Source organism: Roseiconus lacunae (genome assembly GCF_008312935.1).
In the GTDB taxonomy this organism is placed as follows: Bacteria; Planctomycetota; Planctomycetia; order Pirellulales; family Pirellulaceae; genus Stieleria; species Stieleria lacunae.
In genome coordinates, this window is the sequence record NZ_VSZO01000014.1 from 115,344 (window position 1) to 173,014 (window position 57,671).

Genomic DNA, 57,671 nt, shown 5'->3' on the forward strand with positions numbered 1-57,671 from the left:
ACCGCCTTCAAGCGATTCGGTGTATTCGGTGCCGGGACGGACTTCGAGTTGGTAGTGGCCGGTCAAGCCGCCGGTCGCCGGAGTGAATTCGGCGACTGCGAATGACGCGCCGTTGACCAACTCACCACGTTCGGCGAATCCGACGATGAAGTTGTCGAGGTACAGACCTTCCGCGGAAGCGTTCATGTCGGTTTCATAGATGAACTCGATCACGATGTCCGTGTTACCGGCGAACTGATCCAAATCGATAATCGCTTGATTCCAAAGCCCGACGTATTCGAGGCTGTTCAAGTCAATGTCCAGTTCAACCGGTGTCGGTTGTTCGGCGCTGTGGGCCTGGACGGTGATCTGGTCGGTATTCGCCTTGTCGACAAAGAAGTCGAAGTAGAACCGTGGCATGTCTGCGGCGGAATAGCCGGTCAGATCAAACGGCGTCGCGCTAAGCACCCCGGTTTCTTCACTTCGGTCGAAGAAGTAAGACTCGTTACCGATCAAGCCGGAGGGCAGTGCGGCCAACGCACCGGCGGCGTTCAAACGAGCACCCGTGATCGATGATCCGAGCAAACCTGGAATCGAATCGGCGCCGATCATTAAGGCGTTCTTGAGATCGACGGTCGTCGCGGTCGGGCTGTAACCGGCCAGAAGTGCGGCGACACCGGCGACGTGCGGGCTGGCCATCGACGTCCCGCTGTTGTAGACGTAAGTGCCACCCAATCCGAGGCTTAGGATTTCGTCACCAGGGGCCGATAGGTCGACGTTGCCGGCACCGAAATTCGAGAAGTCTGCCAGGACGTCGTTGTCATCGGTCGCCGAAACCGAAACGATTCCGGGAACTGGATACGACGCCGGATAGGTCGGCAATTGGTCGATGTTTAGGCTGTCGTTGCCCGCCGAGGTGACGAACAAGATGCCTTCGTTGGTGTGGGCCTGGATCGCGGCTTGGGCCGCAAAGCTCGGGAAAAAACCGCCATAGCTGTTGTTACTGACCGCGACGTTGATTCCATGGTCGCGACGCATCATCGTCGCGTAATCAATCGCTTCGACGATACCGGCCGAGGAACACGTGATGTCGCAAACTCGTAGCGGCATCACTTTCGTGTTCCAGCTGACCCCGCTGACACCGATTCCGTTGTTGCCAGTCGCGGCAACGGTACCGGCAACGTGCGTGCCGTGTCCGTTGCTATCCGATGGATCGACGTCGCCATCGAGGGCGTCGATCCCGTTGACGTCATCGATGTAGCCATTGTTATCGTTGTCGATTCCGTCACCGGGGATTTCACCCGGGTTGGTCCAAAGGTTGTCAACGATGTCGGGGTGAGTCATCTCCAGGCCGGAGTCGATAACCGCGACGACGACTTGATCCGATCCGGTGAACGTATCCCAAGCCTCCGGTAGATCGATATCGGCATCCGGGGTTCCGAACGATTGCCCCGTGTTGTTGTAGTGCCACTGGCTACCGAACTGCGGGTCGTCAGGGATCGCGTCGAGTTCGACCAGGAAGTCCGGTTCCGCGTACAGGATGTTGTCTTCCTGGAACAGGTCCGCCACCATCGCGGGAATGTCCGCACCGGCAGGCGTGGATGCGACCATGCCGTTGAAGGTTTGGAATTCTTTTTGAACTTGCAATCCATAGCGAGACAGAATCGCATTCTTTGATTGTTGCGAGACACCGTCGTTGAACGCCAAGATCAGTTTGTCTGGCGTGTAGTCGGTGCCGGACTGCAGGTTGTGGTAGGGATCGCCGTTGTAGTTCCCTTCGCCGTTGTCTTCGAGTCCGGAAGTCAACGCGGCCTTCGTCATCGCGAGGCTGAGTTGGCTGTTGAACGTTGATACTTCAGCGGCCGGCACGACGACTTCGGAAGTCGAGAACGTTTCGATCGGCCGGTGTCCGATGTCAAGGTCACGATTGGTTGTGACCGACCAGCCGCCCGTCGCGGTGTCGACGAAGTCTTGATAGACGGGAGCTTCCGCGGTGCCGCCACCGCTGGTTTCGATGCGATCGTCAAAGATCCGTACGGTCGAATCAATCGGTGCACGGCGGACATAGTCGGAATCTAACTCGACGGGGGTTCGGCTGCTTTCGGTGATCGCGATGAAGTAACTTCCCGCGGGCAGCGAAACCGGACCGATCAACGGATCTTGGGTACTGATCGAACCTCGCTCGAGCAACTCACCGATCAGTTCGGTCGACAACGGACTCGATTGATCATCAAGGACGTTGCTGTTTTCACCGAACAGGACCAAGCGAGCTTGGTTCGGGTTGGCCGTCGGCGAGTAGAACACGCTGATGTTGGTGTCCGGTCGATCGAAGCCCGCCGCGAAGTCGATGTCGAAGACCGTCGATCGACGTGACGCACCCATCATGCCTTCGCGGTCGATGTCGATTTGATAGAAGTCAATATCGTCGATGCTTGACAACTGACCGCCGACGCTGATCGTACCGGTCTTGCTATCGATCAGGTCGCCCAGGTTCTGTGGCCGCGAATTGAGCACTTGAGGATCAAACGCGTCGAACCCGCCATAGAATCCACCGGTCAGTTCGCCGTTGTCGGCGTAAAGATCGGTTGGATAGTTCGGCTCGCCTTCGATACCCAGACCACCGGTCGGGAGGACAAATAGGTCTTCGATAAGCTCGTGCCCTTCTTCGCTGAGCATATCCGCAGATTCGTTTTCCTGCGCCTCACCGATCAGCGGCGAACTACCCGGCAACCCTTGGACGTGAACCCCGTGGTTGGCATAGCGAATGTCCGCGTAGCGAACGACGCTACCGGGGTATTCTTGAGCTTCTTGAAGTCGTAGCTGGAACGTGTAGGCACCGGTGGTCGAACCGCCGGCGATGTCGTCGGGGTCAACCGATGACGCACGAACCCGGATGAAGTAGTTGCTGCGAGTGCCTACGACACCCGGCAACGTGATTCGCATCCCGGCATCACGCAAGTTCGTTGATTCGACGTCATAGTATTCGCCGTTGACCCATCGCGCGGTCCGTGGGTCTTCGCCTTCACCGAGTGGGTCTACCAAGACGTCGTTTTCGAACACATCCAATTCGGATGGGTTGTCGATTTCGTTGAAGCTGTCGTCCGATCGAGCGATCACGTTTCCTGCATCGTCGATCACTTCCAGCACACTATCGAGTCCCAGCGACGTGCGATCAACGTCGATCCACACTTGCGTTCCTGCGGTCGCATTGAAGGTGTACGTGTCGATATCGCCTTCGGCACCGATGAAGCCTTGGACTTCGAAACCGAGACGCGCGACGTCGTCGCTGGCGGTCAAACGTTCGGCCAACTCGCCGAGGACCTGGGCGTTCTCGACCGAGGCGTTGCGTCCGGGAGGGGCAGCGGTAGACAGTTCTTGTTCGACGACAACCGCGGTGTTGCGATCATTACTTAGACCATCGAACAGCAAACTTCGCCAGTCATTACCGGCGGGGCGACTACCCGCACCGTCGCCGTTGGTATCTGTTTGCGCGGTCCCGTCGGGTTTGCGACCCGCACCGACCGAATCATCAAAGAGGCTGGTCAGGATCACCGGGGCGCCCGGCAGGCCGAGTACATGGACGGTTCCGCCAATACGATCGGCGACGTCACCGGTCGATCCGGTTGCCGTGATTCCGGTTCCGGCGGTATCGCTGTTGGGCGTGCCTTCACCGACAAACTTGACCACCAAGCTTTCGTCAGGACGGCTCTTCAGCGTCAGTCCGCTTCCGGAAATCGAATTGCCGACGATGACCGACGAGTACAGAACGTGGGTGATGTCGGTGTCGTCCCAAACACTCCCGCCGGCAAGTTCACCACCGCGGATTCGCAACCCATTCAACTGTCGGGTTCCGAACTCATCGCTGGCGACACTGTCGGTCGTATTACCGCGTACCAGCGGGCCGACGTTGTCGTCGTAGCCCACCAAACGATCGATCGCACCGGTTTGACGACCCGCATCAAGGTTCAGCTGATCGGTCATCGAGGCGAGGTCGATGTCGATGATCGAACCGTAGTTGTCGATGAACTGGTTGTCCGCAAGGACCGGTTCGGTGAACCGAGCGTAAATGGTCGACGGGGTGATCGCCAAGCGACCGTTCCGTCCGATCGGACCCGAGCCGTCTTGGCCGTGATCGTTGTATTCGAATCGCGAGTTCGTCACACGGGCATCGGCTTGCTGTAACTCCAACGCGGCGAAGCCACGGCTTTGGCCACCTTCGATCAAACTGACGCCACCGCCGTAGGCAACGATCGCATGATCCAAGCTGACGTTTGCCGTTGGGCTGGCATAGATTCCCGACCAGTCACCGCGGCTGGGATCCGTGCCACCGCCGGGGGTTCCCGAGTCATCGTTGGTGTCAAACGATCCGCCGGCACCAAAACGGTCGTCCAGCGAACTGGTGAAGACAACGTTCTGGCCCCGCACACCTTCGGCGATCAGGTTCGTGCCATGTCCCAGTTCGATACGAGCCCCGCGGAACTTGATCACCGTATTGGGGTCGATGACCAACGATCCGTTCAGCCGTCCGCGAACCCCTTCGCGATTGAGATCCAAAATGGCACCGCCGTCGACCGATCCGTTGTCAACGAACGTTGTTTGTGAACGATTCAGTTCCGCGATCAGGTGATACTCGCCCGTTCCCGGGTCGAGTCGATAGACACGTCGGCTGACGTAATCCGAATCGTCTTGAATCAGCGGTAAGTTCAAGAATTGAACCGTGCGAGCACCGGCGCCGATGTTGATCGATGCGGTCGGGTCGCTTGGCAAGGATTCAAATCCGGAACTATCGACAAAGGTCATGCGATAGTCATAGGTTCCGTCGGCAAGTGTTCCCCCGCCGACAGTGTTGAGCGTCGCCGAGGAGACGCTTGGTTTGAAGCCGTCCTGGATCGGTCCGCCGGGCTGACCGGCAATGATGATGTTTTCGGCGACGTAGTGAACCACATCGACATCATCGATGTGTGCCGAAACGGTCAGCGGCTGGGCCGCCTGGCCGAAGCCCGGCACGGTGCGAATGAACAGACCGTTGATACTGTTGTCGACGATCAGGTTTTGGCGAATGTCCGGACCGATGCGACTGTAATCGGCCGTGAATGCTCCGGCCTGTTGGAATCGTGGCGCTTGGAAACGGGTTTCCAAGAACGCGTCTGGCGACGCGCTCATCGCCGCACCGGCGTTGTTCGTAATTTCGTTGAACGTGATCGTCGGACGAAGGTCCACGATCTGGATCGGATTGACTGTTTGTTGGATCGAATTGATCAGGATGTTGCTGCCACCGCCGTAGCGGATGTCGGCGTGGTTGACGACTTGCAAAAAGATGCCTTCGTCTTCCAGGTTCGCTCGGCCTTCGCTGGCATCGAGGTCGTTGCGGAAGATCAAACCGCCCCAGTTGCCGTCGGCAGGCAAGGGACTGTTCCCCGACGCAGCCGAATCCACCGCGCGATCACGGGTGCTGGTGAAGACAACGTTACCGCTGACGTCCAGATCGACCAAGCCGCTATCACCGGACCCGGGAGCCCCGGGATCACCGACCTCCAACAAACGCGGCGTACCCAAAACTTGCAGTGCCCCGCCGCTGCGATCGGACAACAGGTTGTTGCTACCCACGCTGATCGTCGACGACCGCAGCTTAAACGCCGCCCCGGCATCGATCATCGTCGTCACGCCCTTGGGAACGTTCATGTGACGGCCGTCTTCAAGCGTCGCACCGCCGATTTCCGACAAACCGATTTTGTATGAGAAGTTGTCTGCGACCGTGCTGGGGTCATTGTCTTGACCTCCGTTGCCAACGATCCGCACGATGTCGCCTGGCAGTGCCGCATCAAACGCACCGGTCCCACCGACGCCCGAGATGTCACGGAACGGTTGGTCGGTGCTACCGTCAGAAACGACGCTCGCCACCTTGTCGACGAACAGGGTTCGTCCGAGTGCTTCGACGCCTTGGAAGACATTGCTAAATTTCAGCGATCGCTCGCCGGTCAACGTCACATGTGCCGGAGCCAGTGGGTCGGACGGATTGCTTTGAACCGTCGCGGTGACGTTCAGCACACCCAGGTTGGCGTTGATCGCCGAAGCCAAGCTTGACGCGAGGTTCGAAATACTGCTCAGCCCGCTATATCGGACCGCGACATTACCCGGTTGCGGGTTGCTTCCGATCGGAACGAATTCAAATTTGCGGCTCGCGCCGTTGGCACCGGTGACGGTCATCGTTTGACCGGCGACCACACCTGTTCCGTCCGAAACGACCTCTAGGATTCGATCAAGCGGGCGGGTTTGGAACCAGAAATTGTGGACCCCCGACGGCGTCCCATCCAAGTCGCCATCGATGGCGGTGCCGGGAACACCGACACGATCAGAATCACGGTCACGGATCACGTCGGTTTGACTGACCTGAGGTTCGAACTTGACCAACAGTTCGTAGTCGCCCTGGGTCGTTCCACCGTAACCGCTGCCCGAGAGTGCGGGATCGTAGCTGTCGTTACCACTGGCAGCGACGCCGATGTAGTAGACGCCGTTTTCCAGTTGTGCCGTCAGCAGCGAATCATTGCTAAAGTAATCATCGTTTCGAGTCAGCGCGACGGTCCCACCGTCGGACAATCGGATCGGCGAAAACGCACTCGCAGGAACATCGATAACTTGTGCGTTGAGTTCGCCTTCTACGATGGCGGCTTCAAACAACGAACTTGCAAAAGCGTCGTTATTGATCGCGTCGATAATCTGGCCCACGGTCAGCGACGAAACACTCGGCCCGCGACGCGGCAAGTCCACGCGTACCGCATTTTCTACCAACGTGCCGTTGGATGCGACGATGCGATCAACACGAATGTCGACGTCACCGATGACGCGATCGGTTTGAATGAATTCGATCCTGGACCGGTTGCCGAGTTCACCCGGCAGTTGCGAATCAAAACGCACCAACAAGTCCGAACCGAGACCGAAATCGGACGTGGCGGTCGCCGAAACGTCCTGGAACAAGGTCAACGAAGTATCTAGCAAGCTCGAATCGGGAAGCCGTTCGGCAAACGATTCGACGGTCAACGTACCAAATTCTCGGCCCGCATCGAGGGCGACCTCGAAACGATACAAATCGACGTCGATGCTGTCGGCGCGATGCAACAGTTCGCCGTGCATCACGTCCAAACGACCGGGGAAGACCGGCTCATCGCCTTCGAGCGAGTTCGGAAGCGGCTCGCCGATCGTCTGCGCGTCGATCTGCGAATTGATCTTCTGCTGGACCGCCGACTGACTTGGGATAAACGGATCGGTCGGCGCAACGAAGGTGCCGGGATTAATCGTCGCGTTCAAGAAATCGGGATCGAGCGCCATCAAGGTCTGCTCGGTCACGTCGGCTGATTCGTCGAGACCTAAGATCAACCCAATCGAGGCCATCGCTTTTCGGAAAAAGTCCTCGCCGTAATTCAAGTCAAACTGGACTTGGTTGCTGAAGACAATCGCCGGATTTTCAAAGGTCGGATCGACGCGAACGTCCGCATCCAAAACGGGAACGTTGCGGATCACACCTTCGTCGACCGCGTCGAGTTCACCTAACGAACCGAGCGCGATCGTCAAACCACTGTCCGCCGTTTCGCGGAATTGGACTCCGATGTAATTCGCCCACAATGACAATGCTTCGCGAACACGCGTCTTTTGAATCTCGGTGATGTTGTTCACCTGCGCCGGCAGACCGGTTCCGGTGCCGCCCGCGAAAACGCTTTGGAAGTTGTAGTTAATCTCCGTGACGCCATCGGTCACGTCCGGACCGAAACGTTCGTTGATCGCGCCCACGACGGCCGCGTCGGCGCGGCCCGGGTCGGTCAATGCGCCCGGCAACTGAACATTGTAAGGCTGCGGATCGATCGATTCGTTGATCGTGATGCTCGATAGCAACTGATTGCCGTCTTGCCCAAAAACACCGATGTCGAGTGCCGTCGTCAGCGTGTCGCCGGCGGCGGTCATATGCAAGAACGTTCCCGCGACCGTCGATGGCACTTGAAGCGCGCCGCCGCTGCCGGCGATCCCATCAAGCCCGAACGAAACCGACATGATAGCGTCGACTTCGGGAGTATTGCGTGCCGCGTCTCGAAGCTGCGAGACCGTGACTGCCGCACCACCCAGGTCATAGACAACCGCTCCGGTGTTGGCATCGAGTGCGACCGTCAACCCACCGCTACCAGAGTCGGTGAACTGGATCGCCCGACTACCGCCGGATTCGCCGAACACTTTCGACGCGAAGCTGATTTCTAAACCGGATGCGACACCCAGGTTACTACTGACGCGTGGGACGACGTTCAGTTCGGTCGGGGTAACGACGAGGTCTTCGACTTGGTCGACTGCCGTACCGACGCGCAGCCGGAACGTGCCGCCTTCGAGCGGGACGCCAGGCAAGGCGTTCAAGTCGTCGGCAAAGATCAATCGAGCGACGTTGGTTTCCGCGTCGTAGATCACGCGATCGGGTTGATAGAACACATCGTCCGTCGTGCGAACGGTTTCTTGCGTCAGCAACAATTGATAGAAACGAGGATTCTCTGCCGAGCGTTCGGTCGGCTGCCCCGTTGCCGGATCGTTTTCGACGAACAGTTCATCGTCGTTGAAGTAGACCAAGATTTCGTCACGACGTTGCTCCAACGATCGATCGCTCATCCGCACGACCGGTTGTGGCACGACCGCCTCGACACGCGCCCCCAGACGCAGTTCGAATTGGATGTGCTCGGAATTCCCAAGCCCGTCGCGGGACGTCAAAAACTCGCCTTGCAAGTTGCGCAGTCCAACGATCGGCCCTTCCGCTCGATTGGGTGCGTCATAACCGAAGACATCGATACGGTAACGATCGTCGGGAAGCGAATCGGCGAAACGAACCACCACTTCGTTGTCTGCCAATGCACCCAGTGAAACCGAACCCGGCTGAATCACGACGTCGTCCGCAGTATCAAACTGTTCGTCCGGGCCGGCGCGACGAATTTGGATCGCATCGAGCGTGTTCGGATCGATCTGTTGATTTTCGTCAAACCGGAATGTCAACGAACGTGGCGAGGTGTCGCGCACCGTTCCGTCAACGATCAGTTCACCCTCGTTGGGCTGGATCCCGATCAACTGCGGACCGGCAAGCAGTTGCCGTTGCTCGAGTGATTCCAGCAGATGCCGACGTCGCATATCGCGAGACTTCGACCCGCGACGGGAACGTGATTTTTCCGAACCGCGGCCGGAACTAGCTGGCAGACCGTGTTGAGACTCGGTGTTGTCCGCGGAAGGGCGATTGGACGGCGAGTTCTTTCGCTGACGCGAAGTCATAGAGCAGACCTTCATGGGGGCCCAACTGTCCTCTGGAAGTCAATTTCCGGCGACAGGTTGGCTGGTAGGGGTGGACAATCGTTTTGAACGTGACGGGTTCCGGTGAAGAATTCCGTCAGTAAATAAGGCAATTCTTGACAAGTCACCTCCCATTCCTGCGGTCAGGGCCGAGAGGCGAGTGCCGAGTATAGTTCGACCGAAATTACCCGCAAATTTTTGCGAGCGTTCCTAGCCGATCACCCGTCACGAGGGTTCCGGTCGTGAGGGCAACTTCGTCGAGCTGAACCGATGGATACTCTCCTGTGGGGTGTCTTCACACGGTTCCACAGGGCTGGTATTCAGCGGATGACGCGGTCATGGCGCGGCTTAACGTCGACTTTGGACGATCAATTGATTCCAAAGTTCCGCACATTCGCCCCTTCTAATCGCTTCAATCAAACCACACGGTCGCTCAAACCCGTTTTGCCGACCGCCAACCCTCGAACGACCGAGGGTCAACGCTCATTTGACAGCATGCACCACCCGCTGGCATTTGGATGCCCTGCTCTGTCGGTAAACCCTCAACTTTTACCGGAACGCTCGAAGGTCGATTCGGTTTCGAAAGGTGTCCCGGTTGTAGGTCGAGTCGCGTACAATGGTCCGAGTTTGACTAACCAAAACATTTGCAATTCCCCCGCAACCGGAGGGGAAAAGCTTGACCCCGTGGCGGACCACCCCTTAAATTAGACAATTAGTCTTGAATCAGCGGCGTTTGGCAAACGGGTCATACGCCTAGTCCGGCAAATCGGTCGCAATCTCACTTCGTCGGGACAGCGTGACTTTGCTATGGTCGCTCAAATCGCAGGGCGACTGAAAATGCGAGGTGACATTGTCGTGCGTGGTGGTATTGTCAGGACATTGTTTGTCAGGGCACTGTTTTTGTTTGGATCGGTACTTTCGCGTCACCTGCCAATCGCAGCGAGGCACTTATGAAAAGCGATGTTGAAAATGCTCAGTCACAGACTGTTTTTCGCCTCACCGGCCAGGTCCGTCGACGGCTTTGGGTCGCGTCGATGATCGAAGGCGGCTCGTTCGGACTACTCGGCGGATCAGCGCTCGCGTTGGTCGTTGCCTTGATTCAACCTTGGGTCTTAGAGCAAGCCTCGTGGCAAACCCCGCTATGGATCGTTGCCATCGGCGGCATTGTCGGTTTAGTCGTCGGGGCAATGCGCAGCCGTAGCGATACCGCTGCCGCACGGTTGATCGACGAACATTTTGGACTCAAAGACCGCTCGGTGACCAGTTTGGAATTCATTCGCTCGAAACAGCAGAATGATCCCGGCAAGCGATTACAACTCGAAGAAGCACACCGGCACCTCGAACAAGTTGACGCCAAGTCGTGTGTTGCGCTGCGACCTTGGAATCAATCGATGCGTTGGGCGACCGGCTTGGTCGCGGCGGCCTTGTGCATCGCGATCATTTCAAGTGGCAACGCTCCCGAAGCTGATGCAAAAAACGTGCTTCCGCTTGCGAGCGAACAGTCCACGGACCTACGGCAAACGATGCTGCCCGAGCTTGAAGAGCTCGCCAAGGAAACCGAAGACCCTGAAATCGAAAAGCTTCTCGAAGAACTCAAGGAGAAGGTCGATGAGATGGAAGAGGACGCGTTCGAAGAAAGCGACTTGATGGCGACGCTATCAGAGATGGAACAGGCGTTGGCCGAGGCGCGTGACGCACTGAAGATTGAGATGACCAGCGAAATGATGAATGCGTTGGCCGCAGCAATGAAGCCTTCAAGCGAAATGCAACAAGCCGCCAAGGCAATGGAGTCGGAAGATTACGAAAAAGCGAGCGAAGAGCTAAAAGCAATCGATCCGTCGAAGATCGGTGACAAGCAACGCCGCGCCGTGGCCGACAACTTGAAGAAGATGACCGCTAAGTTGAATCCCGGCCAAATTGGCGAGCTGAGCGACTCGATCAAAGAGCTCGCCGAAGGCCTCGATAGCAAGAACATGTCGGAGTGCAAAAAATGTCTCTCCAAACTGTCCAGCGAATGCAAGAAAGCAGGTCAGTGTAAAAAGATGGGGCAATGCATGGCTTGTCAGTTGAATCGGCTTTCCCAGTGCAAAGGCCAATGCCGTGGAAATTGCCAAAGCAACATCGCGAAGAAGTCTAATTCGCCGAGCCAGAAAGCAGGCCAGGCTTCGAGCGGACAACCGACCGGAGACAACGCGACGAACCTCGCTAGCAACCGCCGGGAAGAACAGCTCAAAGGCGTCCAGGGTGAAGGACCGAGCGAAACGGAAGTCATGCAAGCTCCCGAAGGCGAGCAAGCTGCCGCTCGAGCTTACAAAGGTAAGTACGACCAGTTTCGTCGCGAAGCCGAAGCGGTCCTCGATAACGAACCGCTCCCCATGGGTGTCCGCGAAACTGTTCGAACTTACTTCGAATCGATTCGCCCTAGCAGCGAAAGCGAGATGACCGACGCGGCTCTCTAAATCTCGAAGGGGGCTCCGTCTAGATCACAATCTGGGACAGGCTCACCAACCGACAGCGTTAGCCGCGGTTATCGCACCGAAACCGTGGCTAACGCCATGCGGCTAATCCTAATATCAGATGCTGACGAAGCACAAGTGAATAACGAACAGCGTGGTTGCGACGCGGTCACCACGCTCTGGCAAACGTGATCATCATTGCGACGCAACCATCGTTTCACTTGACCAAACCGATCAGGCGTCGGCTTTGACCGCTTGGCGAACCGTTCGTTGCTTCACCTCTTCGGTCAACCTCGCGATCGCTTCGGCGGTTGGCATCGATCCCAGGTCGCCGTCGATTCGGTCTCGCAGGGCGATCTGTCCCGTCTCCGCCTCCTTTGGACCGACAACGGCCATGTAGTTGACCAAGTCCAGTTGGGCATTACGGATCTTCGCTTGTACCTTTCCGCCGGTGGAATCGACGGTGACTTTGAGTCCTGCCTCGTCCAACTGTTTGGCCACCGCGACTGCATATTCGAGTGACTTGTCGCTTAGCGGCAGAACACGAACTTGTTCGGGCGAGAGCCACATGGGGAACGCGCCGGCGAAGTGCTCGATCAGCATTCCGGTGAATCGTTCCAGCGATCCGAATGGGGCGCGGTGAATCATCACCGGACGATGGGGTTGGTTGTCGGTTCCGTTATATTCCAACTTAAATCGTTCGGGCAGATTGTAATCTAGCTGCACCGTGCCGAGCTGCCAGGAACGACCGATACAGTCTCGCACCATGAAGTCTGCCTTCGGTCCGTAGAACGCAGCTTCGCCGGGTTCCTCGTTGAAATTCATGCCACTCTGTTCGAGCACACCACGCAGGGCTCCTTCGGCGGCATCCCATTGCTCTTCGCTACCAACGTACTTGCTGCTGTCGGGGTCACGCAGCGAAAGTTGGACACGATAGTCATCCAGGCCCACCGACTGAAGCACAAACTTGGTCAGCTCGATCGTCGCTCGAAATTCTTCCTCGACTTGATCGGACGTGCAGAAGATATGCGCGTCGTCTTGGGTTAAGCCACGAACACGGAGCATCCCGTTCAGTTCGCCGGTTTGTTCGTGCCGATAGACGGTTCCGAATTCGAACAATCGCAGCGGCAATTGGCGATACGACCGCGCTTGGGCTTTGAAGATGTGACAGTGATGGGGGCAATTCATCGGTTTGAGCAGGTAACGCTCGTTGGCGAGCTGCCAATCGTGAAGGACGCGGCGTTTATCATCGACCTTCATCGATAACTTGTATTCGGGAAGTTCAACGCCAAGTGCTTCGACGGCAGCCATCAATTTGTCTTCGCCGTCTTTGTCGAGCGAGCCGTCTTCGAGTCGGTTGCTCCATGCGTCCAGGAGTCCGCCAACTTCGGTGCCGAACAGTGGCGCGAATTGACTGTCCCGATAGTACGGGAAGTGTCCGCTGGTTTCGTAGAGCTCGACTCGGCCGATGTGCGGGCTGTAAACCGGATCGTAACCGCGCTGCAGCAGTTCCTTGCGGAGGAAGTCCTCTAGGGTAACGCGAACACGGGCACCCTTCGGAAGCCACAGACACAAGCCTTGGCCGACTTCGTCGGGGTTGATCGCGAATAGGCCGTGTTGCTTGCCCAGTACGCGGTGGTCACGGCGTTTGGCTTCTTCGAGTTGGTGGAGGTATTGCTTCAGTTCTTTTTTGTCAAAGAACGCGGTGCCATACAGTCGCTGCAATGGTCGATTCTTAACATCACCTTTCCAGTGCGAACCGGCGACGCTCATCAGCTTGATCGCTTTGATCTTGCCGGCATCGGGAATGTGGGGGCCGCGACACAGGTCGACGAACTCGCCCTGACGATAAAAGCTGACGGTGGAGTGTTCCGACAAGCCGGTGTCGATGTGTTCAACCTTGAGGTCCTGATCGAGATCATCGCACAGCTTGCGAGCTTCGTCGCGGTCGAGCACAAAGCGTTCGAAAGGCTCCTTCTCCTTGATGATCTTTTTCATTTCCGCTTCGATCTTCGGGAAGTCCTCTTCGCGGACCGGGACATCGAGATCGAAGTCGTAGTAGAAGCCGCCTTCGGTGGTTGGCCCGAACGCCAACGAAACGCCGTCGTAAAGCCGCATGACGGCGCGGGCCATCACGTGCGCGGCACTGTGCCGCAAAACATCGAGGGCTTCTTGGTCACGATTGGTCAGCAAACGCAGATCGAGTTCGCCGTCGGAAGGCTTGCCAGCGTCATTTCCGCCAGCGCCTAATTCGGCTGCGATTTCGCCCAGGGGCCGATCGGCATCGATCACTTTCCCGTTCACGTCCGCCGCGACAACCGCGCGCGCCAACCCTTCGCTGATTCCCGTCGCGATGTCCATCGAAGTGGTGTGACCGGGATGGGTTTGGGTCACGCCGTCGGGCAGCCGAACGGTGACCGATGGAAGGGGAGCGGCGTCGGAAGCGGCTGGGCCAGAACTCGATTGGCTCATGATCAGATCAAATCCTTATGTGGAATGGTTGACGGCCCCTCCAAACGAAAGAGGTCGGCCGGAAGCGAAAGAATGATGGCGAAACGGAGGGGGAGTCAATCCCTGTTGGCTCAGATTCCCCACCCCGGCTGAAACGGAAAAATTGTTCACCGAAAACCGGGTTTTCCTCGCTTTTTGTGTGCTGACGTTCCGTCAAGCAACAGTGGGCAGACCTGATATACTGCGTGTGGGTTCGGTGAAGACGCCGATCCGCCGCTTTTCATCTTTATTCAGGCCGCCCGGTTCGGGCATTTCATACGTCATGTCAGGCACCGCCACCCAGCACGATTTTCTGGATCCCCCCAAAGACGGCTCGGGCGATCTCGGAACACTCGCCCACTACCGGGTCATTCGTGAACTCGGAAAAGGTGGCATGGGATACGTGTTCCTCGCCGAAGACAACAAGTTGAAACGCCAGGTCGCACTGAAAGTCATGAACCAGAAGATTGCCGCCACGCCGGGCAGTCGCAAGCGGTTCATCAGCGAGGCGCGGACGATGGCGGCCGTCCATCACGATAATGTTGCGACCATTTTTGAAGTCGGTGAATACAAAGGCACGCCCTTCATGGCAATGGAATTGCTCGAAGGGTCGACGTTGGAAGATTACCGTGAAACGCATGGAGAACCAGACTTTCATCGCATCATCGACTTTGCACGCGACATGGCGCGCGGCCTAGCTGCCGCTCACCAGCGCGGCATTGTTCACCGTGACATCAAGCCCGCGAATATTTGGCTCGACACGAAAACGAATCGGATCAAGATTCTGGATTTCGGACTCGCGCTCGCTCAAACGCCGGTCGACCAACTTTCCGGTCGCGGGGCCGTCGTCGGGACCCCGGGGTATCTGTCTCCCGAACAGGCACGTAGCGAGCCGCTTGATGACCGTAGCGATTTGTACTCGACCGGCGTCGTGCTGTATGAACTTGCCACCGGAAAGTTGCCACTGAAGAGCAAGTCAGTTGCTGAGCAATTGATCGCGATCCTGGCGCATCATCCCGTACCGGTACGCGAACGAAATGACAAAATCCCACAGCCATTGGCGGAATTGATTGAAAAGCTGATGGCAAAGGAGCCGCGTGATCGTTACGACGATGCACGTCAATTGGAGGCGTCGTTGGACGATGTCGAAAAGGAATGCGAATCGAAGTCTGAGATGGCCCAGGCGATTAGCCAGTTGCAAGCGGGGCTTGAGCAAGCGGTCAGTAAAAAACAATCCGACGTGCCGGCGGCGAACGAGTCGACACCGAATCCATTCGAAGCATTGCCCGATTCGTTGCCGCCGGCTTCCATTGCCGCGGCTTCGCTACCGGTCGGGGCGTCCGCTTCCGGTACCGGTGCGAATCCAGTTTTCGCCGCTGCCACTCCGCCTGCCCCGAGTGCGGCTGTTGCTAGCGCCGCGTCTCAGGCATCCAAAGCCGGCCGGGCAAAATCAGGGGCTGGGTTATCGACGTCGCAGATCGTGATGATCGCCGTCGCTGCCGTGGCGGTGCTGCTGCTGATCACGATCCCCTTGGTCGTCTATTTCACTGCGTCAAGCGCCATCGCACGTCAGCAAGACGCGACTGTCGTAACCGAAACGGCGGACGGCAACGCGGCGGCAAACTCGCAACCACGCAGCACCAACGCATCTGCGAAACACAAAGCTGCACCCACGGAAAAACCGAAGGCCCAGAGCAAGGATCAACCGGGCAATCGCGCCGGATCGAAGGCCGGCAACGCCAAGCTAGGTGGTGGCCCATCGGCCGGCGCAAAACCTAAAACGAACGCCAAGACCTTTGCGTCAATCAGCGTCACCAAGGTGAGTCCCAGTGACGTGCAGAGTCTCGGTGGGAAAGGGGTTCGTTACTTGATCAACGACAATAATGGCAACGGTTCGTTCGAGCAGGGCAACGCATCCGCTGCGGGCGAAATCCCTGGCTGGAAGATCGAACGCATAGGCTCCTCGGGAGGTTGGCTCAAGAACGGGAAGGCCCGTGAAATTGACGGTAACGTTTACGCATTCGCCGGAAAACGCAGCGAAGTGATATTAACCAGCCAACCGGCCGACTATCGCGCCAACACAGGCGACCGATTTCGTGTGGGATTACACGTCGGCGGCGAAGGCAAAGGCGTATCGGACTTTCTCGTTGTATTGGGATTTGTCGACGACCAGGGCAAAGAGACTCACTTCGAACTCGATCGGCTCAGTTCCGGCAACGCCTGGTCGGCACCGCAACCCAAACGATTGCGTTACGAATACGAGATCGACAATTCGGTGGCAGGGCAACGGCCGTTCGTTCAAGTAGGGATTTCGAACTTGAATCGTGTTCGAGATCTAGGCGTCGCCGACCGTGTGATCCTGACCGTGCTTCCGGTGAGTAAACCAGCCGAACCGGCGAGGGCAAAGCCTTCGGCTGAACCGACAGCCAAACCAATGCAGACTCCCGAATCGAAGTCCGACACCGCTTCGGACGCCGACCTTCGGATCGTTACGATCACCACCAAAGACGAACTCGGTGCCGATACGACAGTTCGTCGTGGTGGAAGCGTGAATGATCCGCTGGGCGAGAAATTAAACCTTGTCATTCAAACGCGGAACGATCGGCAAATTCAACACATCTATCTACGGTTCCCATTGGCTTCGATCGGCGGCGGACAGGCCGGTCAACAACGTTCAGGCCGTCCGCGAAACCGGCAACAGGAAAACAATCGCTTGCCGGTGAAGAAGGCCGCCGTCCGACTGAGTCTGATCGAGCCGGTCGAGGATGAAGCGACGGTTCAGCTGTTCGGCTTGAATGACCCGGTCAGCGATATCTGGCCGGAGGGAAAAATTGTCTGGTCAAATTCGATTTCGGCCGCCGGGCTGGACGAACTGCCCAAACTCGGGTCGGCGACCGTGACTCCGGCGACCCGCGAGATTGTCATTTCCGATCCTGCGTTGGCGGAATTCCTTGCAGCCAACCAAAACAAAACGGCCACACTGATTCTCACCGGTAGCCGGGGGAATGAACAGGTCAGCCTCGCCTCTAAAGAGGACAGTTCCCGCGATCCACCGCGATTGGTGCTTGGGCTCGATCGGTAGAGCATTCTCGATTCTGCATCCCAAAAACTGGGAATTCGACTACATTGGTGATGTCGACGGGAACCAAGCGATAGGGGGATGACTCCAACCGTTTGGCCCAAAACTCGGCGAACGCATTCCCCGCTTTTCTGACTGGAACACCGATGAATCCTCGCCTCCCCAAGCACGAGAGTTTGGAACGGCGCCAGCTTCTCGCTGGTGACTTCCTTTCCGGCGAATTCGCGACTAACGCAGGGGCGTCCGTCGTCTCTGTCCCCGTTGCTTTGACCGCAGGGGCGGACGCGACCCACGCAAGTCAGGAACTGTTCGGCAACCCATTCGCGTTCGCTCAACCGGATTCGGCGTCGGATTGGGTAGAGGAAGATGGCGACCAACTGGTGGCGATTCGGTTGAACGTCGCCGCGTTTTACCGTCCGGGGCTAAACGCCCCAGCTCCTGCGGCGAACGCCCCGCTAGCGACGGCGTTCGTTTTCCAGCGAAATGACGCGGGGGAACTGGAGTCAACCGGGTCGATTGACTTGAACTTTCGACCCGATCGAGTCTTGTGGACCGATCAGATGCTGTTGATCATTGGTTCGAAAGAGATCACGCCAGCGACTCTGCCCGAGAATCCCGAAACGCTTGTCATGAGCGTCGATCGGGGTCAGTTGCTCGATCGTACGGTGACCAACCTAACAGGCCCCTATGTTTCGTCGGTAATCGACGGCGACCGTTTGGCCATCACAACTGCAAATTTAGTGTCACTCGGTGATCTCGATTCCGGCCAAACGGTGGCGTACCCGGAGACGCCCTACTCTGTTCACCTTTTCGATCTGTCGGAGGACTCCTTGGAGGTCATCGCGAGGGGCGGAATCGGAGGTCCGGTCGTTGAAAATGCCATCGTCGACGACCAGCTATTAATTCTTGAGCGGACGCCGACACTCACGGGGGACAATTCAGACTATCGCGAATTAGTACGCTATCGTGCTGAAGATGACTTGGTCGTTCGAGACGACAGCATTGTGATCAACGCGTCCGCGAAGACTAGCATTCACTTTGACCAAGACGGTCAGACGGCCGTTACCGTATCGGTCGTCGATCACGCGGTTGACCAGAACGCAAGCGGGACGCGGCGCCTGATTGTGAACTTAATTGACACAACTCAGGACGCGTTGTCGGTGTTCGAATCGCTGAACGTCGATCTGCAAAGCACGATGGTGGACTATGACGTCAATCCATCCGCCGTCGTCATCGAATCGGGGGCCAACGAAGTCTACGTCGTCGACACGGACCAGACTATCGATATCAACTCTGCCAGTCGCATCCAACGCGTACAGCTCCGCTCGAACGTTCAAAGTTTTTCAAGTTCGGGATTGGCTGTCGAATCGATCAGCGGCCACCTATTCGCCGTCGCCCGACGCGACTATCCAGCCAACAACAACGGTGGAATAAGCCAGCCCGGACAAACGAAGGTATCTTTGATCTCCGTTATCGAGAACGGCGAGGTCTCTGAAGTCACACTCGAATCGGACGCCGCGGCAATATTCCTGGACGGTCAAGCGGAACCGACGCTGTTGCAATGGACTGACTTTTCGCTCGAAACTCGGACTCACTTCTTTTCGGTCATCGAAGTTGGATCGTCACAACAGATGACCGAATCCGCTCGTGTCGCTGTGATCGGGGCTAACGAATTGGACGTGAACGACGAGCGATTGGTCGTCCTCCAACTCGATCAAATGAAAGAATTTCGTTGGGACGCCCTGACGAGTCCGACTACGTACCCGATCGGTCAACCGTTCGCCGCCCCGCACGCGGTCGATGATATCATCACACAAAACGTTGACTGGCAGTTCCCGTATCTGAACGTACTGAGCAACGATGTTTTCGAAACGCCCACGTGGATTGCGCCCGTTCAGATCACCGAGCTGATCAATGCGCCAGCCGGCGTTTCTCTGAACGACCAAGGTCAGTTGCGGTTGTCGGGCGAGTTGCTGGAATCCGAAGGCGAGTTCAGTTTTTCGTACGTCGTCCAACAAGCTCGCTCTGTATCGACTGCCAGCGTCACACTGAATCTGGTTCAGTTTGATGATCAAGAGATCGCGGCGGTTCGCAACGACGTGTTGCGACATGCCGCAGAGAACCTCGAAATCGATCCAGCGCAGCTCTCTTTGGGACGCGTCGTCGCCTACACCGAAGTCATGATGCCAGAAGTCATGGAGAACGGCGTGGCGAATGAACTGGGCGGACGATTCGGTGTGATCGTTGAATTAAATGTCGATGGCGAGCTGTTGCGGTATGCCGCCGACTTCGATGGGAACATTGTTCGGCTCGATACCCGACAGATCGAGACGATGATGGAGCTATCGATGCGCGTTGTCGATCGAAATGGCGATCCCATCGAGCAGCTTCAAACGGGAGACGAGTTCTTTATCGAAGTCTCCGCAAAGGACACACGTCAGTTTGGCGCAGGAGTGTTTGGTGTTGCATTTGATCTACCGCTCCCGGCCGCCAATCTGGAATTGACCGGTGAGATCGAAGCCCTCGGTGACTGGGATCCCATTGGGGATGACAGCCCACTGACGTCCATCGATGAATTTCAAGCGATCGAAGTTCTCATCGAGCATCCCGGCAATGCCACCCAGCCAATCGTTCGTTTTGGCGTCCGAGCGGTTGCCGGAGGCGAGGTTCGGTTGCAACTCGATCCGGCCGAATCGTTCCATGCCGAATTGCTGTTGCGAGGTCGAAACGATGTGGTTTCGCCGTTCGAAGTCGACTTTGGAAGTCTGACACTTTCGGTCGCGGGGGTTCTTCCAACCGACACCGATGCCAACGGAGCCGTGACGCCACTAGATGCGTTGCGCGTGATCAATTTCCTGGCGCTCTATGGCAGCGTGTCGACCAACGAATTGCAACCGCTGGTTCGTGATGACGCCGAAAGCGAAGCCGCAATACGGCTGACTGCCATGCAACGACTCGACACCAACGCAGATGGGCTGATTAGTGCACGCGATGCCTTGGCGGTCATCATTGAAATCGGCAGGCAATTTTCCTCGAATCCTTCCGAAGGCGAGGCCGTGGCCGCAAGCGAATTGCAATCCAGTCTTGATGACGAAGATGATACCGATGACCTTACGGCAGGTTTTCAATCGGCGCTGTTTTAACCAATCCACGTCGGTTTCATTCGCGATTGATGATACGCTGTCGGACTCAGGACCTATATTCGTATGCTTTCTACGACCGGGACCGTCCGGGAGCAACGCCCCAAGTAACCGCCGTCTGCCTGGGGCTTGACCACCGTTATGCTAAGACGCCGTCGACAACTTTGCCGTGCACGTCGGTCAGGCGAAAGTCGCGTCCCGCATAACGATAGGTGAGTTTGGTATGGTCGACGCCCATCAGGTGTAACATCGTTGCGTGCAGGTCATGCATGTGAACGCGGTCTTCACGAGCGTAGTATCCGAATTCATCGGTATTGCCGTACGCGAATCCAGGTTTGCTGCCACCGCCTGAAAGAACGACGCTGAATCCTTGCGGGTTGTGATCGCGGCCGTTGCTGCCCTGAACTACTGGCGTGCGGCCAAATTCCCCGCCCCAAACGATCAGTGTGTCGTCCCAGAGTCCGCGTTGTTTGAGGTCTTCGATCAGTGCGGCAACGGGGCGGTCGGTTGCCAAAGCGTTTTTCTGGTGCCCCGATTTTAGGTTGCCGTGTTGATCCCAAACCTGGCCGCTGGAAACGGTGATGAACCGAACGCCGGCTTCGGCCAGTCGGCGCGCCAGTAAACAACTTCGTCCGAACTGGTCGGTCGCCTTTTCACCAATTCCATACGCATGCCGCGTCGACTGCGTTTCGCGTTCGAGGTCAAACACGTCTGGGGCCGCGGTTCGCATTCGTCGGGCCAAGTCGACGGCGGCGATTGCCCCTTCGATCTCGCGATCGGGACCCGATCGGGATAAGTGTCGGTGGTTCATCGACTGGAGTAGTTGAAACCGTCGATTAAGCGTGTCGTCTTCTAGGCTTCCGTTGAGATAGGGGATTTTCCCCGAACCGGGCTTGCCGTTGCTTCCGATCGCGGTCGCTTGATGAAGTGCCGGAAGGAACGCCGCACCATAGTTGCGAGGGCCGCCGTGAGCGGTGGCGGGACCGATCGCGACATGGGCCGGAAGGTCCGGGTGCCCGCTGCCGAGCGCGTAACTGAGCCACGCTCCGACGCTCGGCCGGACGAAGTTATCGCTGCCGGTGTTGATCATGCCGACCGCTTGCCCATGGGATTGGCCACGGGTGTGCATACTGCGGATCACGCAAAGTGAATCGGCGATCTTTGCCATCTCGGGCAATAGGTCGCTAACCCAAAGTCCTGACTGACCGTGCTTAGAAAATTTCCATGGCCCGTTCATCAGCTTCGGTTTCGCGCTGATGTTAGGGGGAAGTTCAAAAGGCAGGTCTTTCCCGTCGTGTTTGGCAAGTTCCGGTTTGTAGTCGAACGTATCGACATGACTTGGGCCGCCATGCATGAACAAAAAGATGACACGTTTGGCCCGCGCCTGAGGGTGCAACTCTTCTTGGCCCTTGATCGCCGAAGCGTTGCCAACACCGCCGGACATCGCCGTCACGGCAACCGATCCCAGTGCCAGTGTCGACCGCGACATCCACTCGCGCCGATCAAGGTTCAGTGTTCGTTGATCGTTCATCAAATCAGTCCAGTAAACGGAATTCGGTGGAAGCGAAGAGTGCCGCGACGACATCGCGAAGCTGCCGGAGTTGTCGATCGGGTGAATCGGCCTCGGCGAATGATTCAGACCCCGCCAAGCCTCCCAGGTAGTGCTCGATCGCATCACGGTCGGCGACGGTGACCTCGCGTGATAGGCAGACCTGATACGCGGCGGCGATTTGATCATCCCAGGCGTCATGGTCGCTGGCGATTCGGTCGGCCGTTTGCATTGCCCATGCGTTGACGTACTCACTGTTAAGCAATACCAGGGTTTGACCTGGAACGTTGGTCACCGGACGCTTGCCCACCAACAGGTCGGGATCAGCAATGTCCAAGGAACGCAGCAAGGGATCGATGTTGCTACGAATGACGGGCAAATAGACCGTCCGGATCGGTTGATCGATTCCCGAGACGACTTCTTTGGTTGAGGCGTTGTTCTTGGTGACCAAGACGCCTTTGTCGGCGACCGGAGCGGTGGGTTCTTGATCGGTCAATCTGCCCGCGGCAACCAACATTGAATCGCGAATCGCTTCGGCGGGAATACGCTTGCGATGCGCCCGCCAAAGCCATCGATTTTCGGGGTCTGTCTGGGCGCTTGGTTCGTGGTATTCGCTGCTGCGTGAGTAAGTCTTGGAAAGCACCATCTGCCGAATCATTGGTTTTGCCCGCCAGCCGCTTCGCATCAACTCGATTGCCAAGGCATCAAGCAGAGCAGGGTGCGAAGGACGCTCGCCGCGTTGACCGAAGTTATCAACCGTCCGCACGATGCCTTCGCCGAACACTTTGGCCCACAACCGATTGACCATCACGCGTGCGACCAGCGGGTTGTCGGGGTCTGTTAACCAATGGGCGAGTTCCAAACGGCCGCTGCCGAGGGGGGATTCGATCGTCGCATCGCCCGCCGAGCAAACTTGCAGAAACCCTCGCGGGACAATGTCGCCAAGGTTGCGTACCTCGCCGCGAATGTGCAACGGACAATCACCGATTTGATCAGTCGGGCGATCGGCAGGTGCCATCGCAACCGGGATGGGGGGAGGCTTTGTCGCGTCTAGCTCCTTGAGTTGACGTTCGATCGCTCGGACATCGCCTTTAGCGATGGCGATGCGTTGCTCTGTTTTCTGGCTGTCTTTATTCGATGTGTCGTCGACCGGGACAAACTCGACCGCATCGGCAATCACGTAACCACTCGTTCCATGATTGGTCAGACGCACGATGGCGTCTAAGTTTTGATCAAAACGGAAGGTACCAAGCGTTTTCCAAGGCGGGCCGGTCAGCGATTTGTTTTGCGATACAGAGATTTGTTTCTGACCATCAGCGGTATCGATAGTCACCGGCACGTTGGCAGCACGGTTGCCGCTGGTGTTGTAAGCGAAGCGGACGGTGTAGTTGCCTGATTTTGGCAAACGTCGCCGAAACGTGATCGAGCAGTCGCCTTTGTTCGCATTGTCGTCGTGCGAATAGCCTTTGCCGATGAACCCCTTCGTGTAGGTTGACTCGACCCATGTTCCTGTTTTTTCGGCATCGACGTCATCGACTAGGAAGCCCGCCGTGCGTTCGCTTTCGGCTTTCTTGAGATTTTCTTTGGCCTCCTTGAGTTGCCGTTGGAGCCGCGTCTTGCTGTTTTGATAGTCGTCAAGTTGTTGTTGGTGAGACGCGCTGACCGGCAACTCGACCCGGTTAAAATCGCTGACGTATTGCTGTGATTCGCCGTTAAGAGATTGGGTGCTTTTGAAGATCCCGGCCAGAGCGTAGTAGTCCCGCATCGGGATCGGATCGAACTTGTGATCGTGACAGCGGGCGCAACCGAGTGTCAGTCCCAGAAACGCTCGTCCGAGCGTATCGATCTGATCGTCGACGACGTCCATGACCAGCTTGGGCTTGTCACGTTCGCTAAGCATTTTAGGCCCGAGCATGAGAAACGTCGTCGCAACCAGGTTGTCGTGACGATCACCATCAGACTCTGCGGGCAGCAAGTCGCCGGCGACGTGCTGGCGGATCAGTTGGTCGAGTGGACGATCTTGGTCGAATGACTCGATCAAGTAGTTACGGTACCTCCAAGCGTCGTGATAGGTCGCATTGAAGTCGCTGCCGTTGCTATCGGCGTAACGAGCGACGTCCATCCAGTGCCGCGCCCATTGCTGTGCGAACGCGCGGGAATCGATCAATTCGTCAACGATTGCTTCCCAGGTTTCGTCGGTCGGAGAGTCGAGCCAGCGTTGGCGGATCGCATCGCTCGGCGGCAACCCGGTCAGATCGAACGCCAGACGACGCAGTCGCTGCTGCGGCGGTGCGGGAGGGCGAGCGACTAGCGCCGCAGCATCAAGCTGTTTGCGGACTTCTGTGTCGATCATTTCGCTGATCGAACGACGGTCTCGGCGACCGGATTCATTTTGCGTCGTGTCTTCGAGCGGCCGAAACGCCCAGAATTTTCGCCCTTCGTCCAGGTCGATTGACATCGATGTCGCTGGGGCGGGGCGGTTGCCCGTGCGGGGATCGATAGCGCCGGCGTCGATCCAGCGGACGAAGTCGTCGATCACGTCATCGGCAAGTTTTCCGCTTGGCGGCATTTCGCTCGATTCATAACGCAGGGCGGAAATCAGCACGCTGGCGGTCGCGTCGCCAGGTTCGATCGCCGGCCCGCTATCGCCGCCGTCTCGCATCATTTCTGCAGAATCGAGCCACAGCGATCCCCCCACGTGATCGGCGTCCTCGCTGTGGCACTCGTAGCAGTGTTCCGCCAAAACGGGACGGATCTTTTGTTCGAAGAATTCAACCGATCCGGGCTCGAATGCCCTGGCGATGGGACCGCACGAAAATGCCAATTCCAGTGCAATGACCAACGCGAGAGCCGGAGCGATCAACGCTGTAAGAATGCATTGTAAAGATGGTATTCGCATCGAAAGGCGGGGCCTCGGGTCGGAGGAGCGATGCAATCAGGATGGTCAGCGGCGGGCGAAGTAGCGTTGCGGCAGCACTAATGGGTGCGGGTGCTGCGTTGACCCTCCCATGTCTAGCGGACCAGTCTAGCAGGTCTGGGGGGCAAAATCGAGTTTGCCTGGCGAACGTTACGAGAGCCGTGGTTGAGAGAGTTGGAGTAGACCAGTATTTTGTGTCGTCTAAAAAACGTAAACTTTGTCGAATCGGTTGTCCTTGCGGTTGCCGATAACCCCCAGGAACGCCTTTATCTGATCGGCACCCGAGTTTCACGCACCGAGTCCTCATGAAATATCGTCAACTCGATCGCATTTTAACCCTCGATCCCGGCAAACGAATCGTTGCCGAGAGGACGTTGCGTGGTGACGAGGAGTACTTGAAGGATCACTTCCCGCGTTTTCCGGTCATGCCGGGGGTGATGATGCTCGAAGCCTTGCATCAAGCGGCGGTTTGGATGATCCGCACCGGCGACGACTTTGGTCAAGCCATCGTGCTGCTGCGTGAGGTTCGCAACGTCAAATTTGGCGACTTTTTGGCTCCCGACCAAACGTTGAGGGTGACTGCCGAAGTGATCAAGGAATCCGATGGCCTGATCACGGTGAAAGCAACCGGGGAAAAAAACGGGCGCAACACTGTCACAGCGCGGCTAATTCTCGAGCGTTCGGGTAGCAACGAGCCTGCCGAGATTGGTACAGACGACGATGTCAGAGTACGCGTCCGCAAGCAGTTTCACAGGCTTTACGGCACCGAACTGCTCGACGATTCGGTGGAAAATACACCGACCACTTAATTTTCAGATCGGACAACTCACTTAATCACCGGCTCGTCAAACGCCGCCGAACCATTCGGTGGAAGCAAACCCAGGCGTCGCCGACATTCAATCCATTACCCCTTCTAGGAAACATCAAGATGGCACTGACAGAAGAAGAAATTTTCGCCAAGGTCAACGAAGCTCTTCAAGACGCATTGGGCGTTGACGAAGACGAAGTCACCCAGGACGCAACGCTTGTGGGCGACTTGGGCGCCGAATCGATCGACTTTTTGGACATCGTTTTCAAACTGGAAAAGGCCTTCGATATCACGATCCCTCGTGAAGAGTTGTCGCCCGAAGACATTTTGACCAACAGCCAGTACGTCCAAGACGGCACCGTGACCGCCGATGGCCTGGCGGAACTTGAGCGACGGATGCCTTGGGCCAACTTGGACGATTTCAAAGCGGATCCCAAAGTCCAGAACTTTGGCAACCTGCTAACCGTCGGCGACCTGTGCCGTTACGTTGCCACTAAGGTGAACGCCTAAATGCGTTGGTTCTGGGTCGATCGGTTCACCGAATTCGTCAGTGGCTCGCATGCCGCGGGCATCAAGAATGTCTGCTTGGACGCGGAAGTCATTGACGAATATTGCCCCGGTTACCCGATGTTGCCGCCAACCCTGATCATCGAAGGGATGGCCCAACTCGGAGGAATCCTGGTGGCGGAAACCTTTCTCTTTGACAAACGCGTCGTGCTCGCCAAAGTCGGTAGGGCAACTTACCACCAACCGGCGATTAACGGCGACACGTTGCACTACCACGTCAAGCTTGACAAACTCCAAGACAACGGCGGGACCGTTACCGGCACCAGTCACTGTGATGGAAAGCTGCAAGCGGAAATCGATTTGATGTTCGCCTTCCTAGAAGAAGGCACCGTCGTCGATGGGCCGCTGTATGATCCCGATGATTTGAAAGGGATGCTTCAGATCATGAAGTTCTTCACCGTCGCCGTCGACAAAAATGGGAATCGCTTCCCAAACTATGACAAGCTCGAATCGGTCGACTGATCGGTTCGGCCGCGTCTGATTGAATCAATCACGCTTGGCTTCTTTTGCATCAGCCTCCTCAATCCTGGAAAGGTCGCACCGTTATGGACCGTCGTCGCGTCGTCGTTACCGGCATTGGAATGATCAACCCGATGGGGCATGATGCCAAGACCGTTTGGCAGGGGCTGCAAGCCGGACAAAGCGGCGTCGGTTACACCACGCTGTTCGACGCCAGCGGATTTCCGACCAAGATCAGTGCCGAGGTCAAGGACTGGGAATTGACCGACAGCGACCATCCTCTTGGTGGCACCGATCAGCTCGGTCGCCACACCAAGTTCGCCATTGGGGCGGCAAAGCAGGCGGTCAACGATAGCGGCGTTGAAAGCGTGATCACCGATCCAACTCGGTTTGGGATTTACCTCGGAAGCGGCGAAGGTAATCAAGACTTCATCACGTTTAGTAGGATGATGACCGCCGCGATTGCCGATGGTGAATTCGATGCTTCCAAGTTCATCGCCAAAGGCCTGGAGTTGCTCGACCCGGCAAAGGAGTTGGAGCAAGAGCCGAACATGCCCGCCGCACATTTGGCGACGATGTTCAACGCGCAGGGGCCAAACCTGAACTGTTTGACCGCTTGCGCGGCAAGCAGCCAAGCAGTAGGAGAAGCAACCGAAATCATCCGTCGCGGTGATGCTGACGTCATGCTAGCCGGCGGAACGCACAGCATGATTCACCCCTTCGGCGTGACAGGCTTTAACCTGTTGACGGCATTGAGCGAGAGCAATGACGAGCCGACGAAGGCGAGTCGACCTTTCGACCGGCTTCGCAATGGATTTGTCCTTGGCGAAGGATCGGCGATGGTCGTGCTCGAAGAGCTCGAAAGTGCTCGCAAACGCGGTGCAACGATCTACGGTGAAATCGCCGGCTACGGAACGACAGCCGACGCGTACCGGATCACCGATATTCCACCCGACGGACACGGCGGTATCGCCGCGATGCGAATGTCGATCGCCGATGCAGGGTTGCAACCATCCGACATTCGCTATGTCAACGCCCACGGAACCAGCACTCTGGTCAACGACAAAGTCGAAACCCTGGCCTGCAAAGAAGTTTTTGGCGAGAACGCCGCCAAGGTTCCCGTCAGCAGTACGAAGAGCATGATGGGACACCTGATCGCTGCCGCCGGTGTGACGGAGATGATCGTTTGTTTGCTGGCGATGCGTGACAGCGTGCTGCCGCCAACGATCAACTACGAAAATCCCGATCCCGCGTGCGATTTGGACTACGTTCCCAACGAGGCTCGGCCGGCCGAGATTCCTTACGCTCTCAATAATAGCTTCGGATTCGGTGGGCAAAACGTCACGCTATGCTTGGCACGCGACGTCGCCTAGTGCTCTGTCTGGATACGATGTTCAGGTTTGACTCATCAGCCGACGGAGTTTAGCCCGGATTGCTGACCGATTCAGGTGTTGACGAATCACTGGCGGAGTAACGCAGGATTATGGTGAGCGGTCGGGTGGCGAACACGACGTAGCGAAGACGACACTGAATGCTAACGTTTGAGTGATTTCTGATGCCTGACTTTTCCGATGCCGAACTCACCGCATTTCTCGACGAATCACTCTCCCAGGAACGCTCTGCAGAACTGGAGACCCAGCTTCGTGATGACAAGCGGTTGCGCGAGCGTCTCGTCGCCGTCAGCGGCCGAGAGTCGGCGGGGTTGCACTCCCTAGCGGCGATCTGGCAGCGAAAGCGGCTGTCGTGTCCGAGTCGCGAAGAATGGGGGCAGTACCTGCTGGGGACACTTCCCGATGACCACTCGGGGTACCTTGAGTTTCACCTAAGCACGGTCGGTTGTCGCTACTGCGCCGCAAACCTGGAAGACCTTCGCGGCGCTGCCGACGCAGCCAACCAGGGGGCCGTCCGCCGGAGAAAATATTTTCAAACCAGCGCCGGCTATTTGAAAAAATCCTGACAGCGGTTTGCGGCGCGGGCTCGCGAGCGGCCAATGCTCCGTCTAGGCAAAATGATCGGGGGCGACTCATCCGCCGACGGGCGCAAGCCCCGGTTTCTGCACCGAAACGGTAGCCGATGCCAATCGGCAAACTCTATTTTAAATGTTGACGACGCGGCGAGCCGCTAGAATCGGTGGGCCGCCACGAAGAATGCGTGGTGGATCGGACGCTGACTTTCGCGGAAATCGATGGCGGCAGCAAAAACCGCTGTTTATCCTCGCAAAATGGCCCGATAACCTTGCAGATTCGGTCGCGACGTCGTATCCTTCGCGACCTTCCCAAAGACGAACACAGCAAATTCCTGGACTCGCAGCTTTTGCACCCTGGGAATTCGTTCTTCCAATTCAACTGCCCAAAGGAAACCTACCATGACGCTCGATCGCAGCCTGAAGGTACGTGCCGGGGCGATCAAGACGCGAAACGTGCTGACCCGTGCCGAGCGGATCGCCCAGTTGCAACGGCAAGAAAAGTTCAACGAATCAGACGACGTACTCGGCATGCCGAAGACGCGCGTCATGAAGGTTTCGCTGAAGAAAAAGAAGAAGGTCAAGAAAGCCGAAGACGACAAGAAAAAGAAGTAGTCTGCTTGACCGATGATCAATCATTCGATCGCCTCTTGCCTATGCGAGAGGCGATTTTTTTATGCGCGGCGACCGTGTTAGCTAGTGCTTCGTCAACCTTTGATTTTAGGATCAGCCGAATGGCGTTAGCCACGGTTTCCGACCGAGCCCCGGCCCAATTGCAAATCTGCCCTTGAAGTCGCCATTCTTGCCCCCAAGATTGGCCTCACACCCGCAACCGTGATTAGCCTACAACATCGTTCGCCGTCTGTTGGTTAACCCGCTGGCGCCACTCTTCCTACAATCCTGTCGTGACCATGCAATCAAGCAACGCACCCACGCGTTCGGCACCCGCAGACTCCGATTCTACGGGCGCGACCGCAAGTCCACCCGAGAGTCGCTCATCCTCGGTAGGGGAATCGCCCACCGTAAAGCCTGCCACGGCAGCGATTGCTAGCGATGATTCGCAGCGGTTGCCACCGCCCGAAAAGACGCGGCCCACCCGGGTGCTTTGGCAGTACGTGATCGTCCTCTCGGTCGTCCACCTCATTGCCGCGTTTGCGATCGTGCCATGGCTGTTTACCTGGTCTGGATTGATCATCGGTATCGCCGGGCATTTCGTGTTTGGCATGATGGGGATCACGATCGGGTACCACCGTTTGCTGACGCACCGGGGGTTTTCTTGCCCCAAATGGCTCGAACACACCTTTGCGATCCTGGGGATGTGTAACCTGCAGGATTCGCCGGCACGTTGGGTTGCGATTCATCGCATGCATCACCAGCACAGCGATAAACAAGACGATCCGCACTCGCCGCTGGTTAGCTTTTTGTGGGGGCACGTCGGCTGGGTGATCATCCGACATCGCGATTTTGACCGGACGAGTCATTATGAACGCTATGTTCGCGACCTGCTTCGTGATCGTTTTTACCTCGGGCTCGAACGCCGCGGACGATGGTTCTTTGTTTACCTCACTCATGCCGCAGTGATCACTGCGATCGGAGCACTCGTCGGCTATCTTGTGGGCGGCAGCGGCGAGGCGATTCGATACGCGGCCAGCTACTTTGTCTGGGGAGTTGCGGTTCGCACCGTCTTTGTGCTCCATGGCACTTGGGCTGTCAATTCACTCGCGCACGTCTTCGGTTATCGAAACTATGAAACCCGGGACGCGAGCCGGAACAACTGGTTGGTCGCGTTGCTTTCGCACGGCGAAGGCTGGCACAATAACCATCATGCTGAGCCACGTGCGGCAGCCCACGGTCATCGTTGGTGGGAGTTCGACATGTCCTGGCGAATCATTCGGATGTTGGAAATGGTCGGGCTAGCCAAAGATGTCGTGCGGCCCAAATCGATGCGTTAGCGCTCACGATCCGAGTACGTGAGCCGAACCGCCTAGTGCTTCATCGATACTTTAATTCAGGCGTCACCAACCACTGGGGGAACGCAACCCAGTCCGATGGTGACTTCCGGTGTGCCGATTCGGTCACAAGTGTGCGGTTGCCATTGCGTGTCACCGGCCGCGGTGTAGATTCACCGCAAACCAGCCGACTTGACCCGGGCAATCGAATTTCCTCAGGTGCGCACGCTACGACGACTCAACTCCGCGTTTGGATTTCAGACATCGGCCAAGTGGATCATCTTGGCGACCGTTGTCGGTGTCACGTCGGGTTTGGGCGCGATTGCTTTTGATGTACTCGGGCAGCTTGTCGTTCGACTGACGTTGGTGCACGTCGCCGGCTATGCGCCTCCCGAAGCGTTAGGAGAGCACACCCGATTTGAGCACATGCTCGGCGGGCCGACCGCGCCGTTTTCACCTTGGTGGATCGTGGCGATCATGACCGCCGGTGGGTTGGTCAGTGGGATCTTGGTTTATACCTTCGCGCCGGAAGCGGCCGGTGCCGGAACGGATGCGGCGCTTGACGCATTTCATAATCGCCAAGGACGCATCCAGGCGCGAATCCCTTTCGTCAAAACACTTGCTTCGGCGATCACGCTTGGGACCGGTGGTTCGGGAGGTCGTGAAGGCCCGATCGCGCAGATCTGTGCCGGGTTTGCCTCAGCGATCAGCACGCAACTGAAGCTCTCGCACCGCGAACGGCGTATTTTGCTTGCCGCCGGGATGGGGGCCGGTGTGGGCGCGATCTTTCGTGCTCCCTTGGCCGGAGCGATCTTTGCAGGCGAAATTCTCTACAGCGACGCCGACTTGGAAGCCGACGTGATCCTACCGGCATCCGCCGCTTCGGTGATCGCGTACAGTCTTTACACGCAATCGCTTCCGCCGGACTCGCGTTTTGTGCCGTTGTTTGGCGAGGATCTTCAGCACCTCTTCAGCACGCCTTTGGAGTTAATTCCGTATGCCATCTTGGCGATCATCCTGACCATCATGGCGATCGGGTATGCGGGAATCCTTCGTGGAACCCGCGGCTTGTTCGAACGAATGCCGCTTCCCCCGCACGTCCGCCCGGCGATTGGCGCGGGGCTAGCCGGCTTGACCGCGATCGGATTGCTTAAGCTATTTCAAGGCGACGAGCGAATTCTTGGTGTGCTTGGTACTGGCTATGGATCGCTTCAAGTTGCCGTGACCGCCGCCGGGCAGATGGGGATTCCGTTGTTGTTGGTGATCGCTATCGGCAAGTCGGTCACCGCCGCACTGACGATCAGCTCCGGTGGTGCCGGCGGTGTGTTTGGTCCTTCAATGGTGATCGGCGGTTGTGTCGGTGCGGCCGTCGGGCTGACCTTCCAAGCGATCGTCCCCAGTTTGGTCAGCGAGCCAGAAGCATTCGCCGTTGTCGGGATGGCAGGGTTCTTTGCCGGGGTGGCCCGAGCACCGATTTCAACCATCATCATGGTGCGTGCGTTGACCGGGGACTATGGCTTGCTCTTACCGACGATGCTGGTCTCGACGCTGACGTTCTTTACCTGTCGCCGCTTCAATCTATACGAAAAGCAGGTGCCGACGCGGATGGACTCGCGGGCTCACCGCGGTGATTTTATTGTCGACGTCCTCGAGGGCTTACAGGTTCAGGATATATTTCGGCATGACCCTCGTCTGGTGGTCATTTCCGAAGGCATGACACTCGATGACATTGTCCACGGGCTTGCTTACACCAACCAGCATTACTTTCCGGTTGTCGATTCAGAAGGCAAGATGATTGGGATTTTTAGTGACGAAGATGTGCGTGCCTACCTGTACGACGACACGTTGTGGAAACTGGTCAACGCAGAAGACGTGATGATCAGCAACTTCATCGCCGTCGCTCCGCAAGACAACTTGAATACGGCGCTCAAACGTTTTACGTCGATGAACTTGGACGAATTGCCGGTGATCGATCCGGAGCAACCCGGCAAGCTGCTGGGGATGCTGCGGCGAAAGGAAACGATCGATGCCTACAATCGCCGTTTGGTTGAGTTGAAGCGGGTCGAGGGCGAACACTAATGATCCATCTAGACCAAATATCTGGGGTCGACTCATCAGCCAACGGGTAAAGCTTCGGATATTGCACCGGAACCGTGGCTGACGCCATTTGGCTAATTCTGAACTTGAACTAGGGGCTGGAGTGAAGCACTCAAGAACGCAGGCTCTTCCGCGCTCCCGCCAAATCGGCTGGCGACGAATGATTCGGTCGTATTGATTTTGTCGGCCGTCAGTTTGCCGTTACTAGCGAGGGTTTCACTGCAGCGGTCCTGTTCGGCACCTATGTTTGCAAGAATCCGGCGTTTGTCCTGGATTGACTGTCGGTGTTAGGCTTGCCGCTACTCTATGTGGTGCGACGTCGTTCACTGGATCGCGGCCGGCAGCCAAGGGGCACGCATCATTGACTGCTGCATACCCATGTCGTTGCTCACCGTTCTATTTCTACTCGCCTTTTTCGTTTGGTGCATTCCGCTGGCACGGTACGTCCAGTTGATTCATCTTGTCTTGGCATTGTTGTGGATAGGAACCATCTTTGGGCCGCCTTTTTTTGCGTTTGATGGCCCGGTTCAAATCAGTTTTGATCGACTGCTGCTGGCAATCACCATCGGTGTGGCAGCGTTTCATTGGTGGACCGGCGCGATCACCATTCCTGCTCTCAACCGAGTCGACGTTTGCGTTGCTGGGCTGACCGTTTATCTGTACTGGAGTAGCCGAGGCGGAACCATCGAGGAGACGATTGTGGATCCGACGGCGCGGTGGCTGTTCTATATCCTGGTGCCCTCGATCGTTTATGGGCTGGCACGAATCACGCCGTTTTCGTCAGCCGACTTTAAGTTATTAATGCGCGGGATCATCCTGCTCGGGATTTACCTTTCGATCACCGCGGTATGCGAGGTCAAGGGATTTCATGCGTTGGTGTATCCCAAGCACATCTTGGATCCTGAGGTTTGGATGTTTCTCGGGCGTGGTCGGGGGCCACTGCTGAACCCGGCAGGAAATGGTTTGATCATCGCAATTGCGATGGCCGCCGTGTCGGCATGCTTCGTCAACTCGGATCGCCAAACCAAAGCGTTGTACATGGCGATCGGGGTGATTCTATTTGTGGGGTGCTATGCGACATTGACACGGAGCTGCTGGCTGGGGATCGCCGGCGCCGTTGCCACCGTCGGTTTCATGTTCAGCCCTCGATGGTTGCGAGTGATCGGCCTCGGGGCGGCAGTTCTATTGGCGGTCGCGATGACGATGGGGCTGAAGGATCAAATCATGTCAATCAAACGCGACAAGGCACTCTCGGCCGCCGAAGCGGCGAAAAGCGTCGAGTTGCGTCCGCTGTTGGCTGCGGTGGCGTGGGAGATGTTCAAAGACAAGCCGCTGACAGGACACGGTTACGGTCAGTACTTACAGCGTCATGATCGCTATCACACCATCCGCGAACTCGGGATGCCGCTCGAACGTGTCCGGGCCTATAGCCATCACAACGTTTTCTTGGGGTTCGTCGTGGACTCTGGATTGATAGGTTTGGGGCTTTATTTGGCGATCGTCGCCATGATGGGAGTCTACGGTTGGCAGCTCGCTCGCAACGGTGGATTGCCGTTGCAGGCAAGACGTTTGGGGTTGTTCAGTCTCGCGACCTTGGCGGCATACTTTCCCAATGCCATGTTTCATAACATGACGATCATCCCCATGGTTCAGATCTTTTTATTGACGACCGGTGGGCTGGTTGTTTCGGTCTATCAGCGCGGGCTTGCCGATACAAAGCAAGGCGAGCGCCGGCAATCAACGGCCCCGGACAGGCGAACAGCAAATTTGGCGACAGGCTAACGGAAAAGTCATGTTGTGGTGGTCAGGTGCCGCCGGACGTGGCCGATAATGTTGTCTTTCGGTGTGTCGCTTGACCGGTTTCCGGCAGAGAGTCCAAACAGGGTGAATCCGAACGGCGGGTTTTCCGAACGAGAGAATGGTGCGCCACTGAGAGCGGTAGTGGAATGATCAGCGACCTAACAAACAATCAACTTGCTATCGTCCCTGGAGACGCAAAATTGGTGGTCGGCCTGGTTGGCCCCGCCGCTCGCTCCTCAGGAAACCCAATGCAAGAAGCATCTCGAAGCTATCGCCACACGAAAATCATCGCGACCATCGGTCCGGCTACCGAATCGGAAGAGAAGGTTGCCGAATTGATCCGCGCCGGTGTCGATATTTTTCGGCTCAACATGGCCCACGGGACATGCGAGTGGGTTGTCGAAATTATCTCTCGGATTCGAGCCGTCTCCGCCAAGATCGGCCGGCATGTCGCGGTGATGATGGACGTCAAAGGTCCCGAAGTCCGCACCGGGCCGGTCGATGCAACGGTGGAGCTAAAGGTCGGTGATCGACTGGAGTTGCACACGACTTCCTTTGATGCCAAGGACGACGGCGTTCACCGAGTCAGCGTGAATTACCCAGATCTGCCAAAGGACGTTCGTGTCGGCACGACCGTCTTGATTGATAGTGGACTGATTCGAACGCAGGTGCTCTCGAAAACTGACACCACCATCTTGCTGGAAATCCAGACCCCGGGCCCGCTGGGATCGCGTCGGCACATTAACTTGCCGGGTACGCTGATCAACTTGCCGGCTTTGACGAAGAAAGATGAGCGAGACTTGTTGGCCGGTGTCGAGGCGGGGCTCGATTTCGTCGCGCTCTCCTTTGTTCGCCAAGCCGCCGACATTCGAACGCTACGCGACTATCTCAAGTCGATCGATTGCTCCGCTCGAATCATCGCCAAGATTGAAGACCAGGCGGGCGTTCGTAACATGGACGAGATCATCATCGAAACCGATGCGGTGATGGTTGCCCGGGGCGACTTGGGAATCGAAATTGAATACCACAAACTGCCGCTCGTGCAGACTCAATTGATCCAGACCTGCCAAGCCCATGGCAAGCCGGTCATCGTTGCGACGCACTTGCTCGAATCGATGGTCACGTCACCGATGCCGACGCGGGCCGAAATCTCGGATGTTTCCAATGCGATCCGCGAGCAGGCGGATGCGATCATGCTTTCCGGAGAAACGACGACCGGTGCATATCCGCTGGAATCGGTTGAAGTGCTCAAAAATATCTGCCATAGCATCGAACCCTCCGTCGATGGGCAGATCAATCACCGGATCGAGCTTCACGCACCGAAATCAAAGATGCTGCGTTCGAGTGTCAAATTGGCGAAGGAACTTGGGCGTTCCGGAGTTGTCGTGTTCACACGCAGTGGGTTCTTGGCATACGTGCTCGGTGCAATGCGGGCCCAGAACGTGCCGATCTATGCGTTCACCGATGTGGAATCAACGTTCCATCAGCTCATGCTTCCCTGGGGAGTCGAGCCTTTCCTGATTGATTTCGACGAAAATCCTGAAGTCACCATTCAGAACGCACTCGGGCAATTGCTGGTCAAAGGCTGGTGCACCAAGGAGGATTGGCTGGTCGTGATCACCAATGCATTGGCAGATGACCAAGTCATCGACACCCTACAATTGAGGCAGGTGAAGATCACCTGCGACGTCAATTTCTAATGAAACAGGTCGCGACACTCGCGGGCGCGGCAACGCGTTCGCGAAACCGTGATCGCTGATTCTCACCAGGCGGCGAGGTGATCGGTTAGGGCACCAGGCTTATTCATATTGCTTGCTCAACGTGCTAATTCAGCCAGGTCACGACATCTTGCCTGCAAAATCTAAACCGGGACCGCGGCGAACTCCCGAGCGAAATTTGTCATCGGCAGGCTGACGATCGTTTCCGGTTCGTGACACGGGACCGCTTTTGTCGTCCTTTCATGGCAGGGAAGCGTTTCCCGACTTCGATGACGTGACCGGCAGACGATTCTTGCAAGCCCCCGGGCAAAAACCGCGTGTTGAGATTTGATTGCGACACGTGAAAAGTTCGGAGGAGCGGCAGCGATTGCTTCGTGGATCGAAAGGGCTGCTACGTCGTCGCGATCCAGAAGGTCACTTTGGTGGCTTCTGCTGTAAGCGAGTCAAACGGTGACGCATGTGCCAGACAGGAAGAGGGGGCGACGGTGGGACTGACGAACGATTCGGACTCTCGGTGGCATCCGCGCTAATTTTTGGCACCTTGTTGCGTTGACGACGCATTAAAGGACAGGGGCAAGCTCGCTCCTCCAAACCAGCTCAGGATTTGATCAATGGTCGCAACTTCCAACCGCGCGTCTGATTCGCCCGCAACGACAGAACACTTGATCGGAGCGGCTCGCCAACTTGGAGGCGAATCGCTCGGAGAGTTGTTGGAACTTTACCGGAATTACCTGGCTGTCTTGGCGACCACCCAGATGGACAATCGCTTACGACGGCGGATAGGTACCTCCGATTTGGTCCAAGAAACGATGCTAGCCGCCCACAGCGACTTCGGCCAATTTCGTGGCAACAGCGAAGGTGAACTGGTCGCTTGGCTGCGGCAGATTCTTTGCAACAGCCTTCGTCATGCGATCGAGAAGCACGTTCATGCGAGGAAGCGTGACGTCCGTCGCGAAATGGCATTGGACAATTTCGCCAACGATTTAGATGACAGTTTCGATCGGCTTTCGCGTCTGGCCGTTGATCCGGACCCGACACCAAGTCAGGTCGTGATGAAGCAAGAAATCGCAAGGAAACTCGCCGATGAACTGGCAAAACTAAAACCGCGTTATCGCGAAGTCATCATTTACCGCAATTTGCAAAGTCTGACTTTCGACGAGATCGCCGTGCGAATGGAGATCAAATCGGGGGCGGCTCGGATGCTTTGGCTGCGAGCGATCGCCAAGTTCAAGGAAGTTTGCGAACTCGGTCCAGAGGCAGCCCAATGACGTCGTCACGCTTCACAGCCCTGCCGTCATCGCCTGATTCGAGCGACGACGAACCGCTTGCGATGCGGAATCTGACCGCGGCACAAAAGGCCGACTTGGGCATTCTGCTGGAGCAATATCTTGAAGCCCTTGAGTCCGGTGTCCCACCGACGGTCGAGTCGCTGACCCGATCACGTCCTGAACTGCGTGAGGCTTTAAAGTCGTGTGTCGATGGATTGGAACATCTGCATCACATGGCCCTCGGTGATGACGTTGGTGGCGAAAGTCGTCGAGGCATTCGGCCAGTCAGGACGCAAGGTTCGGAGAATTCTTCGTCAGACACGTTCGCCGAACCGCGACCTCTCGGAGCGTTCGATCTGCACGAGGAGATTGGTCGTGGTGGGATGGGCGTCGTCTATCGTGCGACACAGCGATCGTTGCACCGAACCGTTGCGGTGAAAGTGCTACCGCCCGCGTCCGTTCTCGACACCCGCCGTTTAACTCGTTTTCAACACGAAGCAGAGGCGACGGCCAGTTTGCAGCACCCCCATATCGTGCCCGTCTTCGCCATCGGCTGCGAACGTGGCGTGCATTATTATGCGATGCAGTACATCCGCGGCAAATCACTTGATGAATTCTGTTGTGCGTCCGACCGTAACCTTCGGCCAGAAGTCTCGGCAACCGATGGAACGGCGTTGGATTGGCGTCAGGCCGTCGCGATTGCCGCGGATGTAGCTGACGGGTTGGGCGAGGCTCATGAGTTGGGCATCGTGCACCGGGACATCAAGCCATCGAACCTATTGTTGGACGATTCCGGGCATGTCTGGATCACCGACTTTGGCCTGGCGCGAATCCAAACCGATGATGCGGTCACGCGGTCCGGTGACATCTTAGGTACATTGCGGTACATGAGTCCCGAACAAGCCAGCGGGAACACGGCTGTCGTCGATGGCCGAAGCGACATCTATTCGTTGGCCGCGACGTTGTACGAATTGTTGACCGGGCAACCCGCCCATCCCGGCACCGACGCTCCGACCATTTTACAGTCGCACCATGAGGACTCGCTCAAGCCCTTACGGAAACGACGACCAAATCTACCGCGTGATTTGGAAACGGTCATACGCAAAGCGATGTCTGCGAAACGTGACGGGCGATATGAAACGGCCAAAGACTTCGCTTCCGACCTGCGCCGCGTCTTGGCCGGTGAGCACACTGTCGCGCGACCACCATCGATTGTCGATCGAGTCATTCAGATTGCCAACAAGTATCGCGCGACCGTGGCAACACTCGCGTTGATCGGTTTGATGACCGTGATCGGTTCGGCCATCGCGATCACCAAGCTGACTGCCGAGAAACAAAAAACGGTGGCGCACGCGGCCCAATCGCTCAAGAACGAAAGGATGGCCCGCGAGGCGATCGACCGGCTTGGCAGTCAAGTCGCCGAACTTCTTACAGACATTCCCGCCGCTGACGCCGTCCGGCTTCGCTTGCTCGGAGAAACACTGGACTACTACAAGCGGATCGCCGACGCACCAGTGATCGATGGTCTTTCCGGCCGTCGCCGCCAAGAAGACATGGCGATCACGTTGGGAAAGATAGGTCTGTTGCAATCCGAAATGGGACGACATGACTTGGCCCTTGGTTCACTGATGGCGTCCGAGCGGGCATATCAATCACTCGCCAAGGATTTTGTCGACGATGATGCGATAATTCTTTCATGGTCGATCAGCCAAAACAATCTGGCCGAAGGACTCGCCGTTTCCGGTGATGCCGATTCGGCCGTGACGTGGTTCAACGAAGCGATCGAAAATCAGCGACGGTTGAGCCGACATGGGATGGCGAACGCTGACCACGAATTGGCGAAGACGCTGAATAATCTTGGCGGATTGTTAGGGCGAACGGGCAATGTCGAAGCCGCAAAGGTGACTTACACGCGAGCGATTGAATCGCTCAAACAGGTGGACACCGCGTCCGACTTGAGGTCGACGATTCAGTCAAACCTTGCCGGCCTACTCGCCAATCATGAACCAAGATTTGCGGCTCAGCTTGCTCGCCAGTCGCTCGCCCATCAGCTTGCTCGACTCGAAGCTGATTCGCACGATCCAAAACTGGCAACGCGTGTTGTTGTGACACTCCACTCGCTTGCTAAGGCACAAACACATGCCGACATGCCCCGCGATGCGGTCGCGACGCTGCGGCAAGCCATCGCCATCAATCGCGATTTGCGAACCCGATGGCCCGATCATGCGGTCTATCGTCGTGACCACGTTATCAGTTTGAATCATCTCGGTATGGCACTCGCTGCCGATCATCGGATCGAGCAAGCCGTCGCAACGCTGACGCGAGCCGTCGAGCAGGGACGCGATCTTACGCAGGACTACGCCGGCTCAGCTGACGTTCAAAGTATGTTCGCCAGCGTGTTGAACAATCTCGGATTTATCAAACAACGAACCGGCGATCGGCGATCCGCCATTCGGCTCTACGAAGAAGCGATCACGCACCAACGAGAAGCAATCAGGCTTGCTCCGGGCAACGCTTACTTCGCGAATCTGATGCGACGACATTGTGAAAATCTAGAACAGTTGGACGGTCGGACATGAATCAAGCATCATCCTCTACTTCTCACCGACGCTTGGGATTGGAACAGCTCGAAAAGCGATCGTTGCTTGCCGGTGGACTGTCGAATGTGATTCCCACGGGATTCGAGACTGGGCAATCGGTCGAGGGTCCGGCTGCCGACCGTCTTCCGCGACCGGCCGAAGAAAAGGTCCGCACGGCAAGTCGGACAGGGCAAACAACACCAAACGTCGATCTTGTTTCACAAGTCCAACCGAATGCGTTGCCCGAATCGACAACAATACCGGTCAGCAATACTGGCACGCGTGCGCCGGTGGTCGACGCAGTGTTCTCTTCACTTGAGCATTCGGAGCAACGTGATGCGACGGCAGGCACCGATCAGGTTGCCGATCTCGTCTCTGACAACCTGTCCACGAAACAGTCGAACACGCCCCTTCCTCAAGTGTCCGGTACCGTTGTTCCCGATGGCGTTTCCCACGCTCAGGTCCTAACGGAAGTCGATCATAGCGAAACTGATGCCGCGATCCGGTTGTCGCCGTTTCTGGGGCAGCCGTTGACTCTCTCCGCTGACCTTGCAAGTCGGTCATGGCAATTCGACCGTGACCTACTGCCGCGACTAAACGAAGTCGCCGAAACGCCGTCCAAGGATGTTGCTCGATACCACGATCTGGCCTTGCCAAACTGGTGGGTTGGATCCGGCGGGATGATTGAGATTGATCATTTTGCCATGCCGGAAACGAATTCGGTTCCGGACGAAACCGTCGTTGATGTTCAACTCGAAGGGGCGGTCATGCTTTCTCGTTCGGTTGACCTGTTCACGTTATCTGCGACTTCACCGATCGCTGTCCCTGTCTCTCAGCAGGCCATCGATACGGTCATGACCACGCTGGCCAAGTTAACTGAGTCGAAGGTCCAGCCGCTTTACCGGTCAACGCAGATTCGTCTTTCAAACCTCGTTTATCCGACGCTTGGACTGATCGTTACCGGTGTCGCGCTATCTGCCCGGCAACGAAGTAAGAACGCAGAGTTTCAGAAACAGGTGACGTCTCGGCGGCAAACTCGACGCCTGGATCGATCCAATCGATTGGATGGAGTCGTGACATAGGCCAGAGTAATCCGTACTTGAGAAGTGACTCCCCTTTTCGGATTTCCCTCACTTTTCTTGTCGCGAGGTTACCTGATGTTGCGTTATCTACTTGAGTGGATGCGTCGCTCTGAAAACGTCAAACGCATACGCCGAAAGCCTGTCACGCGTCGCTGCTTGCGAGCTGAAACGCTTGATAAGAGGCAATTGTTGGCCGCCAATATTTTTCATAATGAGTCGATGCCGGAAGACGTCAACGAAGACGGTGTCGTTTCCGCCATCGACGCGTTGACGGTTATTAATCAATTGAGCCTTCAGGAACAAGGCAGCGAACGGAGCGATGGTGACACCGATCTGGACGCCATGCGAGGTCGCCGAACCGACGTCAATGACGATGGCCGAAGCTCCGCGATGGATGCCTTGATGGTGATCAACCGGCTTCACCGCGATCGCGATGGGAATCGCCCGGTTGTTGAAAGGCCTGCCGATGAGAACCAGGCCGATGAGAAACCTGCCGATGAAAACGTCGAGTCGGAGACCGACGATGTTTCTGACGAAGAGACGGATGTCGTCTTGGAGTGGAACGATGTGTTTGGCGAAATCCTCGCCGATAGCACAGAGAATCAAAACCCCGGTTACGCCTCGCGTTCCCAAGCCATTCTGAATCTCGCCATCTACGACACCGTTGCGATAGCGACCGCGGGCGCCAGCGCGGAGACGTTCTACGACTACGCGATAGATTTCACGGGCGCCGAATCGCTTGACACAGACGTTGCCGCGGCGCAGGCGGCGTACACGGTGCTCAGTTCGTTGTATCCTGATCAACAAGCCTCGCTCGACATGGCATTGCAGTCGAACCTATCGGGGGCGGCCGAAAACGGCAATGTCTCCGATAGCGTCGCATTGGGAACCGCAGTCGCGAACGAGATCTTAGCCCTCCGCGCCGAGGATGGTTTCGATGCCGCCGCCGAGTACACCTACACGGATGAAGTCGGCTACTTTCAACCCGATCCGCTCACCCCGGACGTGCCCGTGTGGGGACCGGCTTGGGGTGAGGTTGATACGTTTGCGATTGACGACAGCGGCGATTTTTTACCCGAACCGACTCCCGGGCTCGACAGCGAACAGTATGCCCAATCATACAACGAAGTGTTGGAATTGGGCGCCGCCGATAGCGATGTGCGAACGCCTGAACAAACCGAGATTGGAATCTTCTGGGCTTATGATCGTGTAGGACTCGGAACTCCAATTGCATTGTTCAACGATATCCTGCAAACCGTTGCGATTGAACAGGATAACACGCTGGAAGAAAACGCCGCTTTGTTCGCACAGGCCTCTGTCGCGATGGCGGACGCCGGCGTCGTCGCATGGGACACCAAGTTTACCGAACAATTTTGGAGACCCGTCACGGCGATTCAAGCTGGCGATGCCGACGGCAACGAACTGACCGAAGGTGATGCGGACTGGGTCGCACTCGGGGCACCCGACGGCGGCGATGACGAAATCGGATTCACGCCTCAGTTCCCAACCTACATCTCTGGTCATGCCACCTTCGGTGCTGCGCTGTTTGGGACGTTGCAAGAGTTTTATGGAACCGACGAAATCGCCTTCGAAGTGACCTCGCAGGAACTCGAAATTCTGCTCGCAGATCCAGAACTCCAGGAAGCGTACGGACTCGATCTTGATGATGCGACGCGATCGTTCAGTTCCTTTAGCGAAGCGATGCAGGAAAACGGTCGTAGCAGGATCTACCTTGGGATTCACTTTGATTTTGACGATACCGTCGGACAAGAAGTCGGCCAAGCGATTGCCGCGAGCGTCGCATCCGAATTTACCGTTGCCTTCGATGACGGCAACAACCGTGACAAGATTACCGACAACGATCGTAGCGGTCGTCACTCCGGACGTGACCGAGACAACGATCGCATCGCGGCCGTCGATTCCGTTTTCGGCAGCGATCTATTCTGAGTTTTATCCACCCTTCTTTTCGCGGCACCAGGCCAGTGTTTCGGCCGACTTCGCACGCAGAAACCCTTCGTGAATTCCACTCTCTTTTCCACAAAAAGGCAAACCAATGAAATCCTCGTCTCTCTCTCTTGCCGTCGTTTGCATCGCACTTCTGTCTACAAATGACGTTGCCGCCCAACGCGGCGGTGGCGGCCGACCAGCGGGGCCACCTCCGGGCATCAATCGAGGAAACTTTAACAACAACGTCGGATTGCAGGGATTGCAAAACCAAGCAGTCAATCCGTTCGGCAATCAAGCTAATCTCAATGCGGGTAATCAGAACGCCAACCAGAACATGCCGTCGGTCGAGCAACTCGCCGCAATGATGCTCACCAACTTTGATGCCGACGGTAGCGGTGAGCTCGGACTGGCCGAATTGCAAAATGCCTTGTTGGCCTTAAGGCAGCAGATGCGCAACCAAGGCGGTGGTCAGCAGAACGGCTTGCAAGCCCGGCGAGGTGCCCAGGCGGAGGAGGATGCGGCGAACGAGATGATTCAAGCGAGGCAATGGCAACGCGGTTTCAATCAGGCCGCCGCCAACCGCTTCCCCCGTGCCGCCGCACGAGGACGGTAAGCTTCGCGGCGTTCTTCGTGTCGCAATCGACTCGGCGTCGCGTGTCGAGATCGAAATTGGGGCGGAGAAACCCGGGGCGAATGTGTTTCCGATAAGGAACGCGTAAGGTGCGAATCTCACACGTGTCATGCACGACGAACTGACTGATATTGCGACTGCCGTCGATTCACCAATCCGATTGCGAGACATTAGCAGACTGGTTCGGAAATGGGCAACATCGCGTTGGCGATCGATGATCCCGAGCGTGACAGTCACGAGTGCGAATCGTACTTCTGGGATAGGCCCAACCGCGTTTGAGCAGTTTTGAGTTGGGTTGCTTGCTCCTCACCTTCTCTCCCCGGAGAACACGATGCAAAACCGATTCAGACGATGGACAAACGGCGGTCAGCTGTTCCTTGGCAAGGCAACTCGGTCTCCTAGGAAGAGACGCAAGTCGAAAGGGGCTCGGCGACGGTTAAAGTCGGAGACATTGGAAAATCGCCAGCTTCTAGCGGCCAATCTCTTTCACGGCGATGTCGTATCCGATGAATTTAGCGACAATGAAGTTGCGGCAGTGATTGGCACGTCAGTCTCCGCCGATCAACGTGAAGTCTCAATTGCAACATTGCTTGAGGGCCTACCCAATGAATACCGATCAATCGACGGTTCAGGCAACCATCTTGAATTGACGGAACTCGGTATCGCCGGCACCCCGTTGATTCGCGTCGCTGCTGATGACTACGCCGACGGGGTTTCGGTGCCGGCCGGTGCGGAGCGCCCCAGCGCTCGAGAAATTAGCAATGTGTTGGCGACCGACGAAGGACTGATCAGTGATCGTGACTTGTCAGCTTTCGTCTATGTGTGGGGCCAATTCATCGATCACGATATTTCTCGCACACCTACCGGCGAAGAATCGTTTGATATCGAAGTTCCTTTGGGCGATGAATACTTTGATCCATTTGCGACGGGAACGGAGACGATTTCACTTACTCGATCGATCTATGATTCTCAAACCGGAATCGATTCGGCCCGTCAACAGATCAATGCGATCACGACCTGGATCGATGGTTCGGTGATTTATGGTTCCGATGACGCAACCGCAACCGCGTTAAGAACACTCTCGGGCGGACAATTGAAAACGAGTGAAGGCGACTTGTTGCCGGTGAACAATGATCAAACCTTTCCCGACGGAACGCTGGTGATGGACAATGACGCGGGAATTGTTCCGGATGATGAGTTGTTCGCGGCGGGCGATGTTCGGGCGAATGAGAATATTGAACTGACCGCCATCCAAACGCTCTTTGTCCGCGAGCACAATCGATTGGCGGAGGAGCTTGCCGCAGCCGATTCAACACTATCGGACGAAGAACTCTATCAGCGCGCTCGTGCGATCGTGGTCGCTCAGTTGCAAGCGATCACCTACAACGAATGGCTTCCGGCTGTCTTGGGAGAAAGCGGTGTCGGTCCATACGGAGGATATGACGCCTCTGTGGATCCGACGATCGCAAATGAGTTTTCGACCGCTGCGTTCCGATTCGGGCATAGCTTACTCGGCGATGACGTCGAGTTTTTGGACAATAATGGGAACGAAAGTGGCGAAGAAATTCCACTCAGTCAAGCATTTTCGAACCCTGCAGCGGTGTCCGAGAACGGCATCGATTCGATTATCAAGTATCTCGCGTCCGATCCGTCATCGGAGTTGGACATTCAGGTAGTCGACAGCGTCCGTAATTTTCTCTTCGGGCCTCCGGGAGCGGGTGGATTTGACTTGGTAAGTTTGAACATCCAGCGAGGAAGGGACCATGGGTTGTCGGACTACAACTCGACACGCGTCGCGTACGGTCTGGATCCGGTCGAAAGTTTTGCCGAGATTACGTCGGACCCGGATGTTCAAGCCAAACTAGAACAACTCTACGGATCGGTCGACGATATCGATCTGTGGGTGGGCGGCCTCGTCGAAGACCATGTCGACGGCGGAAGCGTTGGTGAAACATTCAAAGCCATCATCAGTGATCAATTCGAACGGCTTCGTGACGGCGATCGATTCTGGTATCAGAACACGTTTTCGGGATCGGCGCTAGCGGAAATCGAAAGTACCACACTAGCCGACATTGTGGAGCGAAACACTGAGCTGACTGATCTTCAGAGTGATGTATTCTTTTTTACTGCATCGATTTCCGGAACCGTCACGGCTGAAACGATTAAATCTGGTGCCGGTCGCGACGACCGGCGAATGTCCAACGACCATCGAAAGACAACCCACACTGGCACGAGCGAAAGAGTCGAAGGACAGGTGATTCAACTGGTTAGCGATGGGGACATTGTCGCAGAAACGACCACCGATTCCGAAGGTCAGTACACTTTCGATGTTCAGAACGGACTGCGAACCGGTGAATATGAAGTCCACCTAGTTTCAGACATTCAGGGCGTTGCCACGACGATCGCCATCGAAAACGTTGCGGTTCGATCCGGCGACGTTCATCTGCAAGAGGTTAATTTCACGATCGATGATGACAACGACGATGACTCAGACAAGCGAGGGCAACGCCGGCATTTGGGAACAGGGCCAGAATCAGGATCGCGTTCGGATTCCGGTACACGTTCCCACGGCGGACAACGTACCGGAATGGATGGTCGCAACCAGCAATCGGCCCGAAGCAATCTGAATCAAGGACGGTCATTGCGTTCTGATCTGGTCGATCCGTTTTTCAGCAGCCACGACAACAACATTAGAAAGCGGCATTCATAGTCGCGTTTCAAACGGACGTTGCGTCACGACGATGCTTCGTTTTGCCGGTCAGTTCGGCAAGCTCTCCATTCTTTCCAGAATGCCGCCAAACGAGTTTTGATCGCAGAGAGGATTCTCTTCCGAATCGTCTTGGTTCATGAATTCAGGTAGGAGCCACTTCCTATCTGAATTTCGACTCCCGATCGAACCGGTCAATGAGGGTGTCGGTGGTAGTGTTGGCGAAGGATATCTTTTCCATAGTCGTTGCCGTTCGGTGTCCGGACGACGGTATGGATGTGGTCACGCATCGGCTCGGAGGTGCGAAATGGCGCGACACGTCGTTGATGATCAAATTCGATCAGAATCACCGGGCTGTGGATTCGGTAGTAGTACACACTTTGGTCGGTCGTGCCGCCAATCCATGCGAAATAGGTTTCATCGAGATGCCGCTTCACCTCTGACATCCGTACCTTCGCGTGTCCCTCTCGCATGTTACCTACGTACTCGTCGATTAAATTCAAAAGAGCTTTCTTTTGGGCCTCGTCGAGATTCGAACCGGCGATTCCCGCGTAGTCCAGTTCAATGTTGTCCTTGTAGGCTTCCGCGAGGTTGTTGTTGCCATCTTTCCGGTTCATCAAGATCGCTTCGGATCGTTGTGTGTCGCTTAGCATTTCCATCAACTTCAATCCCTTGTCTTGTTCGTCTTGCATGACGATCGTTCCTTTGAATTTTCCTCCCTTTGCTTCGATCGGTTCGGATCCCATGAAGACAGGACTCATCACGACTTGGTCACCCAAAACAAAATAGTTGATCACGACGTGATGCCCGTCGAGTTGCCATCCCCAAGGCTCGGTATCGGAAGGACGGCCCATGATCGTGATCCAGTACAGCCATTCGCCGTATTCGTCAAAATTGTTCGCCAATTCGGCCAAGGTGCCGTTCAGTTTCATGATGTCCTGCGTTTTCTTGAGTCCTTCGGCACTAAGGCTTTCCCCCAGCATGTCGAAGGCAAGAGTCCGCTGTGCTTCCGTCATTTCGTCAAAACCGACTCCCTGACGGGGAGTTCGATGCCGGTTGTCCCACTTTCTCCATTCGCTATCGTCGACCGGAAATACGGTTCGCTCCCGTTGCCCGTCGGTCAATCCCGCGAGGAATTTTTCTGCCGCGATACGAATGGGTTGCGTGGTCACACCGGTGGACTCGATGCGAAACAAATTTTCTTTCGCGCCTTCAGATGTAACGATACCCACGTATGGTTCGCTAACGGCGGACGCACCACCACGACTGCCCGGTCGTTGTGCATGCACCCAGACGACGGCTATCGAAAAGGAAACAACTCCGGCAGCTACGGCAAACCATCGTGGAAAGCGTGAGTCTCTCATCATTGTTAAACCTGTGATCGAAAAGGGAGCGGAGTAAGCGTGTCAAACGAAACGGCATTCGCAAAGGTTGAACGATTGTGGCCGAGTCAACCTTGCCTTGAAAGACAGTGTTGTGGGTGTCAGCCACGGTGCTGTCGTGTTAGGTGGCTGCAAAGTCATTCATTAGGAAAATCTTGGCAGCTTCATTGAAGTCAATTTTGAACTGACTTTAGGATACCCCGCATCTCGTTGGCGACGTCTGATGAAGCATTCAACGCAGTGATCATCGATTCATAAACTCGCGTGAAACGTTCCTCGTCGGCGAGATTTCCGAAGATCGATTTTAGTTTGAGGAACGCTAGTTTGTCGTCGGAGGTTTTGCGTGCTGCGGCAATTAGTTCGTCCTTCATCAAGTCGTTGACTTCCAGCGGTTCACCGTGCCGATCGGATTGTCTGGCGCAATAGTGGCACCAGGATGCGATCACCAAAGCGGCATAGTTAATGTTGCCGCCACGTTGCAAGTTAGCGATGATCGTTGGAATCATAAAAACGGGGATTTTGTCTGAACTTCCCTGACAGATGCGGGCCACACTGTCACGAATGGCTGGGTTCCCAAATCGCTTGATCAAGGTGTCTTTGTAAGCGTCCAAATCGATGCCCTCGACCGCGTCGAGCGTCGGTGTCGCTTCAAGATCGAGATAGTTGCGAAGGAATTCCTTGAACAGTTGGTCTTCGACGCATTCGCGAATCGTTTGGTAGCCGTGGAGCGCGCCGAGCAGTCCCAGTACCGAGTGGCCGGCGTTGAGCAATCGCAGTTTCATCGTCTCGTAAGGAGTGACGTCGTCCACGAAATGGACACCGACGCGTTCCCATTCCGGCCTACCGTTGCAAAATTTGTCTTCGATGACCCATTGTTCAAACGGTTCGCAAGTGACCGGCCATTGGTCTAGCAGGCCGAATTCTTGTTCCAGGTAGTTTATGTCAGCGTCGGTCGTTGCAGGCGTGATCCGGTCGACCATCGCGTTCGGGAAACTCGCATTTACATCGATCCATTTCGCAAGGTCTGGGTCTTGCCGATCGGCGAAATCCAAAACGACTTTCCGCGTCAAATTGCCGTTGTGTTGGATGTTGTCGCAGGATTGAACGGTGAATGCAGACAATCCCGCATCGCGTCGACGCCGCAGCGCCTCAGTAAGGAAGCCGAAGATCAATCGCGGTCGCTTCGGGTGTTCAAGGTCGTGGATGACGTCGGGGTTGGAAAAATCGAACTCGCCGGTTTCATGGTCGATGTTGTACCCGCCTTCGGTAATCGTCAATGACACGATCTTAGTGGCAGGGGCCGCCATCGGTTGCAACACAGACTCGGGATTGTCGCAGCCGAGCACAAAGTCGGTCAGGCATCCGATCACTCGGTTCTCGATATGTCCGTCGGGCGATTTTTCGATCAGGGTGTAAAGGAAGTCCTGCGCGCGAAGCGCGTCATGCATTTTGCGGTCGGCTTCACGCAAGCCTGCACCGCAGATGCCCCACTGTGCGGCGTCACCTCTCTGCATCAACTGTTCCGTATAGGAGGCTTGGTGTGAGCGAAAGAATCCGCCGACGCCGACATGAACAATGCCAGTCTGTAACTTGCGGCGATCGTAACGCGGGCGAATGATTCCGGGTGGAAGCTGTGAGAGGGAGGATTGTCTGAGTGAGACGGTTGAATTCATGGCAGCTTCCGCTGAGGGTGTCGTGTCTTACCGCGTCGTAACGCCCAGTATGCCGCAACAAAGTAGGTGATCGTGAAGACAAAGCCCCACGTATAAAACATTTGCGAGTTGGACTCGTAGCTGACCATGTTGGGACTACGGAACATGACGACCAACGCAATCGTTAGCGTAAAGGCGAGGCTAGTCCAAGCGACCGCTTTTAATATCCGCGAAAACGTTGACGTGTCCTTTGCGAGGGGACGTTCTTGTCGCGACTGCTTGGCTTGATAGGCCTTGATCGCTTCATTCAGCTTTTCGTCGCGTGCAATTTCGGTGCGGTAGTCGGCGCCGGCTCCTGCCCACTTCGCCATCAACGTGTAGAGGAGGATCGTGAATGCCCACGTCGGCAAAAAGAGGTAGAAGAAAGACATCACGTTGAGGGCATTCAGACCGAATCCAAACACCAGTCCGGCAACCCACGATGCAACGGCTGGCGAGACGTTCCGAAGTTTTTCGATCGATACAGCCCGGTCCCCTTCGTTCAATGCGCTCCGAATGCCTTGCTGACTTCGACGCTCGTGCTGATATCGCGACCAATAGCGTGTCAGACCAAGACGGGGAAAAATTGCATGTTCCGCGAAGACGATTCCACCGACCGGCACAACCAATAACCCCGCGTACGTCAGCAGCGGTAGCATCTGACTGAACACAAAGGGAAAGCACGCGATCGCGACCGTCACAACACCAACGATGAGAGTCACCTGTCTTCGCGGATGTTGGTGAAAGATGGCTTGTGCAGCCAAGCCCGCTCGATACAGGTTCGCGTTTGCCGTTGTCCAACCGGCAACGATGACAATGACGTATCCGGACAAGCCCAGCGCACGATAGGCAACATCGCCGGGGTCCAACTCCACAATCGTGGACTTCATCAACGCCGCCGTTCCTGCGCCCATGATCCCGGCGGCAATCCAAGCGACATAATGACCAAACAGCATGCCCGCGCTGCTGCAGAGCCCATACATCGAATGTTTGGCGTATCGCAAAATCGCCATGTCGATCAGTCCGAAGTGCGTGAGTGTGTTTGCCGCCCAGGCGAAACCGACCACCTCGAATAGTCCGATCCCCGGCTCGCCCGCACTGTTGACTCCTGTCCAGATTGACGCATCACCGATCGCCATAAAATCATCGAAGCCGGTGAGGAAGGTGCGGCCAAGAACCGAATCGGAAAGCGCCGGAAATAACACTAACGCGCCACTGCTGAACATCACGACCAACCATGGACCACAAATGCTGGAAAATTCCGCGACAGCGCTGAATCCATACATCGCGACCAGTACGACGATCATGCCCACCGCAACGACGATCAGTACGAACAAACCGTTGGTCGGGTACCACATCAGTTGAGCCGGAATGCCGAACAACAACCGCACCGCCGAACAGGAAACCGTGATCATCGCCGCAGAGATGACGGTGAAGATCACCACGTTCGCCCAATTGTAGAGATTCGTCACCGAATCGCCGGCGATCTTGTGCAAGTAGGTGTACAAGCTCAATCGCGTTTGCACGGCGATCGGGGCGGTGATCAACGTCCAACTCAGAATTGCCAAAATGTTTCCAATCAAAAGCCCAATCAAGATGTCTTGGGTCGTCGCTCCCAGTGCGACGAAAGTGGCTCCAATGACAAACTCCGTCGCGGCGACATGTTCGCCGGCGTAGAGGCCAAGGAAGTGTGTCCAGCCGTGCAACTGATCGTCGGGAACAGGAAGTTGTTCCGACTTCATGTTGGCGACGTTCGATTGGATTTCGCTGGCAGTCATGTCAATTGCATTTACCGTTTTGAAATATTCTTTACCCCTCAAAGCACGCGATGGTGCGTCCCACGGTCAATCGCCGGGAGTCGATCGAGCCTGTTGGGGGATGCCGGCAGATCGGATTGTTGAGCTACAGGTGGTCGATTCAAGGCATTGACTGACAACTCAGTTTTAACCGTCGGGCGAGAAAACAGTCGAGGTTGCTGCGCAATGTGTGGTCGAGACAATGCGTCGTCGAGCACCAAGGAGGGCCAAATTGATGACGAAATTCGTCGGGCGATGATCGGCAGCCCGAATTCGCAACCCCCGGTGGATTGCGCGGCTACTACGGGGCCTGGCGGGAAGTGGGGCTGTTTCCCTGCTTCGCGGGTGAGCCGGCAGTGGAGAACCAGCGAGCCAGCGATGGCGGCTAGATTCCCCTCTGCGGGGAGGTGCCTGCGGTTTGGCGGTCGGTGCTGGTCAAATTCCGTGCCGAAGCGGAGTTTATTGCGAATTGGACGGAGGAACCCTCTTCCAGATCGCCGAGACAGTTGATAACCTTCGCGGTCCCCCATGAGACAGTGAAGCGGTGGCGTTTAACGACGCCCGCGACAACTATTTCTGGCTCCATTCGAACTCGATGCAGATTTTGACTGGACAACCAACCTGTAGACTGAAAAACGGAACGATGGGAACGAAGATCAAGACCCATAAGGGTACCAAAAAGCGATTTCGCCTGACCGCTACCGGCAAAGCGATGCACCGTCAAAGCGGCACTAGCCACTTGGCGAACGGCTTGTCGAAGAAGCGTCGACGAAATCTGCGTGGAACGACTGCGGTTGATCCTTGCATGGAAAAAACCATCCACGCGGCGTTGAATGGCAACAGCTACTGAGCTGTCGCTTCTATTCGTTTGAACTGATTATTTACCCCAATTGGATGGGCAATCAAACTTCGGTCACCACGTGCTGCGACATTCGCTAGCGTTGGCAACGACCGGGGCCTGACTCCAATACAAATCGAAGGAATGCACCCATGCGTGCAACTGGTGGAGCCGCGCGGCGGCAATCGAAAAAGCGTCTATACAAGCGAGCCAAGGGTTATCGCGGTGGACGCGGAAAACTGACGCGAACTGTCAAAGAAACCCTGCTGCGAAGCGGCGCGTACGCCTTCCGTGACCGCCGGGTCCGCAAACGTGAGTTTCGTCGTCTCTGGATTACTCGTTTGAATGCCGCGTGCCGCCAGCACGATTTGCGTTACAGCGAATTCATCTTTGGCTTGAAGAAAGCTGGTATCGAGATGGACCGTAAAACGCTTTCGGAAATGGCAATTCACGATGCCGATGGCTTCAAGGCCGTCGTTGACAAGGTGAAGGAAGCACTCGCTGCTTAAGCCCACCGTGCGCGTCGTTAGACCGACCGCACTGTTAGGACGCGTCGCATTTCTTGTCGGTGAGCCCGCACGAATCTCCGTGCGGGCGAATCACGATTCAGCCCAGCCTCCTCCGGCGGGTTACATGCCGGCGGTCGACGGCGCTGGATCGCCTTGGCGGCTGCTGAGCGGCCCAGTGGTGCCGATAGGCCAACGCATCCGGCGAGAGGGAGCGAACCGGCGGCATGAAGATTGGGTTGTCGATGCTTGCGGTGGTCGATTGTAGAGCCCATGTTGGGCGACGACTTCAAGTGGAAGGAACGCACCACAATCTTCTTTTGTGAGCGGACTGCCTACGCCGGTTCCCAGGAAGCGAATCCGACGTCACACTGGTCACCAAATCAAGGCCTCGACATAAAGTCGATGTCCTCGATACTCCGGTGGAGGCGTTTTTCACCGGTCGCGACGCCCGATGATCTTGCGATATTCCAAAGGCTCATGTCTCTGAAAGACTTTCTATCGGCACTCGACGCTTTGCAGGCCGAGGCGATTGATACCCTGAAAGCCGCCTCTGACGCAGACGCGTTTGAAGCCGCACGGGTCAAGTACGTCGGTCAAAAGAAAGGCGCCCTCAAAGACATTCAAAAGCAGATGGGAAGCGTCGCCCCGGAGGACAAAAAGTCTGCCGGGATGAAGCTGAACGAAGTCAAAAAGGCGATCGAAGCCGCCGTCGAACAGGCCCAGTCAAGACTTCTTGGCGGCGACGAGCAATCGGGTGATCCGACGTTCGATCCCACACTGCCCGGGATTCGCCCGCGATTGGGACACATTCATCCGATCACCCAAACCATCAACCACTTGATGGAGATCATGGGGCGGATGGGATTTGAAGCGGCGGAAGGCCCTGAGGTTGAGGACCCACACCACAACTTTGTCGCGCTCAACATTCCCGAAGATCACCCCGCCCGTGATCCATTGGATAATTTTTACCTTGCCACCGCGGCCGCTGGCGCCGAACGCCAAAACGTTGAAGGCACGCGTTTGCTGCGAAGCCAAACCAGCACCGTGCAGATTCGCGTGATGGAGCAAAACCAAGCTCCCATTCGAGTGATTTCCTTGGGACGAGTTTATCGACCCGACGCTCCCGATGCGACGCACTTCCCGATGTTTCATCAGATGGAAGGCCTCTACGTTGACACCAACGTGACGATGGCCAATCTGAAAACGGTGCTGCGAATCTTCGCGACAAACTACCTCGGCGGCGACGTCGAAATCCGCTTCCGACCGTCGTTCTTTCCGTTCACCGAGCCGAGTGTCGAAGTCGACTTCTACTGGGATGGGAAGTGGATTGAGTTCGGTGGTGCCGGAATGGTCGACCCGAACGTCTTTCGGGCAGTGGGCTATGACCCACAAAAGGTTTCTGGATTTGCGTTCGGCCTGGGCGTCGAGCGGCTTTGCATGCGACGCCACGACATCAAAGACATCCGCGATCTGTACAGCGGCGACATGCGATTTTTATCGCAGTTCTAATTTCGTGGCTGATCGGCTCGGTGCGTCGTTTTGCGGCGAGTGATTTCGATAACCCCCTTCCCACAGCGATCGTAACTCTCTCATGTTGGTTTCTTGGAACTGGCTAAGTCGCTATGTCGATCTGTCGATGGATCGGATCGAATTAGAAAACAAACTTAGCCTTAGCGGACTTAATCACGAGGGCACCGACTCATGGAAAGACAATCCGGCGCTTGTCGAGGGTGACTACTGCATCGACCTGGAGGTCACAAGCAATCGAGGCGATTGTCTGGGCCACATCGGCGTCGCTCGTGAAATCGCGGTGTTGTTTGATCTTGACCTAAACGTCCCGCAACCGACGCTGTCGCCTTCCTCAACGGACGTTCAATCGCTACTGGCAGTTGACAACCAATACGTCGAGGCGTGTCCGCGGTACACCGCTCGGATCATTCAAGGTGTCAAAGTCGGGCCGAGTCCTGACTGGTTGGTCGAAGCCCTGCGGTCGGTTTTCTGGCGGCGAAACAAAGACCAGTCGGTGGAGGTTCCCCAGAGCGTCAACAACATCGTTGATGCGACCAACTATGTGATGATGGAATGTGGGCAGCCTTTGCACGCGTTTGACTATTCGAAGTTGGCCGGTCAAAAGGTTGTCGTTCGTCCTGCGAAGCCCAAGGAAGTGTTAACTGCGATCGACCATCGCCAGTACGAACTGGACGAGTCCGCTTGTGTGATCGCCGATGCGAGCCGGGCCTGCGCGGTTGCAGGAGTCATGGGGGGAGCCGATTCGGAAGTCACCGCGACGACCACCGATTTGGTGATCGAGGCAGCAATCTTCACACCGCTATCGGTCCGGCGAACCGCCCGTGCGTTGAAGCTTCATAGTCCTTCGTCGTATCGATTCGAACGCCGTGTCGATCCCGTCGGTGTCGACTGGGCGAGTCGGCGTGTTTGTGAGTTAATCGTTGACATCGCCGGTGGAACCGTTGCCGATGGCATCATTGATACCGCTCCAGACGTTCAGCCCAATCCGCCGGTTGTTCTCCGGTTATCAGAGATCGAGCGGATTCTAGGGATCAAGGTTTCCGCCGACGAAACGACTCGGATCCTAAACGCACTTGGTTGCCAATCAACGGTCAAGGTGACCAGTGACGAAGGCCAGTTCGTTCCTCCGTCGTGGCGTCATGACTTGTCACGCGAAGCCGACTTGATCGAGGAAGTCGCACGCGTACACGGGTACGACAAAATCCCCGAAGATAGCCCGATTCCGGTTGCCCCGAGTAGCAAGCGACCGTTTGACGTTGCCGCCGAAAAAATTCGCCATGTACTGACAGCGGCCGGTTACAGCGAAGCGATGACCCCTAGCGTGACGCGGCAGGCACTCGACCAATCGCTGTCGCCGTGGACCGATCGCCCCGCCTTGGTCACCCAAACGGCGATGCTCAAAGGTGCCAAAACGATCCGCCGATCACTGCTGCCGAGTTTGCTCGAAGCCCGGGCGAACAATTGGGCGTCTGCGTCGATCGAGGCAAACTTGTTCGAAATGGCACACGTCTACTTGCCAGCCGAATCGCCCGAAGGTTTGCCCGACGAACACTACAGCGTCGGCCTCGTTTCCGGTGAAGATTTCTTCGTGGTCAAAGGTGCGGTCGAAACGCTCTGCCAAACCATGGGCATTGGGAGCGAACTGAACGTCACTCCCAGCCCACTGAATGGTTTCGTCGAAGGACAAGTCGTCGAGCTAACGCTTGGCGAAGATCGTTTAGGTTTTTTGGGCGTGGTCGATCCGAAAACGCTCAAACAATGGAAACTACCAGGAAACGTCGTGACCGCCGAATTATCGATGTCGACGTTGATGGACCATGCTCGATTGGTTCCGCAGCAACAGTCGGTCAGCATGTATCCAAGTGTCGAGCGGGATTTGAACTTCGTCATGAAGGAGTCCGTCCGCTGGAACGAGTTGGAAACGATCGCACGCACCGCCGTCGGAAGCCAACTGAAAGCGGTGACATATCGTGAAACGTACCGGGATCCCGATCGAGACGGAAAAGACATGAAGCGAATCCTGATGACCGTGCAGCTACAAAAAGACGATGCGACACTTAGCGGTGAAGAAGCCGATGCGCTCGTGCAAGCGGTGATCGGTAAATGTAAAACGGAACTCGGCGCGGAACTGTTGGGTTAAGATGCCCGTTCAAGTTTTTGCCTACTGCACCGATCGCGACGCGAATTGGCCCGAATTCCCACATCAGTCGGGAACCCGTCGGGATTTAAGTACGGCGGGATTCGATCAGCACTTGATCGAAATGGTGGGGCAGATCTTTGAAAAATCCGGTGGCGAAATCAGTCAATCGGTGTACGGAGTCTGCCGTCATCTACAGCGAACCAACGTGATCCTATCGTTTGAGATCGAAGCGGAGTATCTCGAGGCGATCGCACCATGGGCGTGGGAATGCAATGCGATCCTGTTTTTGCCCGATGGCAACATTCGTGATCCCAATGGCGCCGTGTTGGTTGAACGAGAGTCTTTGCAACCAGACCCACAAGCTCAGTTGCCGTTTCCGGTCGAGGCTCGCTCACGCAAGGTGCAAACAGAACTAGAACTTCGTAACCGGGGGATCGATACGCCGGAATCGCTTCCGCCAGTGATTGGTGAATGCGAAGTCCACATGCGGCCGGCCGACGAAGTCGCCTGGCGGGCGTTGGCACTGTTTGTCGTCGCCGTACGCGCCGAATCATTAGCGACCGGAGAAGCGATCCCGCTGGACGCTTTGCGTGCGAAGCAACCGCTGGCGTTTCAGGCAATGACGCCGTGGGAAGAAGCTTTTTTAGCTAACGAAACGCCCGGTGAAGATGATGTATCGGCAGCCGGATGGAGGTACGAATCACTAGCGACCCTTCAGTGGGCGTTGGGGCTTTCCGCTTCGTTGCCGTTCCCGGATGAAATCTGCGACGTTCCTGCGGCCGCCAAACTAATGATGTCGGTCGATGCGCGAGACTTTGTCGCCGAAGCAAAATTGCGACCTGTCGAGCAAATCCTTGATGCCCTCGATTTAAACTACCGTTTGCTTTGGGCCACACGCCAAGCGATGATCAACAACGTTGATCCTCCGGGCGGAATCGAGGGAGGAGTCGTCGCCGAACGTCAACATTCGCTAAACTGGTTGACGTGTTTTGAAAATGCGGACTGGGATGATGTCGACACACCGAGTTGATCGGTTCGCCGCCGGAAAGGGAATGCGATTCGGGCACCCGTGGCATCTCCCGATGGCGTTTGACGTTCTTGTCGGCGAACGCTTTGTTGTGAATTGAAATAGGTAACCATTGATGAATGCACCCTTCAGGGCCGGGCGATGAGCGAGTTGAAAGGCGAATTGCGTCCCAAACCGGACGACATCGAATTCGACGAAAGTGAGTTGCAATCGCTGTCAAAGAAGGACTTCCGTCGGCAGAAACGACGACGACGACGCAAGCTGATG

General features: G+C 56.4%; 32 protein-coding genes (2 of these 32 cut by a window edge). 25 read left to right on the forward strand and 7 right to left on the reverse strand.

Annotation, left to right across the window (positions count from 1 at the left end):
- Positions 1-9,129, reverse strand: the beginning of a protein-coding gene (locus FYC48_RS18800) for a S8 family serine peptidase (RefSeq protein WP_149498334.1). Its footprint begins 9,765 nt before the window's first position; the window shows 9,129 of its 18,894 coding nt (coding positions 1-9,129); the start codon lies at positions 9,127-9,129; its stop codon lies off the left edge, out of view.
- A gap of 1,106 nt (positions 9,130-10,235) precedes the next feature.
- Here FYC48_RS18800 and FYC48_RS18805 point away from each other — a divergent pair.
- Positions 10,236-11,744, forward strand: coding sequence for a hypothetical protein (locus FYC48_RS18805; protein ID WP_149498335.1), 1,509 nt, complete (start codon positions 10,236-10,238; stop codon positions 11,742-11,744).
- Positions 11,745-11,975: 231 nt separating this feature from the next.
- Here the strand turns inward: FYC48_RS18805 and thrS are convergent, their stop codons facing one another.
- Entirely contained in the window at positions 11,976-14,213 is a 2,238-nt protein-coding gene (gene thrS / locus FYC48_RS18810) for a threonine--tRNA ligase (protein WP_149498336.1), read from the reverse strand.
- A gap of 301 nt (positions 14,214-14,514) precedes the next feature.
- On the opposite strand from thrS, the gene FYC48_RS18815 reads away from it, so the two are divergent.
- Both FYC48_RS18815 and FYC48_RS18820 read left to right on the forward strand, forming a co-directional pair.
- Positions 14,515-17,313 (forward strand): serine/threonine protein kinase, encoded by a 2,799-nt coding sequence (locus tag FYC48_RS18815; protein ID WP_149498337.1) that lies wholly within the window; start codon positions 14,515-14,517, stop codon positions 17,311-17,313.
- 143 nt (positions 17,314-17,456) lie between these two features.
- On the forward strand, positions 17,457-20,453 hold the full coding sequence (locus tag FYC48_RS18820; protein WP_149498338.1) for a dockerin type I domain-containing protein: 2,997 nt from the start codon (positions 17,457-17,459) through the stop codon (positions 20,451-20,453).
- Between the two features lie 136 nt (positions 20,454-20,589).
- On the opposite strand, the gene FYC48_RS18825 is transcribed toward FYC48_RS18820, so the two are convergent.
- Complete coding sequence (locus FYC48_RS18825; RefSeq protein ID WP_235034328.1) at positions 20,590-21,981, reverse strand: DUF1501 domain-containing protein; 1,392 nt, start codon at positions 21,979-21,981, stop codon at positions 20,590-20,592.
- Positions 21,982-21,985: 4 nt separating this feature from the next.
- On the reverse strand, positions 21,986-24,898 hold the full coding sequence (locus FYC48_RS18830; RefSeq protein WP_149498339.1) for a DUF1553 domain-containing protein: 2,913 nt from the start codon (positions 24,896-24,898) through the stop codon (positions 21,986-21,988).
- A gap of 323 nt (positions 24,899-25,221) precedes the next feature.
- Here FYC48_RS18830 and FYC48_RS18835 point away from each other — a divergent pair, with 323 nt between their 5' ends.
- The 16 genes from FYC48_RS18835 (at position 25,222) to FYC48_RS18910 (ending at position 46,494) form a co-directional block, all read left to right on the forward strand.
- The gene (locus tag FYC48_RS18835; protein WP_149498340.1) at positions 25,222-25,725 is read left to right on the forward strand and encodes a 3-hydroxyacyl-ACP dehydratase FabZ family protein; all 504 of its coding nucleotides are present in this window, start codon (positions 25,222-25,224) and stop codon (positions 25,723-25,725) included.
- A 119-nt stretch (positions 25,726-25,844) separates the two neighbouring features.
- Positions 25,845-26,234 (forward strand): acyl carrier protein, encoded by a 390-nt coding sequence (locus tag FYC48_RS18840; protein ID WP_149498341.1) that lies wholly within the window; start codon positions 25,845-25,847, stop codon positions 26,232-26,234.
- Complete coding sequence (locus FYC48_RS18845; RefSeq protein ID WP_149498342.1) at positions 26,235-26,753, forward strand: 3-hydroxyacyl-ACP dehydratase FabZ family protein; 519 nt, start codon at positions 26,235-26,237, stop codon at positions 26,751-26,753. It begins immediately after the preceding gene.
- An 83-nt stretch (positions 26,754-26,836) separates the two neighbouring features.
- Positions 26,837-28,123 (forward strand): beta-ketoacyl-[acyl-carrier-protein] synthase family protein, encoded by a 1,287-nt coding sequence (locus FYC48_RS18850; protein ID WP_149498343.1) that lies wholly within the window; start codon positions 26,837-26,839, stop codon positions 28,121-28,123.
- Positions 28,124-28,305: 182 nt separating this feature from the next.
- Positions 28,306-28,707, forward strand: coding sequence for a hypothetical protein (locus tag FYC48_RS18855; RefSeq protein ID WP_149498344.1), 402 nt, complete (start codon positions 28,306-28,308; stop codon positions 28,705-28,707).
- A 408-nt stretch (positions 28,708-29,115) separates the two neighbouring features.
- Positions 29,116-29,328, forward strand: coding sequence for a small basic protein (locus tag FYC48_RS18860; RefSeq protein WP_149498345.1), 213 nt, complete (start codon positions 29,116-29,118; stop codon positions 29,326-29,328).
- Between the two features lie 296 nt (positions 29,329-29,624).
- Entirely contained in the window at positions 29,625-30,665 is a 1,041-nt protein-coding gene (locus tag FYC48_RS18865; RefSeq protein ID WP_149498346.1) for an acyl-CoA desaturase, read from the forward strand.
- Between the two features lie 216 nt (positions 30,666-30,881).
- Positions 30,882-32,741: a chloride channel protein gene (locus tag FYC48_RS18870; protein WP_149498347.1), complete on the forward strand. Its 1,860-nt coding sequence runs from the start codon at positions 30,882-30,884 to the stop codon at positions 32,739-32,741.
- Positions 32,742-33,137: 396 nt separating this feature from the next.
- Positions 33,138-34,541: an O-antigen ligase family protein gene (locus tag FYC48_RS18875; RefSeq protein WP_160149620.1), complete on the forward strand. Its 1,404-nt coding sequence runs from the start codon at positions 33,138-33,140 to the stop codon at positions 34,539-34,541.
- A gap of 266 nt (positions 34,542-34,807) precedes the next feature.
- Complete coding sequence (gene pyk, locus FYC48_RS18880; protein ID WP_149498349.1) at positions 34,808-36,259, forward strand: pyruvate kinase; 1,452 nt, start codon at positions 34,808-34,810, stop codon at positions 36,257-36,259.
- A gap of 629 nt (positions 36,260-36,888) precedes the next feature.
- Complete coding sequence (locus tag FYC48_RS18885) at positions 36,889-37,545, forward strand: sigma-70 family RNA polymerase sigma factor (RefSeq protein ID WP_149498350.1); 657 nt, start codon at positions 36,889-36,891, stop codon at positions 37,543-37,545.
- A complete protein-coding gene (locus tag FYC48_RS18890; protein WP_149498351.1) occupies positions 37,542-40,124 on the forward strand; it encodes a serine/threonine-protein kinase in 2,583 nt (860 codons plus the stop codon). Before FYC48_RS18885 ends, FYC48_RS18890 begins: the two co-directional genes overlap by 4 nt.
- Positions 40,121-41,206, forward strand: a complete 1,086-nt coding sequence (locus FYC48_RS18895; protein ID WP_149498352.1) for a hypothetical protein — start codon at positions 40,121-40,123, stop codon at positions 41,204-41,206. The genes FYC48_RS18890 and FYC48_RS18895 overlap by 4 nt, the downstream gene beginning before the upstream one ends.
- 99 nt (positions 41,207-41,305) lie before the next feature.
- The gene (locus tag FYC48_RS18900; RefSeq protein ID WP_390622149.1) at positions 41,306-43,153 is read left to right on the forward strand and encodes a dockerin type I domain-containing protein; all 1,848 of its coding nucleotides are present in this window, start codon (positions 41,306-41,308) and stop codon (positions 43,151-43,153) included.
- Positions 43,154-43,259: 106 nt separating this feature from the next.
- On the forward strand, positions 43,260-43,766 hold the full coding sequence (locus FYC48_RS18905; RefSeq protein ID WP_149498354.1) for a hypothetical protein: 507 nt from the start codon (positions 43,260-43,262) through the stop codon (positions 43,764-43,766).
- 349 nt (positions 43,767-44,115) lie between these two features.
- Entirely contained in the window at positions 44,116-46,494 is a 2,379-nt protein-coding gene (locus FYC48_RS18910; RefSeq protein ID WP_149498355.1) for a peroxidase family protein, read from the forward strand.
- Between the two features lie 191 nt (positions 46,495-46,685).
- Here the strand turns inward: FYC48_RS18910 and FYC48_RS18915 are convergent, their stop codons facing one another.
- From FYC48_RS18915 to FYC48_RS18925, 3 genes are all read right to left on the reverse strand, one after another.
- A complete protein-coding gene (locus FYC48_RS18915) occupies positions 46,686-47,858 on the reverse strand; it encodes a DUF3500 domain-containing protein (RefSeq protein WP_149498356.1) in 1,173 nt (390 codons plus the stop codon).
- Between the two features lie 188 nt (positions 47,859-48,046).
- Positions 48,047-49,546: a mannitol dehydrogenase family protein gene (locus FYC48_RS18920; protein ID WP_149498357.1), complete on the reverse strand. Its 1,500-nt coding sequence runs from the start codon at positions 49,544-49,546 to the stop codon at positions 48,047-48,049.
- Positions 49,543-51,342 (reverse strand): purine-cytosine permease family protein, encoded by a 1,800-nt coding sequence (locus tag FYC48_RS18925; protein WP_149498358.1) that lies wholly within the window; start codon positions 51,340-51,342, stop codon positions 49,543-49,545. Before FYC48_RS18925 ends, FYC48_RS18920 begins: the two co-directional genes overlap by 4 nt.
- A gap of 661 nt (positions 51,343-52,003) precedes the next feature.
- On the opposite strand from FYC48_RS18925, the gene rpmI reads away from it, so the two are divergent.
- The 6 genes from rpmI to FYC48_RS18955 form a co-directional block, all read left to right on the forward strand.
- On the forward strand, positions 52,004-52,210 hold the full coding sequence (gene rpmI / locus FYC48_RS18930; protein ID WP_149498359.1) for a 50S ribosomal protein L35: 207 nt from the start codon (positions 52,004-52,006) through the stop codon (positions 52,208-52,210).
- A gap of 140 nt (positions 52,211-52,350) precedes the next feature.
- Positions 52,351-52,707, forward strand: a complete 357-nt coding sequence (gene rplT / locus FYC48_RS18935; RefSeq protein ID WP_149498360.1) for a 50S ribosomal protein L20 — start codon at positions 52,351-52,353, stop codon at positions 52,705-52,707.
- A gap of 477 nt (positions 52,708-53,184) precedes the next feature.
- Positions 53,185-54,216, forward strand: a complete 1,032-nt coding sequence (pheS, locus tag FYC48_RS18940; protein ID WP_149498361.1) for a phenylalanine--tRNA ligase subunit alpha — start codon at positions 53,185-53,187, stop codon at positions 54,214-54,216.
- Between the two features lie 82 nt (positions 54,217-54,298).
- On the forward strand, positions 54,299-56,377 hold the full coding sequence (pheT, locus tag FYC48_RS18945; RefSeq protein ID WP_149498362.1) for a phenylalanine--tRNA ligase subunit beta: 2,079 nt from the start codon (positions 54,299-54,301) through the stop codon (positions 56,375-56,377).
- Between the two features lies 1 nt (position 56,378).
- On the forward strand, positions 56,379-57,407 hold the full coding sequence (locus FYC48_RS18950) for a DUF4272 domain-containing protein (RefSeq protein ID WP_149498363.1): 1,029 nt from the start codon (positions 56,379-56,381) through the stop codon (positions 57,405-57,407).
- Between the two features lie 138 nt (positions 57,408-57,545).
- On the forward strand, positions 57,546-57,671 hold the beginning of the coding sequence (locus FYC48_RS18955; RefSeq protein WP_149498364.1) for a CDP-alcohol phosphatidyltransferase family protein. The gene runs 804 nt beyond the window's last position; the window shows 126 of its 930 coding nt (coding positions 1-126); its start codon is at positions 57,546-57,548; the stop codon falls past the right edge of the window.

What these genes read in the sequence shown, in the direction of transcription:
- FYC48_RS18805 (WP_149498335.1), top strand. Translation starts at nt 10,236, where the DNA reads ATGAAAAGCGATGTTGAAAATGCTCAGTCACAGACTGTTTTTCGCCTC.
- thrS (WP_149498336.1), bottom strand. Translation starts at nt 14,213, where the DNA reads ATGAGCCAATCGAGTTCTGGCCCAGCCGCTTCCGACGCCGCTCCCCTT.
- FYC48_RS18815 (WP_149498337.1), top strand. Translation starts at nt 14,515, where the DNA reads ATGTCAGGCACCGCCACCCAGCACGATTTTCTGGATCCCCCCAAAGAC.
- FYC48_RS18820 (WP_149498338.1), top strand. Translation starts at nt 17,457, where the DNA reads ATGAATCCTCGCCTCCCCAAGCACGAGAGTTTGGAACGGCGCCAGCTT.
- FYC48_RS18825 (WP_235034328.1), bottom strand. Translation starts at nt 21,981, where the DNA reads ATGAACGATCAACGAACACTGAACCTTGATCGGCGCGAGTGGATGTCG.
- FYC48_RS18830 (WP_149498339.1), bottom strand. Translation starts at nt 24,898, where the DNA reads ATGCGAATACCATCTTTACAATGCATTCTTACAGCGTTGATCGCTCCG.
- FYC48_RS18835 (WP_149498340.1), top strand. Translation starts at nt 25,222, where the DNA reads ATGAAATATCGTCAACTCGATCGCATTTTAACCCTCGATCCCGGCAAA.
- FYC48_RS18840 (WP_149498341.1), top strand. Translation starts at nt 25,845, where the DNA reads ATGGCACTGACAGAAGAAGAAATTTTCGCCAAGGTCAACGAAGCTCTT.
- FYC48_RS18845 (WP_149498342.1), top strand. Translation starts at nt 26,235, where the DNA reads ATGCGTTGGTTCTGGGTCGATCGGTTCACCGAATTCGTCAGTGGCTCG.
- FYC48_RS18850 (WP_149498343.1), top strand. Translation starts at nt 26,837, where the DNA reads ATGGACCGTCGTCGCGTCGTCGTTACCGGCATTGGAATGATCAACCCG.
- FYC48_RS18855 (WP_149498344.1), top strand. Translation starts at nt 28,306, where the DNA reads ATGCCTGACTTTTCCGATGCCGAACTCACCGCATTTCTCGACGAATCA.
- FYC48_RS18860 (WP_149498345.1), top strand. Translation starts at nt 29,116, where the DNA reads ATGACGCTCGATCGCAGCCTGAAGGTACGTGCCGGGGCGATCAAGACG.
- FYC48_RS18865 (WP_149498346.1), top strand. Translation starts at nt 29,625, where the DNA reads ATGCAATCAAGCAACGCACCCACGCGTTCGGCACCCGCAGACTCCGAT.
- FYC48_RS18875 (WP_160149620.1), top strand. Translation starts at nt 33,138, where the DNA reads ATGTCGTTGCTCACCGTTCTATTTCTACTCGCCTTTTTCGTTTGGTGC.
- pyk (WP_149498349.1), top strand. Translation starts at nt 34,808, where the DNA reads ATGCAAGAAGCATCTCGAAGCTATCGCCACACGAAAATCATCGCGACC.
- FYC48_RS18885 (WP_149498350.1), top strand. Translation starts at nt 36,889, where the DNA reads ATGGTCGCAACTTCCAACCGCGCGTCTGATTCGCCCGCAACGACAGAA.
- FYC48_RS18890 (WP_149498351.1), top strand. Translation starts at nt 37,542, where the DNA reads ATGACGTCGTCACGCTTCACAGCCCTGCCGTCATCGCCTGATTCGAGC.
- FYC48_RS18895 (WP_149498352.1), top strand. Translation starts at nt 40,121, where the DNA reads ATGAATCAAGCATCATCCTCTACTTCTCACCGACGCTTGGGATTGGAA.
- FYC48_RS18900 (WP_390622149.1), top strand. Translation starts at nt 41,306, where the DNA reads ATGCGTCGCTCTGAAAACGTCAAACGCATACGCCGAAAGCCTGTCACG.
- FYC48_RS18905 (WP_149498354.1), top strand. Translation starts at nt 43,260, where the DNA reads ATGAAATCCTCGTCTCTCTCTCTTGCCGTCGTTTGCATCGCACTTCTG.
- FYC48_RS18910 (WP_149498355.1), top strand. Translation starts at nt 44,116, where the DNA reads ATGCAAAACCGATTCAGACGATGGACAAACGGCGGTCAGCTGTTCCTT.
- FYC48_RS18915 (WP_149498356.1), bottom strand. Translation starts at nt 47,858, where the DNA reads ATGATGAGAGACTCACGCTTTCCACGATGGTTTGCCGTAGCTGCCGGA.
- FYC48_RS18920 (WP_149498357.1), bottom strand. Translation starts at nt 49,546, where the DNA reads ATGAATTCAACCGTCTCACTCAGACAATCCTCCCTCTCACAGCTTCCA.
- FYC48_RS18925 (WP_149498358.1), bottom strand. Translation starts at nt 51,342, where the DNA reads ATGACTGCCAGCGAAATCCAATCGAACGTCGCCAACATGAAGTCGGAA.
- rpmI (WP_149498359.1), top strand. Translation starts at nt 52,004, where the DNA reads ATGGGAACGAAGATCAAGACCCATAAGGGTACCAAAAAGCGATTTCGC.
- rplT (WP_149498360.1), top strand. Translation starts at nt 52,351, where the DNA reads ATGCGTGCAACTGGTGGAGCCGCGCGGCGGCAATCGAAAAAGCGTCTA.
- pheS (WP_149498361.1), top strand. Translation starts at nt 53,185, where the DNA reads ATGTCTCTGAAAGACTTTCTATCGGCACTCGACGCTTTGCAGGCCGAG.
- pheT (WP_149498362.1), top strand. Translation starts at nt 54,299, where the DNA reads ATGTTGGTTTCTTGGAACTGGCTAAGTCGCTATGTCGATCTGTCGATG.
- FYC48_RS18950 (WP_149498363.1), top strand. Translation starts at nt 56,379, where the DNA reads ATGCCCGTTCAAGTTTTTGCCTACTGCACCGATCGCGACGCGAATTGG.